Genomic DNA, 57671 nt, shown 5'->3' with positions numbered 1-57671 from the left:
TTGTGGAAGAACTCTGCGCATCAGATCTGCAATTTCCAGACTTGGCGAAAAGAAATCCGATCCGTCCGGTTCCAGATAAGCAGGGGTTTTCTGGTCTTTTAAGAAAAAATATTTGGACTTTTCTATCAACTGGTTTTCAAACTCTTTATCTTTATTAGCTCTTGCCCAATCTATAGCAAAAGCCATTGCAAATGCAGTATTGGGATGAACTCCGGTTCTGTTTGGATAGGTTTGCTTTGGAAGATAGGTTTTCCAGGATTTCAGAATCTGATCGGTTAGCGGTTTCAGGTTCTCATGCCATATTTTAGCTTTCGGATGATCCCAATTGGTAAGCTCTTCATCCAGTTTTAAAATCCATGCCCATCCATAAGTTCTCTCGAAAGTTCCTGTCAGCTGATATTTTGTAAAATAGTCTGCTTCTGTCTTTAGTTTATCCTTCTGAAATGATTCATCCAGGATTTTTTCAATTTCTTTAGCACTAGGCAGATTGGGTTTTGTTTTCAAAAGTCTGGTCAGCATCCAGTGTCCATGAACAGAGCTATGCCAATCGAAACAGCCATAAAAACTAGGGTGAAGATCTTTGGGAGTCAAAGGAACCTCACCTGCATTATTGATAATATGGGCTGTTTTATTTGGGTATTCCTGATTGATACAATGAAGTGGCTTATCAGATAATTTCATAGCCATCTCGTCTGTAAGTTTCGGAGCTTCCTGGGCATACATCAGAAATGGAGAAAACACAAATGCTAAAAGACTTTTTTTCATGAATTAAAAATAGAAATAATTTACTGTTTCAACAATTTTCCGGACCTATTTTGAGTTCATTCTGCTTATTTTTTCGCTTTCCTATATGTATTTTGATCTTTTATTTAAAAATTTAAAACAAATCTGGAGCACAATCATTTTTAAGCACACTTTTTGATCATACCCCTAAAAATTAATTTACCCATGAAAAACATTATTCTCCTATTATCAGGTCTTGTTCTGATCAACTGCAGCAAATCAGGCGGTGAAAAATATGAAGTGAAGGCTGATCTGATGGAAGTTATTCCGGAAGATAAAGCATCTGCTGCTTCTGTACCTGTGCCTCCGCCACTTTCTATTTCTGAAAAACTGCTTCCCGATGAAAACAGAGTAAACAAAGATGTTTATACTCCCAAGAAAACAGATACAATTTCCAAAAAAATTATCAAAAACGGAGATATGAAGATTCAGGTGGGTGATATTAAAAAAACTCAGAATCAGGTCAATGAGATTATCAAGAAAAATAAGGCCTATATACAAAAGGAGGAGTTCCAAAACACCGATATGGATGATAATCTTACGCTGATCATCCGTGTACCTCATAAAAATTTTGATGCTCTCATCAACTCATTTTCGGACGGAGTAGGATCTGTCTTATCTAAAAATATTTCATCCAATGATGTGACAGAGGAATATACTGATGTAGCTATAAAACTGGCCAACAAAAAAATATATCTTGAAAAATACCGTGACATGCTTAAAACTGCTGCTACCACAAAGGATATGCTGGAAATTCAGGAAAATATCCGGGAGCTGGAAGATGAGATTGATGTGGCAGAAGGCAGACTTCGTTTTATAGATGACCGTGTGAATTACAGTACACTGAATTTAAATCTGTACAAAGAAAAAGTGAGAAGCTCAGCTACCTCAAAAATCGGTTTTGGAAGCCGTTTTATAGATTCTTTGACTGAAGGCTGGAACAGTTTTGTAAGTTTTCTGCTGGGAATGGTCTCGTTGTGGCCGCTCTTCTTGCTTATTCCTATTATTATCATTCTTTGGAAAAAATGGAAGTCAAGGAAAAAAGATAAAAACTAATATATAAAAAACCCGGGCATCGAAGATGCCCGGGTTTCTACTGCATTATCAACAATTTATACTGTTTCCAGTATAGTCTTTAAAACAAGAATAATGCAATAGCCTTGTTAAGAGCTGTTAAATATTTTTATAATTTCTGACAAGAAAAAGCCGCCTTATCACAAAGACAGCTTTCTTGGTTTTATTTACTTCCTGATGGTTTTAGTAATACTGTTTCCATCTTTATAAAGGATTTTCACAAAATATATTCCAGACTGAAGGTGGCTGATATTCATATTGTCCTTTCCTGGATTCATAAAGGTCATTATCTGATGTCCTTGAGGAGTAATGATATCTACTCTCTTTATTTTGCTGTAATAACTTTCAGGTGCAAAATTGATCAAATGCTCAGATGCTATTATTGAAAGATCATTTTCTTTATTGGTAAGACCTGATGTTTTGCAGCTTTGTCCTTCATTACAATCATTTAAAACTTTCCATACAGCGTTATTTCCCGGTGCTTCTCCCGGATTCGCATACCATTTGTTTTCCCATATCTTGCAGGCATGGAATACCTTCGTTCCTGCTGTTGGATAATTTTTCACCGGATTATATTCCTGTGCTCCACAATAAGTAACCGGACCACTTGATTCACAACCTGAACCTTCGGTGCATACACTTACTTCCTCCCATACCATATTTGTCCCCGGAAGTTCTCCCGGATTTGCATACCACTTATTTTTCCAGATTTTACAGGAGTAGAAAACTTTCGTTCCGGCTGTAGGATATGCATTGGCAGTATTATACTGCTCTACCCCACAGTAGGTTTGGCCATTACCCGGCATAACTTTCTTAGTTCTTACTTTTAATTCATTACTCATATCAGAGAGCTGATCATTCATCGCAACAGATCTTACTGTATAACGATATTCTGTATCTTGTGCTAAGCCGGTTCGTAAAAAGCTTGTTTGCACAGTCTCTCCTACTTTGATTCCATTTTCAAACACTTGGTAATTTTTGATGCCTTGTGTATGCGTAGAGGTCATCCACATAAGTGACACGGAGTTCTCGGTAACGCTCATTGAATGAAGGTTATATGGCGCTGTAGGTTTTTCAGGAATATCTTCACCGTTCGTTTTTACATTGAGTGGTGTACTTTTCCCTGAAGTGAGTCCTGAAGAACCTTTTGCCTGTATTTCATACGTATAAACCGTATTAGCAGTCAAGCCGGTATCTTCAAATGTTGCAGCACTTACCTGCTGAATATTCTGTCCATTACGGAAAACGTTATATGAAACGGCATCTGACTGTGGATTCCAGCCTATTTTAGCAGAAGAACTGGTAACTCCAAGCTGGGTTAATCCTGTAGGAGTAGCCGGTATAGAAACTCCTGTCCCGGATGTTACGTTAACATCAATTACATTATAAAATGCATTGGCAGTATCTGCTACATCCCAAACCGCTAAAATAATATGGTAACCTGTACGGTTTGCAGGAACTGTAATCTGATGGGAAACATTATCCTGTGGTGGTGTACCATTATGCACAACTGTACCAATGAGTTCAAGATCTTGGCGAGAAAGAGGTTTACCAGAATCCCAGCCTTGTTTTGTCATATAATAATGCCATTTTGCGGTTGCATGATACGCCAGATATTTCCAGATAAAGGCATTCACACCGGTGGTGATATTTGTTTTCTTCCATCGGTCAGCTGTTTGAATATCCAGTGTAGTATCTCCGCCAATACTTCCATTAGCAGAAGCGATCTTTCCGTCTATAGGACCGGATGCAGGGAAACCTTTTGGGGCTTCCAGAGATCCTGGCTCATTAATTACTGAGCCATATTTTCCAAATGCTACAGAATAGCCGAGCGCAGCCTTATCAAGACTTCCCTGATATCCTCTTGAAGCAGGACTCAGTACATATCCGTGTGCGGACAGATGAATTAAAGAAGGTACCAGTATGGCCAGCATCAGCAATACCGGAAAAAAAATTTTACGTGTAATCATATTTAAGTATTTGGTGTTGAGTTTATTTGATCAATTTTATACAAAATTGAATTCTAAAATTATCGCCTTCTTTATAATTAAAGAAACACGAAAAATATTAGCTTAAATCTACGAAAACAGTTTAAATTATAAAATTTATAATAAAAATTAAATTAAATAACAAAATATAGTTAATATTATAAATTAATTTACAAATTTACGCCCCATAATGCATTATATATAATTATATAATTAGAATATTTTACACCATGAAAATACAATAATTTACATAAAAATTATCACACATTGTTGAAATAATGTCAATTTAAGTCCATATTGAATAGCTGGAAGAATAAAAGAGAAGTTCAGAAGAAATCATAATTATAACATTGAAATCTCTCTTCAAATAAAAAGAAAAAGGATCTGAGAAATAATTCAAAATACCTTTCTGGTTTTCAAACAAAAAAAATACTCCTATGCTTAGATTGTAAAGCTATAGGAGTAAAGTTTATTTCCCAAGTACGAATACCGCAGGAATTTTATGAAGTTCCGGCTTCTGTTTCTGCCAGTCTTTTATAGATTTTGTTTTGATGAATTCATGTTCCGGATCGTTGATATTGGCCGCAATACACAGCTTGGTATTAGGTGATAAAAACTTGCACAAATCTTCAAAAAGCTGATTGTTTCTGTAAGGTGTTTCCATGAAAATCTGTGAATATCCGGTTTTCTGAACAAGGCTTTCAAGATTTGTGATATGCTTCTTTTTCTCTCCTTTATCAATAGGAAGATATCCATGGAAGGTGAATTCCTGTCCGTTGAATCCGCTGGAAATCAAAGCAAGTATAATGGATGAAGGACCTGAAACAGGGATTACTCTGATGTTTTTCTCATGGCACCATTTCACAATCAGATTTCCGGGATCTGCAATACAAGGCAATCCTGCTTCTGACAGCAATCCGAAGTCATGGCCTTTCAGCATCAGTTCCTGAGCTTCTTTAATATCTGCATTTTCTGTATATTTATCTAATAAAAACAACTTCAGATCAGCCTGCTTCTTTTCCGGAGCAAAAAATTTAACAACCTTTCGAGCTGTTTTCTCATTTTCCACAAAGAAGTAATCTGTCTGCATGATATAATCCTTCAAAACAGGTGAAAAGTGGTTGATAGAAGTGTTTTCTGATAAGTAAGCAGGGAGTAAAAAAAGCATCGTATTATTTTTTAGTTCTTTCGTTTAATGAAGGTTGCGGGAAGTATTTTGTAAGATCCATAGAAAAGGTAACGGAAGTGATCTTCCAGGTTCCGTTGATCTTCATCAGTGTCCAGATCTCCTTTCCCCAGTTTTCCATTTTACCGTCGTACCAAAAGCTGTAATCGAAATTGGCAGAAGCTATTGCTCCATCTTCCACGATCTTAATATTGTCAAATTTCTCTTCAGATTTGTCATCTTTAAAACTTTGGATAAAAGCCTTATAGTCATCTGCAAAGTAATAGTCTGCCTTAGGATTTTTCTCAAGGCGTTTGGCCTGTGTTCTGTCTTTGTAAATTCCGGTCCAGAGTACAGGTTCCTGAAATAAAGAGAGATATTTGGCTTCATCTCTGGATTTAATGCATCCCATAAAGTCATCCATTACTTTACGGATCTCAATTTCATCTTTGGTTTGGGCAAAAGAGAAATTAAAGCTTACCAAGAGGAGTAACAGCAGTTTTTTCATGATTATGATTGAGATATTTGGTTCTTGATAGCATCACATCCTCTATCCAGCAGCTGAAAGACCTTTTCAAAATCGCTCATATCTCCCCAATAAGGATCCGGAACCTCAGCATTTTCATGATCTCCCAATACTTCCAGAAATAAAGATACTTTCTGTCGTTCTTCTTCATACCTGGTTTTAGAAACCACATCTTGTAATACATCAATATCCATACAGTAGATCTTATCAAAGGTTTCAAAATCCTTTCTGGTAATGGGTCTTGATCTCTGTTTTGAGATATCAATATTATGGTTGGCGGCAGTTTTAATGGCTCTTTTGTCTGGATACTCCCCTTCATGCATCGAAATGGTTCCGGCTGAATCTACCACAAAGTTTCCCGGCATCTTTGTTTTCATAATTCCCTCTGCCAAAGGGCTTCTGCATATATTCCCCAGACAAACCATTAATATTTTCATATTCTATCTATTTAAAAAGAGTCTTTGTTCTAACAAAACTAAATAAAAAATGAAGAATAAAACTATCCTTCATTTCAATTTATTTTGTTCAACAATGTTATTGTTTGATTCTTTCTGTAAGGTCTTTTACGTACTTCTTGATTTCTTTATCAATTTTCGATACATCTTTGATCGTATCACAAGCATACATTACTGTAGAGTGGTCTTTCCCTCCCATTTCTTCACCGATTTTAGTAAATGTAGAGTTGGTGAATTCTTTAGAGAAGTACATGGCAAGCTGTCTTGGTAATGCAATCTCTCTTTTTCTTGTTTTTGACAGTAATTGTTCTTTTTTGATTCCAAAATAATCACATACAACTTCCTGGATGTAAGGAATGTTGATGATCTTTTTCTGGTTGGCAGCAATCCTGTTGATGGTCTCCTTAAGCAATTCAAGACTCAGGTCTCTCTTGTATACGGTAGAGTAAGCGATCACAGAGTTAATTACTCCGATAAGTTCTCTTACATTGGTTTTCGTTTCCACAGCAAGGAAGTCAAGCATATCTCCCGGAAGAACAATTCCGTCTCTGCTTAGTTTATCTTCAATGATTTGTCTTCTTGTAGATAAATCCGGAGATTTGATTTCTGCAGAAAGTCCCCATTTGAAACGGGAAACAATTCTCTCCTGAATATCCATAATATCAGCAGGAGCTTTATCTGAAGTAAGGATAATCTGTTTTCCGTTCTGATGCAGATGATCAAAAATATGGAAGAAACTATCCTGTGTTGCTGATTTTCCTGATAAGAACTGAATATCATCAATAATCAGTACGTCAACCATTTGATAGAAATTCGCAAATTCTGTCTGCTTATGTGCTTTGGCAGCAGAGATAAACTGCTGGATAAACTTTTCAGAAGACAGATAAAGAACTACTTTATCAGGGAACTGATTTTTTACTTCAAGCCCCACAGCTTGTCCTAAGTGGGTTTTTCCAACTCCATAACCTCCATATAAGAATAACGGGTTGAAGGCAGTTGCTCCAGGTCTTTTTGCAATGGATCTGGCTACAGTGGCTGCAAATTTATTGCTTTCCCCTTCTACATAACTATCAAAAGAATAGTCAGGCTTAAGGTTAGAATCTATATTTACTTTTCTTATTCCAGGAACTACAAAAGGATTTACAATATTAGCAGAGAATCCTTGTGGCATTGTTTCCTGTGTTTTCGGAGTAGGAACACTTTGTCCCTTGATGTTCATGGTAACTGGTTTTTCTTCACCTTTTGGTCTGTTTTCCATCACAGAATACCATAATTTCACTCCTTTTCCAATATTTTTCTTCAGGGCAGCAGAAAGTAAGGACAGGTAATTGTCCTCTATATATTCCTTGTAAAAATCGCTCGGTACGATAAGCGTAAGGTTGTTTGCTACTAATGAAAGTGGCTGCACCTTATCGAATAACATATCGAAAGATTTTTCAAGTTTTTTCAGGTCAGAATTGTCTTCAGCTGCGTTCAGGTTATCACGCATAAACTGAAGGCATTTCTGCCATATCATCATTAAATTGTCATCCATTTTTTATGCCCCGATTATTCTTTGTTTGTACTGTGTTTAGAAGGAAGACAAAGGTCCAATTTTTTCTTTTCAAAAAAAAATATTGCAGGTATTGATTATTTAAAAATATATTTGTATGTATAATTTAGCACCTAAAATGATACATACAACACACTCAATACGAGTACGTTACGCAGAAACAGATCCTATGAAATACGTATACTACGGCAACTATGCAACATACTTCGAAGTGGGGAGAGTTGAGCTCTTCAGAAGCATAGGAATTTCATACGATGAAATTGAAAACCAAGGAATTTGGCTTCCTGTTTCGGACTATAAAATTAAGTATATCAGACCAGCTTTGTATGATCAAAAATTAGAAATCCATACTTATGTTAAAAAAATTCCAGGAGTAAGAATCGAATTTGAATATGAAATTTACAATGAAGAGCATATTAAAATAACAGAAGCTTCCACTACTCTATTCTTTCTGGATGCAAAAACCAACAAGATTATTAAGTGCCCCGATTTTCTGATGGAAATGATAGAGAAGAACTGGAAAGGAGCTTAGATGATAGGAATTAGACCGCGGGAACCAGGGAAATTTTCTGTGAAATAGTAATAAAGATTTTTTAAGGTATAAGAAACAAGAGCCAAGATTTAAGATATTCGGATAATAACAAAACCGTTCAACCGGGAACAAAAAAGAGCAATCAGTAACATTAAACCCAAAACCTTGAATTTTGAACTCTATTTATGAATTAATTCGCACCTTTGTACCTTTATTTTAATCATCCCTTATATATTATATTATGAAGATTGCATTTTTGGGACCTCATGCCAGTTTCACCCAGCTTGCCGCAGCCCAGTTGTTTCCTGATGAAGAGTTATTACCACAAGCCAGTATTCTGGATTGTTTTAAGGCTGTTGAAAACGGAGAAGCAGTAAAGGCTGTTGTACCTTTGGAAAACTCTATTGAGGGAACGGTTTCTATGACGCTGGATTATTTATATAAAACCCCGTCTATTAAAATTGAAGCAGAAGCGGTAATGCCTATTGCGCATCACCTGATGATTCATCCGGAAAATTCTATTGAGAATATTGAAAGAATATATTCACATCCACAGGCCCTGGCACAGAGCTTCCATTTTCTGGATACACATTATAAGGAAATTCCGAAGCAGGATTTTTCTTCTACAGCTGCTGCTGCGAAATTTGTTTCAGAGAATAGGGAGACTGCTATTGCAGCAGTTGCCAACCAGTTTGCCGCCAATTTATATGGACTGAAAATCATCAACCGTAATATTCAGGATTTCGAACAGAACCACACCAGATTTATCATTATCTCTAAACAACAGAGTACATACCAAAATAACAAGCTGGAAACTTTAGGAGAAAAAGCAGGAATGCTGATCACGCTTCCGGAAGATCATCCAGGTGGGCTACATCAGGTTTTATCGGTTTTTGCATGGCGAAAGATGAACCTCAGCAAAATTGAATCCAGAACATTAAAGACAGGACTGGGCAATTATTTCTTCTTTATTAATGTAGAAGGACCCTGGAAAGAAGTCTTACATGGAAACGCCCTCAAAGAACTGGAATCTATCCATGCTAATGTTGATTTTCTTGGAAACTATAAAGAATTCCTCCTGGAGAGCTAGAAAAAAGTAGATAAATACACTAAAAACACTGCCATTAAAGCAGTGTTTTTGCTTTTAAACCTATTAAAAACGAGAAAAAAAAACAATTTATATAGAGAAAAATCAGGTGTCCAACATCTTTCTTTTATCACAAAAATAACCCACACAATGGAGAGAAAATTCCATCTTTAAACACCTTATAAACAGACGATTAATTAATAGTCAAATATAATAACTCGTAATTAAATTATGTAATAATATTACCCAAAATACAAACATATGTTTAAATATATTACATCATATTAATGTTAAAATTATAAATTTCACAATGATGGGTATAATTTTTATTGTATATTTGCTAAGCAACTAATTAAAAATCTTGATCATGAAAACCAAACTTTACAGCTTAATGTTAGCATGCGCAACCCTACCTTTATTTTCGCAAGTTGGTATTAATACAGCTACTCCATCCGCAACCCTAGACGTTAATGGAACACTGAAAGTTAGAGATACACCCGCAGCTACAGCATTACCTGGCTATCAGGTTTTAGCAATTAACCAGGGAAGTACTCAGGTTTACTCTGTAGATCCTGCGCTGTTAATAGCCGCATCAGGAACCAACACTACGGTATATGCAGCAAAAAAAACAACCGGTATCAACCTTTTGAGTGTGGGAGTTTTCCCTGCATCCTTCCAGCCTGTCAACTTTGTAGCAGCTGACCGAAATATAGGTAGCGCAGCTTTATTTACAGATACTGACGGTTCTTACACCATCCCATCTACAGGAGTATATGCTATTGGATTTGCATTCAGATATGGTACAGGGCTACAGGCATCATTATTATCAGGAGGGCCGGGAATTGGAATCGCAAGAACCAGAGCAGCAGTGTCAACAATAATAGACACTCGCCCTTTCAGTGGTATTAATCTTGCGCTAGCAATCAACCTAACACTTTCTGACTCCAGCATCAACTCTTTATATTCATTCCAGGCAGGAGATAAAGTCTCTTTTGGACTTGTAGATTCTGGTGTTATTAATGCAGGCCTTCTAGGATCCAGTATTGCATCATTCTACATTTACAAAGTATCCAACTAGTAAAACATATTGTTAGTTATCTATACCATTTAACCCATCACAGTATAAGTGATGGGTTAATTTTTTAAATAGCTTTTCAAACATTTCTTTATATTTGATAAAACTAATGAAATGAATGAACTTGTTGCTGTCATCATACTTATAGTAATCTTCATCATTTTCAACAATCTGAATACTAAAATCAGAAGACTTGAAAAGGAAATCTCGGACCTTAATCATAAAATAAATAAGGCTCCGGCTCAATCTGAAGTGATTCATCAAAAAAACTCACCGGAAGAAACTATTGTTCCTCAGCAAGTACAATCTCATCATATTGTTCCTGAAGAAACAAAACATGGGGAAGAAAATGAAGAAGTCCCAACACCAGCTCAAAAAGACTGGCTGGCTCCTGTTTTTGATTTTTTAAAACAAAATGCACTTACCATCATTGGTATTTTTACTCTTGTTCTCGGAATCGGTTATTTTGTGAAGTATGCTATTGATAAAAACTGGATTGAAGAAACAGCAAGAGCAGGTATTGGTTTTTGTACCGGAGCAGGAATTATTATTACAGGACATTTCCTCAGAAAGAATTATACAGCATTTGCCTCTATTATAACAGGAGGCGGAATTGCTGTGTTATATTTCACGGCAACCATTGCTTTCCGGGAATATCATCTTTTTACACAAAATACAGCTTTTGTTATCACCGCACTGATTACAGCAGCATCCATTATCTTATCCTATTACTATAAAAGTGAAGTCTTAATTATTTTCTCTTTAATAGGAGGCTTTAGTGCTCCTTTGATGATCAGTACCGGGCAAAGTAACTACCCTTTCCTTTTTATTTACCTGACTCTTTTAAATATTGGAATGCTGGTTGCCTCTTTTCTTCAACACTGGAAAAGCGTGGGATGGACTGCCTATATTTTTACTACCGCTTATCTATTTTATTGGACGAATGTGAGCCCTGAACTTTTAAGTATCACTTTCTACATGATCAGTTATGTGATTTTCTACCTTTTTGCCCTGCATGATTACATCAGGAAAGGTATACTTTCAACATCTGATATCTTAATACTTGCTTTTGCTAATTTTTCGAGTGTTTTGGGACTGTTCTATATTTTCGATACTTTAGCCTATGAACCTCCAATTATTTTTCCGCTTGTCTTTGCTGCAGTCAATTCTATTCTGCTCTTCAGAGAATATGGGCGCAAAAACTTCGGAATTGCTTATTCTGTATTTGCAGGACTCGTTACCAGCCTTATCACCATTGCCATCGCTATTCAGTTTAAAACCCATCTTATCACCAGTATCTGGGCCATAGAAACTACCCTGCTTCTTTTTATCTGGAAAAAAACAGGTCATAAAATTTTCAAGATTTTCTTTTACATTCTTTTTCCATTGGTTATGATCGCTCAGATTGTTACCTGGACAGAATATCTGGGAACAACAAATTTTAATATCATATTCAATCCTCCATTTATCACCAGTTCGTTTACCATCATTTCTATAATGATCAATTTATACTTGTTAAGAAATACAGGAAAAGAGTCACAGGAAAAAGTTAATACCTTTTTTGAAGACCTGGTTACCGTGGTGAGCTATGGAGTTATTTATTTAAGTCTTCTTTTTGAGCTTACCTACCACGTTTCAGAGATGCCCTGGTCAGCAATTGTCAGCATAGGACTGCTATTCAGTATTTATTATCTATTTACATTACTCCTTTTCAGAAAACCGCTGAATATCAGAAGTGATGTTCAAACCGTTCTGATTTATCTGTTTTTCTTTCTGATAACTCTTAATACTTCAATTTCTACACTACCCGTTGTCACGGCTGTTTTAACGAAAAAACTTCATTTAAGCTTTTACCTACTACATCTGCTTCAGTGGATTCCTTTTATATATGTAATTTCACGAATCATTCCGTCATCTGAATTTCATAAAGTCAGAATTTCTTACTGGATCCTGTCTTTGGCACTTATCATTTCCGTAAGCTGTGAGCTTCATCATTCTTATGTTTTAATGGTTTCCAACGACATTCCTCATTCTTATGAAGCAAGCGCACACTTCAATATTCTCTACCTTCCTATTATATGGACTATTCTTGCCAGTATTTTTATTTATATGGGCCTGAAAAAGGATATCCAGGAATATAACAAGGTTGGTTTCGCATTGATAGGGCTCATGGTTTTAAAACTCTACGGTTATGATGTATGGCAAATGGATAATATTTCAAGAATCAGCGCCTTTATTGCGCTCGGAATTATCTTATTATTAAGTTCTTTCGCTTTCCAAAGACTGAAAAATATCATCAGAAACATGGTTGATAAAAAAGACAAAAGCGAGGAAACTACAGACTGATACTCAAGATAAAAGTTTTTATTATAAATAAAATGTAAAACAATCTAAGATTTCATTCACATTTTATAAAAAATAACTATATTTATCACGTTTTTAACAGTTACATATTCTGATTATGAAAAAATTACTCTACTCTTTTTTAATACTCTCTTCTGCTACTTTATTTGCACAGCAAAAAAATCCTGCTGTGAAGTTTGCAGTCGCTGACAACGCCGTCGGAACAGTAGAATTGTTCAATGCGAAAAAGAACGTATTGCAGGTTTCTAAAGTATACAATACTCCGGCAAGTCTTCCCCAAAGTTTAAAAAAATACAGTTCTGTTTTTACAAAAGGGGTGACTGAATACAAATTCAAAAACGGAGAAAATATACTCGACAGAATGGCATTATCCAATATGAATGCTCAATATAATCTTCCGGCAGACAATCCTGTATTTATTGAAGGTTATGAATTTACAGATACCAGCACAATGATCTATCCTGAGATCAAGAAAAGAGCAGAAACAAAAGATTACAACGGTAAGAAAACATTGTTTATCTATACTACCGAATAACTTGAATAATATAAAAAGGATGCCGTTTTTCAGCATCCTTTTTTATTTTTAATATTTATTGTTCCATTTTTTCTTAAGCTCCTCATAAATCTTCTTTTCCGTAGAGTTATTACCGGGCTCATATAATTTCACATCCCTGATTTCCTCAGGAAGAAAGTCCTGCTCTACAAAGTTTCCTTCATAAGAATGGGCATATTTATATTCTTTTCCGTAATCCAGATCTTTCATCAGTTTTGTAGGAGCATTTCTCAAATGAAGCGGTACCGGCAGATTTCCGGTTTGCTTCACCAAAGCCAACGCTTCATTAATGGCCATATAAGCAGAATTACTTTTAGGAGAAACTGCAAGATATACAGCTGTTTCACTTAATATAATTCTCGCTTCAGGATTCCCGATGACATTGATCGCCTGAAAACAATTGTTGGCAACCACCAGCGCATTCGGATTAGCCAATCCCACATCCTCAGCAGCCAGAATAAGCATTCTACGGGCAATAAACTTAATATCTTCTCCGCCGGCAATCATCCTTGCCAGCCAATAAACAGCTCCATTAGGATCACCCCCACGCATTGACTTGATAAAGGCTGAAATAATATCATAATGCTGCTCTCCGTTTTTATCGTACAGCGCCATTGTTTCCTGAAGAACTTCAAGAACATCAGTATTGATGATTTCTTTGGTGTTTGAATTTTTATATTGATTCAAAACCAATTCTATAGAATTGATTAACTTTCTGGCATCACCGCCCGAATATTGAATGAAAGCTTCTTTTTCAAGGATTTTAAAATCAGTCTCTTCATCTTTATTATATCTTTCAGAAGCAATATCAATCAACTCCTCCAGTTTTTCATAGCTCAAGGCTTTTAAAATATAAACCTGACTTCTTGAAAGCAATGCTGAAACCACTTCAAAGCTTGGGTTTTCCGTAGTCGCTCCTATCAGAACAATCCAGCCTTTTTCTACTGCATGCAGCAGCGAATCCTGCTGGGATTTATTGAAACGGTGAATCTCATCAATAAACAGGATGGGAGATTTCCCTGAAAACAGATTTTGTTTTCTGGCATCATCAATTACATCCCGAACATCTTTTACTCCGGAAGAAACGGCAGAAAGTTTATAGAATTTTCTTCCCGACTGCTCTGAAATAATTTCAGCCAATGTAGTTTTCCCGGTTCCGGGAGGTCCCCAGAGAATCAGCGAATTCAGGGTGTCATTTTCAATCATTTTTCTGATTGTTCCTTTATCGCCGGTAAGATGTTCCTGCCCCAATACATCGTTCAGGATTTTGGGTCTTAATTTTTCAGCTAATGGAATATTTTGATTCAAAGTAATTCTTTTTTTAAGATCAATGTTCCGGACTTTTGATCCCCGAAACTTATAACAAAATTAAACTAATTTTCATTTTTTTACCCTATTTTTGCATTGTTTTGAAACTTACATTCAATAAAATCATTACATTTCCGCTGGTAATTTTGATAAAATTTTACCAATGGTTCATCTCGCCCTTACTTCCCAAAAACTGCCGGTACGAGCCCACCTGTTCTCATTACATGATTGAGTCTCTTCGGGTTCATGGGATCTTTAAAGGATTCTGGCTGGGATTTAAAAGAATTTTAAGATGCCATCCGTGGGGAGGCAGCGGTTATGATCCCGTTCCACCCAAACATAAATGTCAATAATCAAACTATTAAATCAATAGAAAATGAATACTATTTTTTTCAGAATTTATCTTGTGCTGTTTGCGTTCACAACGCAGCTTCTTTTTGCACAAGAATACCCTGGGGGTTTATCTGACGGAACTTTAGATATCAACGGAAACAATGTTCCGGTAAAAATCTATTCTACCACAGAAATGGGAGACCTGACCGCTTTTCCGGACAGAGCCATTAACAATAATGTTGTAGTTATCCTTAACGGATCCAGCCTTGAACCTACTTATTATAATTATGCGGCTTCAGCATTGGCAAGATTCAAGGATTCCAAATATCAGTTTTTTGATAAAAACTTTAAGCTGATAGATGCTCCTGCTACCCAGGAAAATGTTACAACATTCAAATATGCGGTAAAATCTGCAAAACCTATCACAGATTCTGATAAAGTAGAGCTTGAAACTTCATTTAAAATATGGGATCCTTCAAAAGGTCTTCATATTGGGTCATTTACCCTTCACTTTTATAGTTTGATGTTTGTATTTGCATTTGGTTTCGGATATGTTTTAATGACCAGAATCTTTAAGATTGACAATATTAACCAGAGATACCTGGAACCTCTTTTCACATGGACTTTAATTGGAACAATCCTTGGAGCAAGACTAGGACATGTTATTTTTTATCAGCCGGAATTATTTAAAGAGGATTTCTGGAGTGTATTTTTACCCATAAGCACAAAAAATGGTTTTAAATTCACTGGATTTTCAGGACTGGCAAGCCATGGAGCGACTATTGCTTTGATTTTCACCACTCTTTATTATTCATTTAAAATCATCAAAAAAAATCCATTCTGGGTATACGACAGATTAGGTATTGTAGTAGCTTTAGGAGGTGCTTTTGTAAGAATGGGAAACTTTTTCAATTCTGAAATCGTTGGTAAACCTGCAGATCCAAACTCTCCTTTTGCCTTGCTTTTCCCACAGCAAAGCGGTGAATATGGTCTTACCGTACCCCGCTATCCAAGCCAGCTATTCGAAGCTGTAGGGTACGTTCTTCTTTTCATTTTATTATGGATACTTTACAGAAAAACAGATAAAAAATATCAGCAGGGATGGTTATTCGGTTTGTTCTTTATTATTCTTTGGGCCATCAGATTCTTTGTTGAGTTTCTTAAAGAGCCGCAAGGTGACGAATTCATCCAGATTGGAGGTCTGAATACAGGCCAGGTACTTTCTATTCCGTTTATGATTGCAGGAGTTGTTATTATGATCATTTCCAAGAAATTTAAGATCACTCCTGAAGAAAATGAGAAACCGGAATATATTGAAAAAGCATAAGCACACACTGGAAACTGAAAAACTCCGGTTTTAAGATAAAAAAGGCAAATTTGTAGCGCTACAAATTTGCCTTTTTCTTTTTAAGTCTATTTTAAAAAGCCATTCAGCTCATTTATTCTGTTACAAGCTCTTCGCAACTTTCGTGTTCAGCTCCTCAAAAACATTTCCGAATTCACCAATAACATCTGTAGGAAGCATAGATTCTTTTGAATATTTTTCTGAAGCAAGATCAGCCGATCTCCCGTGAAACCACACCCCTAAAATACAGGTTTCTTCTTCAGAATAACCCTGCGCTAAAAGTGAGGTCAGAATTCCGGTAAGGATATCTCCACTGCCTCCTTTCGCAAGACCTGCATTCCCGGTTATATTGTAAAATACATTTCCCTCCGGAGTAATAACTTGTGTATGATGATCTTTCAATACAATATAAATACGATGTTCTTTTGCTTTTTCTCTGGCCAGGTCTAGTCTCTTAAAAGAATTTTCCGTACTTCCGAAAAGCCTTTCAAACTCTTTCGGATGAGGAGTAATGATTGATTTTTTTGGGATTAATTTTAAATTTTCTGATTTTTTAGAAATAATATTCAATGCATCAGCATCCAGAACCAACGGGCTTGTATAGTTTTTCAGAAAGCTCAGAAAACTTTTTTCAGTTTCTGAATGAGTTCCCAATCCAGGTCCTATGCCGCAGATAAAATCTTTATCTACCTCTAAGCTGGTTACAAACTGCTTTCCTCCTGCTATAAACATAGCTTCCGGACATGAGGTCTGCAGTATCTCATATCCACATTCCGGTGCCAGCGTAAAGGTTAGGCCAGCTCCGGTTTTTAAGGCCGATTGTGTAGCCAGAACAGCAGCACCTATTTTCCCGTAACTTCCTCCTATGATTGCAGCCTTGCCATAGCTTCCTTTATGAGAAAACTCCTGTCTTGGCTTGAATATAGATTCTATCAGCTGATCATCAATGATAAAGTATTCCGCATCAGTTGTATCAGCATAGGTTTTGCTTAAGTCAATATCCAGTACTTCCACTTTTCCGGTATATTTTCCGGTTTCGGGATGCAGGAATGTTCTTTTCCAGCATTGAAAAGTCAGGGTATAATCAGACTTCAGAATAACTGGATCATTGTCAAATATTTCATCTGCAGACAACCCGGAAGGAACATCAATGGATATTTTAATATTCTTTCGGGCGTTCAGCTGCTCAACAAGTTCTTTGTACTCACCTACCAATGGTCTGGATAAACCTGTTCCGAAAAGAGCATCAATAATGATTGTTTTATCATCAAAATTATAGTGTTCACTATGATCATATTTTCTGACCGAAATTCCTGACAAATCACGGAGTCTTTTCAAATTAACCAAAGCATCTTCCGAAAATTTCCGTTTGGAATCACCTATAAATACATCTACATCAAAGCCTTTCAGGTACAGTATTCTCGCTACCGCCAATCCATCTCCTCCATTGTTTCCGTTACCACAAAATACGGCCAGTTTTTTATGATTTTTACAGTGTTCCGAAATCCAGTGGGCCGCAGCCATCGAAGCTCTTTCCATCAATTGGATGGATGAAACCGGCTCATGGGAAATTGTAAAATGATCCCAGCTGCGTATCTGTTCTGCGGTAAAAATCTTCATAAGTAAAACAAACTTTTAAGCAAATTACAAAAGATTTTTCATTATGATGCCACCTCAATAATAAAAATAGGGAGACCTCATGAATGAAATAAAGGATCTGTATAATGCTAAAATATTTACTAAACCTAATTCTATGAATTCATCATAAAACTCAATGTTTTGGGAATAAAAAACTATAAAAATTAGTGTTTTTTACATTTTTAAATTATATTTTTGTGTATATACTAATTAAAAAAATATAAATTATGGGATTTGTTAAAGAATTTAAAGAATTTGCCTTTAAGGGGAATGTTCTCGATCTGGCTGTCGGTGTGATCATTGGTGCTGCATTTGGTAAAATTGTTTCGTCTTTAGTGGAAGATGTAATCACTCCTCTGATACTAAACCCGGCATTGAAAGCAGCAGGTGCAGAAAACATTGCAAAACTTTCATGGAATGGTGTTGCATACGGAAACTTCGTTTCTGCTGTAATCAGTTTCCTTTGTATTGCTATGGTTCTTTTCTGGATTATTAAATTTGCGAATAAAGTGAACAAAAAAGAAGCTCCAGCTCCTGCAGGACCTACTGAAGATCAAAAATTACTGACAGAGATCAGAGATTTATTGAAAAGCAAGAATATATAATCTGTAATCTCACAACAGTTTAAAAATAAAAAAGCACCTCCATAGAGGTGCTTTTATTATATCATTTCAAATTAATTATTGAATCTGTAAAATACTTGAAATCTGCTCAGCCAGGGAAAGTCCTATCCTGTCCTGTGCTTCAAGAGTAGAAGCTCCTGTGTGAGGGGTAAGAGAGATTTTAGAGTGACTAAGGATTTCTTTAGAAGGTGTTGGTTCATTAATGAAAACATCTAATCCTGCAAATCTTACTTTACCGGAATCCAATGCCTGAATCAACGCTGCTTCATCAATAACTCCTCCTCTGGAACAGTTGACAACAGCTACTCCGTCTTTCATTATTTCAAATTCATTCTTGCCAATCATATAGCCTTCTTTCTGAGCCGGAACATGCAGCGTAATAAAATCTGAATGTTTCAAAACCTCCTGTAATGGTTCTGTTTCTATATCAACATTGATAAACTGGTTGTTATAAAACTTTACTTTAATGCTGGCTTTTCCTACATTATTATCAGCTGCAACCACTCTCATCCCGAGTCCTAAAGCAATCCTGGCTACTTCCTGGCCAATTCTTCCCATCCCAACAATACCAATTGTCTTTCCTCTCAGTTCGATACCGGCAGCATATGCTTTTTTAAGACTTCCAAATTCAGTATCTCCTACCAAAGGCATTTTTCTGTTGGAATCCTGAAGAAATCTTGCGCCGGAAAATAAATGGGCAAAAACAAGTTCAGCCACTGATTCCGAAGAAGCTGAAGGAGTATTGATCACGTGGATTCCTTTTTCTCTTGCATAGTCTACATCAATATTATCCATACCTACTCCACCTCTGCCAATAATGTCTATAGATGGGCATCCGTCAATAATATCTTTTCTTACCTGCGTAGCACTTCTCACCAATAGAGTTCGGATTTTGTGCTCGTTAATATAATCTACTAAAAATTCCTGTGAAACTTTTGTAGTGATCACCTCAAAGCCTTTTTCTGTCAATGCATCTATTCCAGATTGATCCAGGCCGTCGTTTGCTAAAACTTTCATAAAATATCGAGTATATTAAAAAATGAAAGATTTAAAAATTAAAGGAACTGATTCACATTTAATCTTTAAATCTTTGAATTATATTTTTATTCGCCGTCTTCTTTGAATACTTCAATGGTCACTTGCTTTTCTACCAAATCTGTAAATCTTCCTTTGTATCTTGTAGCTCTTACCAGGTGATTATCTATCCAGTGATAATTTCCTCCTCTTGGTTTCCCGCAAAGTACGCTGTGGTATTTGAAGCCATGCTTATCCAGCCAGTCTATGGTGATTTGTTTCAGATTTTCGGTTCTTGAAGTAAAAAAGCAGATCTGATGCCCTTCATCATACCATCTGTTGATAGTTTCCAACGCATCAGGATAAGGTTCGCAGGTCACCATTCTTTCCGGTTCTTCGTTGGGAACGTCATCTGTAATGGTTCCGTCGATATCTATTAAGTAATTTTTTATGTCATCCTTTAGAATAGGACTAATGTGTTCAATGTATTCTAATTCCATTACTAAATATTAAGTAACAAAGTTAGCGTTTTTACAACTATCAGGCACGTTAAACTTAGTTTATGTTAAAAATATACTAAAAAAACTATTATTTAAAGAATTATATCAATATTTTATTAGTCATTTCATTACAAATAGTTAAAATTTTTCGTTTTGATATTTCTTTTTATGAGTAATATATAAAGACAGATAAAAGGGGCAAAAGTGAATTTGCAGATTTGCCTGTAAACATTCTCTGCCTTCTCAACATTATTACAAAAAGCATGATGTTTATCTAAAAATTTCCAAAATACATTTATTACTCTTACATTTGTAGGAATGGAAGAATTTGTCGTTTTAGTAAATCCTGAAGATGAAGTTTTAGGGCTGATGGAAAAACAGCAGGCTCACATGAATGGCCTGTTACACCGTGCTTTTTCTGTATTTCTGTTCAACAGTAAAGGAGAAATGCTTCTTCAGAAAAGGGCTTCAGGCAAATACCATTCTCCCAATCAATGGACCAATGCTGTGTGTTCACATCCAAGACATGGGGAAACCTATAAGGAAGGAGCAATACGCAGATTAAAGGAAGAACTCGGAATTGAGGCAGAACTTTCGGAAAAATTCAATTTTATTTATAAAGCAGATGTAGGTAGCGGCCTTTGGGAGCACGAGCTGGATCATGTATTTGTGGGAAACCATGAAGCTGATTTCAATCTGAATAAAGAAGAAGTGGAAGATGTAAGGTTTATTTCCCCGGAAAATCTGGACAGAGAAATCTCTGAACATCCTGAAAACTTTACAGAATGGTTCAAAATCATCCTCGAAGAATATAAACACCATTTTTAATGATGAAAAAAATATTGCTTTTTTCTGCAATTGTAACGGGAAGTCTGTTTTTTGCCCAAAAAGCAAAAGTATACGAAAATTCCAACTACTCTATTAACGTTCCTGACGGGTGGAAATCTACGAATGACAGTGAGATCATCAATATTTTTCCTACCAGCCAGATTGGGGCTATTACGATTTCGGAATATCATGATTTAGCACTTTCAAAAGAAGAAGTTAAAAAATTCATCCTGGCACTTTATCAGTCACAAGATCAAGTAAACAAAGTAAAAGATAAAAGGAGCCAAAAAGGATATACAGAATATCTATATGAACACTTTGATGAAAAAGAGAAGCTGTTCTGGATAACCAAAGTTTTTCAAAAAGACAAAAACTTATATTTAGTTTCCATCAACTGTGGCCAGAAATTCTGGAACGGAAACTACATGACCCAATTCAATGAGACTTTTAACAGTTTTAAAATAAAGAAATAAAATTAAATATGAAGAAAACAGCCTTGTACGACAAACATGTTTCTTTGGGAGCTAAGATCGTACCTTTCGCGGGTTTTGAAATGCCTGTTCAATATTCAGGGGTTACAGAAGAGCACTTTGCAGTAAGAGAAAAAGCAGGATTATTTGATGTTTCCCACATGGGACAGTTTTTCATCGAAGGGCCGGGTTCAAAAGATCTTTTACAGTTTGTAACGACCAATAATGTAGATGCTCTGGAAAATGGAAAAGCTCAGTATTCTTGTCTTCCAAACGAAAACGGAGGAATTGTAGATGACCTTATCGTTTACAAAATGGAAGATGACAAATATTTCGTGGTTGTAAATGCATCTAACATTGACAAAGACTGGAATCATATTTCAAAATACAATACTTTCGGGGCTAAAATGAATAATGCTTCTGATGAGATGTCATTATTGGCAGTTCAGGGGCCTAAAGCAACGGAAATCCTTCAAAAGCTTACAGAGGTAAATCTTTCAGAAATTCCTTACTACCATTTCACAGTGGGAAGTGTTGCAGGAGAAAATAATGTGATTATTTCAAACACCGGATATACAGGAAGCGGTGGTTTTGAGATTTATTTCAATAACGAAAGTGCTGAAAAACTTTGGGATGCGGTAATGGAAGCAGGTAAAGAAGAAGGAATTATTCCTTGTGGATTGGCTGCCAGAGATACTTTAAGATTAGAAAAAGGGTTCTGTCTTTACGGAAATGACATTGATGATACTACTTCTCCTATTGAAGCTGGTTTAGGATGGATCACTAAGTTTGATAAAGACTTCGTTTCTAAAGATACTTTCGCAAAACAGAAAGAGGAAGGTGTTACAAGAAAATTAGTAGCTTTCGAACTTACAGACAAAGGAGTTCCAAGACATGATTATCCTGTAGTAGATGCTGAAGGAAATGTAATTGGAAAAGTAACTTCAGGAACACAGTCTCCAATGAAGAAAATCGGTTTGGGTCTTGCGTATGTAGACAAGCCTCTTTTCAAATTAGGATCTGAAATCTTTATTCAGGTAAGAAACAAGAACATTCCTGCAAAAGTGGTAAAAGCTCCTTTTGTATAATTGTTCAAGAAGATATTGACAAAAAAAGGATGTTCTCTACTTTGAGACATCCTTTTTTTATTCATTATTATACATCAAATTCAGGTTTCAGCTTTACTGGAATTCCGATACAGGAAAAATAAACCCAGCCTATAAAAACCAGCTGAAGTGGAATTCTGTACCATAAATAAGACACTCCACTTCCTGAAAAGTCCCCCGCCTTCATATTCACATGTTCCCATGCAGCATATATATTGGCAGGAAGGATGAGAACAAAAAACACAATGAGCAACCAGCCAATGGTTTTCTGAAATCCCGGAATCAACAATGCTGCCGCTCCGATAATTTCCAAAAAACCGGTTGCATACACCATTTCTGTTTTATAAGGTATGATTTGAGGAATCATCAATGCCATTCCCTGTGTATATACAAAGTGGGCAATTCCGGCAGTTAAAAGCATCACCGCCATAGCGATTCTGGCTGAAAGAGCAAATTCATACTCTTTACGGGTCAGTTTAAAAATGATCAGGGAGATGATCAGAACGATAGGTAAAATAGCTTCAGGCATTTCTTTTTTTTGCAAAGTTCTGCCATCCATTCAGGCAAAACAATGAACCCAGGTTAAGAAATTCTACGCCTGATTCTACTGAGGGCTTGTGGAGTGATCCCAATATAAGATGCAATATATTTCAAGGGAATATACTTTAAAATATCCGGCTGTTCTGAAAATAAGGCGAGATACCGTTCTTCGGCGGTTTGGGTCAGCAATGATATTTCTCTTTTAAAATTATCCAGATAAAGCCCTTCACTGGCAAATCTCCCAATCTTATTTCCTATTTCTGTTTTCTCATAGACTGTATTGAGATCCTGATGTGAAATACGCCAAAGCACAGTTTCTTCAAGGGCCTGAATATGATAACTGCAGGGTTTCCGCGTAAGAAAAGAGTCGTAAGCACTCACAAACTCTCCGGCAAACGAAAATGAAAATGTAAAATCATCTTCTTCCCTAGGAATATAAAACCTTACACTTCCCTTTTCTATAAAAGCAAGATAATTTTCCGTTTTTCCGGCAGTGATCAGATGTTGTTTCCGGGAAAACTTCTGTCTTTCAAGTTTTGATGAAAATAACTCCCAATCCTGATCAGACATTGTAACTGATTTTTCAAAATAAGTCCGGATCTGTTCCATTTAAATATTAAAATTAAGAAGAGTAAAGTTAGGATTTAACCTTTAAAAACAAAAAAAAGAGACCATAACAGCCTCTTTTTACATTTAATTACAGATACAGCAGACTTTTCTGTCCGGACTACAGGCATCGCCTACTCCCGGTGTATTGGAAATTACTCCGCCTGCGGGCCCGCATAAAGTAAAGCAGTTAACAATAAGAGGCCTCAATCCTCCATTAATGTTCTTTAATGCAGCTCTGTTAAGATTCTTTGTTTTTGAAAAGTTTGTTTTCATATTGTAAATTTTGGTGATTACAAATATAAACATTCAAACACAAAACCGATAATAATCAAACACTTATAAAATTAGAGCATTTTAATTAGGATATAAAAATGTCCTGCTCAATAATGAAAGTTATCATTACTGAGCAGGACAGATTAGCTATTTAAAGTCTTATAAGTTAATTTACCCCAAAGAATTTCTGTAATTCTTCAACATTTTTCTTATCATTTCCTACGAAAATCTCCTTATCTGTAATAAAAACTGGTCTTTTCAGAAAAGTATAATGGTCTAATAAAAGTTCTTTAAAATCTTTTTCTGTTAAGGATTTTACATCTAATCCTCTTAATTTGATCTGAGTAGATTTTTTACTGAACAACGCTTCATATGATTTTGTTTTTTTATGCATTTCCGCCAATTCTTCTTTCGAGATTGGTTCTTTTTTGATTTCTCGAAGTTCCCAGCCTGTAAGATCAAATTGGGCTAAAATTTTTCTGCAGGTATCACATGTGTTGAGATAAAATACTTTCTTCATTACGGTTTCTAAATCTGTTATGGGTTAAAATTCTCTTTCATCGAAAGTTTCGTCTTTCAAAAGTAGGATTTAATCTAAAACTTTGGAAATTATTAAATAACTTTATTAAAATTTTATAAAGATGCAGAACAAGCCTATTACTTTTCAGTTTATTTCGGAGCCTTCAGATGTTAATTACGGAGGAAATGTACATGGAGGAAGTGTTATGAAATGGATTGACCAGGCCGGTTATGCATGTGCGACAACCTGGAGTGGTAATTATTCCGTCACAGTATATGTAGGCGGAATCCGTTTTTATGACCCTATTAAAATTGGTGAAGTGGTAAAAGTAGATGCCCAGGTAATCTATACGGGAACTTCAAGTATGCATATCGCCATCAATGTTTTTTCAAGAAACCTGAAACAGCCAAATTTTGAGAAAAAAACCCACTGTATCATTGTTTTTGTTGCTGTAGATGAAAATGGGAAAAAACTGCCTGTACCCAAATGGATACCGGAAACAGAGGGAGAAAAACAGCAGGAAATATATGCAAAACGTCTGATGGAATTAAGAACACAGATTGAGGATGAGATGAAACCTTTTTTATAATGGAAAGAAAAGATTTCATCAGACTTTCTTCATTGGGATTTTTGGGTTTGTATTCTTGTGGAGTTTCAAATTTAAATATGAATAAAAAACCATTAGCCATTCAACTGTACACTGTTCGTGATTCCATTGCTAATAATCTCGAGAAGACTTTTGAAAAACTGGCAGAACTTGGTTTTACAGCATTTGAAATCTATGGTTATGACGGAAAGTTTTTCGGAAAAACAGCAAAAGAATTTAAACATATTTTGTCTGCTCATGGTTTAAAGGTGATCAGTTCACATCATCAAACCGGAATTACAGACCTTAAAGATGGAACTCTTTTGAAAAACTGGAATACAACGTTGGATGATCTCAGCATTATTGGTTCTACATATGCAGTTTGCTCCTACCTTCCCGAAGCGGAAAGAACACTTGAAAATTATAAAAAACTTCCTGAGATTCTTGAAAATGCAGGAAATTTCTCCAAACAAAACGGAATTCAACTGGCTTATCATAATCACGATTTTGAATTTCTAAAGATGGATGAAAGGAATAATTTTTATGATTATATTTTAGAAAATACTTCATCAGATGCAGTTAAGATGGAGCTGGATTTATATTGGATTTCAAAAGCAGGTTTAGATCCGTTACTTTATTTTGAAAAATATCCGAAAAGATTTCCATTGTGGCATGTGAAAGATATGAAAGCAGGAACAAAAGATTTTGCAGAAATCGGAAACGGAACCCTTGATTTTAAAAAAATTTTCGAAGCCAGAGAAAAAGCAGGATTGAAACATTGGTTTTTGGAACAGGATTCCAGTGATAAAGATATTTTTGACAGCATAAATATGAGTAAAAAGTATATTCTTGAACATTCTTATTTTAATGAAACTTGAATCTAAAGATATTTAATCATGAAAAATATTTTACAACTCTTTTGCTTACTGATTATTATTTCTTTGAACTCACAAACCCATCGATTTATTTATGAGCTTCAATTAAAAATGGATTCTACGGAATCTGAATATCAGAAATTCAACATGATTTTAGATATTAATCCGAAAGAGGTAAAATTTTACGGAAGAAATCTTCTTATCGCAGATTCTTTGAATAAAAAATTCGGAAACATGGACAATAAACACGTTGATATGACCGGACAAGTGGTAAAAAGAAAGATAAACACTAATGAAAATGAAAATTTTATCAATATAAAATTTGGATATTACTCCTTTAAAACCAATGATAAAATAAAGTGGAATATTTCCAGCGAAACCAGACATGTTCAGCAATATACATTACAAAAAGCAACGGCTGAGTTTGGTGGAAGAAGCTGGATTGCCTGGTTCAATAAAGAGATCCCATTTAATGAAGGTCCTTTTAAATTTTCAGGACTTCCAGGTTTGGTATTTGAAATCTCTGATACAAAGAAAAATTTCATTTATCATCTTATCAAAAGTCAGGAGCTGACAGAGACATATGCTACCGATAACTTTCTTGAATCCAATTTCGGAAATAAAGCTATTCCCATCAATGAAAAACAGAAATATAAACTGATCATGGAGTTTTACAATGATCCTTTTGCTTTTGAAAGAAACAATTTCAGCAAATCCAACAACGACCTGAAAATAAATATCAACGGAAAAGAGATCCGCAATGTGGATGAGCTGAACACTCAGACCAAAAGCATGCAGGAAGTGATAAGAAAGTACAACAATCCGCTTGAGATTGATAAGGCCATACATTATTAAAAACATAGAAGTTGTTTAGCGACTTTATCTTTTATCTTTTATCTTTTATCTTTTATCTTTTATCTTTTATCTTTTATCTTTTATCTTTATTCATATATTTGCATGAACAAAAGGAAATGGTGTTCTTCCTTACCCAACCGCTTTACAAAAGCTGATGACGCCTGATTAAAAGATTATTAACAAATAACTAATCAGGATTATTATGTCAAAAAGTCAAAGAACACTTGGTAAAAAAGCAGTATTCCACACTCATTTTTTCTTCAGAAAATTTCCGTCGCTGCCTTATATTTTAAAATGGCTGTGTATTAGTACCATTATTGGCGCATTGGTAGGAACAGCTTCTGCAGGATTTCTTCAATCATTGGAATGGGCAACGAATTTCAGGGAAAATCATCTCTGGCTGATTGCTTTGCTTCCTGTGGCAGGATTTCTGATAGGACTTCTCTATTATTACTTCGGAAAAGATGTGGAAGCGGGAAACAACCTGCTGATTGATACTATTCATGAGCCCAAAGAAATTATTCCGTTCAAGATGGCACCTTTTGTGTATCTCGGAACAATGGCAACCCATTTTTTCGGAGGTTCTGCAGGCCGTGAAGGAACAGCTCTTCAAATGGCAGGTGCTATTGCTGATCAGCTTGCGAAACCTTTTAAACTTGACAGAAATGAAAGAAAAATATTAATTATTGCGGCTATTGCGGCCGGGTTTGGTTCTGTTTTCGGAACTCCACTGGCGGGAGCAGTGTTTGGTCTTGAGGTTTTTCTGATCGGAAGAATCCGTTATAATGCCATCTTTCCGGCATTCGCTTCTGCAATTCTGGCAGACTGGGCTACTAATCTCTGGAATGTAAAACATACCCATTATCATATTGATTTTATCCCAAAACTTGAGTTTTTACCGATTCTATACAGTATTCTGGCAGGAATAATCTTTGGAATATGTGCCGCTGCTTTCAGTAAAATCATTCACTGGATGGGTTCTGTTTTCAAATCAAAAATTACATATCCACCCTTTCGTCCTGTAGCAGGCGGAGTTATCATTGCCCTGGCAGTTTTTGCAATGGGTACCACCCGATATATCGGATTAGGAATTCCTGTGATTGTAGAATCTTTTGAAAAGCAGCTTCCTTTGTATGATTTTTCTTTAAAAATGATTTTTACTATTGTTACACTTTCAGCTGGATTCAAAGGTGGAGAAGTTACCCCGTTGTTCTTTATCGGGGCAACTTTAGGCAGTGCTTTATCTGTCTTTATTCCATTGCCGTTCGGATTACTGGCAGGGATGGGATTTGTGGCAGTATTTGCCGGAGCAACCAATACTCCTTTGGCCTGTATGCTGATGGGAATCGAATTATTTGGAGCAGAATGTGGTGTATACATAGCCATTGCCTGTGTTGTATCTTATCTTCTTTCAGGGCACAATAGTATTTATACCCAACAGAAAATCGGAGACGCGAAAAACAGAAGATTTGAAAGTCAGCAGGATAAGTCTGTTTCGGATTTTTTATGAGCCGTTTTCTTGTTGCTTGTTGCTAGTTGTTTTTGTTGCTGGTTACCTACAACCTTAAACTCTAAACCTTAAACCCTCCCACTCTCCAAAACCTCTTTCTCCATTTCCAACTATAATTCGTAATTTTACCCCATGTTCGATTACAGATTAAAAGTTTTCCATACGGTGGCTTCCCGATTAAGTTTCACTAAAGCTTCAGAAGAGCTTCATATTTCACAACCTGCTGTTACCAAACACGTTAAAGAAATTGAAACTCAGATAGGTGCCAAGCTATTTGACCGTAAAGGAACTTCTATTCAGCTTACTCAGAGCGGAAAGATTCTGTATGAACATGCAGAAAAGATCAGAAGTATCTACCGTGACATGGAATTTGAAATCAGCCAGATCAGTCAGCAGCATAAAGGAAAACTGATTATCGGGGCCAGTACAACCGTTGCACAGTATATTTTACCTGAAATTTTAGCCAAATTCAATTCTTATTATAAAGATATTAAGATTGAGCTTCTTACGGGAAATACAGAAACGATCTCAACACTTTTAAAAGAAGAAAAAATAGATCTGGGTATTATTGAAGGAGAATCACAGTCTTCTTATTTTGAATACAGGACTTTTAAGCCTGATGAAATTGTTCTGGCAGCAAAATCAGACCATCCTCTTGCCCATAAAACTTTAAACTTAAAAGATCTCTATCATCTGGATCTGATCTTCAGAGAACAGGGTTCCGGAACACTTGAGTTTATACAAAACAGGCTTAAAGAGAAAGACATCAATATCCATGAACTGAATACCGTTATGCAGCTGGGAAGCAGTGAGAGTATCAAAAACTATCTTCTTCACTCGGAATGTATGGCATTTCTATCGATCAGCACGATCCTCAACGAACTTAAGAATAATGTACTGGCTGTCATTGACATCAAAAACTTCAGTATTGAAAGAGATTTTCATTTTATTCTGCCTAAAGGACAACAATCTGAGCTGATTAAGCTTTTCCTGAGATTTGCAGAGTAATCCTCTTATGATGTAAAAATCTATTAATAATAGAAAATCCTATTATTTTTTAGCATGGTTATTAAAAATATACAAAGCTTTTAAGTTTTGGCTAAAGCCAATGCAATTTTTAAAATTTATTTGGCTGGGCTAAAGCTCAACCCTATTGATGTAGTCAAGCAAATAGTAAATTTAACGACAAGATCTTTCATCTTTCATCTTTCATCTTTCATCTTTTATCTTTTATCTTTATTAATTATAACTTTTAGTTATCCAATATAACAAAATACGATTTACTTTGTAATACTATTTTCCAGAATTTTGGTGCAGATTTTAAAAGTTCGCATTATGAAAGATTTCATCCAAAATGAAATGATCCGAAAAGTATTTTTTATTGTATTGGCAGTTCTATGTCTTACTCCGCTTATATCTTCGCCAATTGCTCTGGTTTTGGGATTTGCTCTGGCTGTTTTTATAGGAAATCCGTTTGAGAAACACCTTCATCACTACATCCATTTGCTCCTGCAGATTTCGATTGTCGGTCTGGGATTCGGATTGAAACTGGATGAAGCTCTTCATGCTGGAAAAACAGGATTGATGTTAACGGTTGTAAGTATTGTTACAGTAATGGTATTGGGATATTTCCTGGGAAAAGTATTTAAACTGGAAAGACCTTTATCTTATCTTATTTCTGCAGGAACCGCTATTTGTGGAGGGAGTGCAATTGCTGCAATATCTCCTATTATCAAACCGAGCACGAAACAAATTTCACTTGCTTTAGCTATTGTTTTTACATTAAATTCTATTGCATTGTTTGTTTATCCTGCCATAGGACATTTGCTGAATCTTTCACAGGAACAGTTTGGGCTTTGGTGTGCAGTTGGAATTCATGACACAAGTTCTGTTGTGGGTGCCGCCAGCAAATATGGGGATGAAGCATTGAAAATAGCAACGACTGTAAAATTGGCACGTGCCCTTTGGATCATTCCGGTTTCATTGATCACGATGTTCATTTTTAAAAGTAAAGATTCAAAGATAAAAATTCCGTGGTTCATCGGTTATTTTATTGCGGCCATTCTTCTGAATACGTATTTCCCGTTTCTTGACCGTTTCAGTACTTCTATAACTGTTTTAGCAAAATCCGGACTGAATCTGACCCTATTTTTCATAGGTTCTACTCTTTCTCTTCAAATCCTGAAATCAATAGGATTAAAACCTTTATTAGCCGCTGTACTCCTTTGGATTACTATAAGTGTTGGCAGTCTTCTTTATATTATCCATTAAAATGAGCAGAACCCTTTTGATATCAAAAGGGTTCTGCATAATAAATGTGGAAATGTTTATTTCGTATTGAAATAATTTCTTTAGATTGCGGCGTCACCACAAGTATAGACCTGTGGACAACCGATATACTGTACGCAATACCATGGTCCTGTTACTGATCCTGAGCAGCTGCATCCACAAAGAGATAAATCAGGGTTACCGCTTATTCCTCCTGTGATATTTTTTAGATCTTGCTTTCTTAATTTTTTAGCGTTTTTCATAATGTTCATGTGATTTAGTTTGATTAAACAATATAGTTTTAGTTACCTTCCAAAGTTAAACAAATATTAATTACACGCAACAAAAATCACTATAAAAATTAATAATTTATTGATTATAACGTTATTATTATATTAAAAATAAGAAATAACCTTTTTATTTTTTTAAACAGTTTAAATTATTCTGTAAATTCAAGATCGCGGTCGTGGGTTTCAGAAATAGTAAGTGAAGAATAAAATGCAAGTCCAAATACCACGACTCCCACTATCGCCGCGCTCTCCACAACCGGAAAATGACCTTTAAGAGAATCAAAAGCAAAAATCATAACCGGCACCAATCCTCTTACCATATTAGGTACCGTTGTTGTTGCGGTATTTCTGATATTAGTCCCGAACTGTTCTGCAGCCAGTGTCACAAACATGGCCCAATATCCTGTTCCGAAACCAAGCCATACACAAAACAGATAGTATTTTGTTTCTGTATTGGTATTACCGAATAACATCACTGCTACCCCAATTAGAGTAAAGATCAGCATATAGAAGATGGCCATTTTCCGGGATTTTAAAGCATGGGAAATAAATCCGCTCAATAGGTCACCCACAGAAATCCCTACATATGCCCACATAATTGCTTTTCCTGGGTTGATCTCTTTAATTCCTAATTCAGGGGCAAACTGATTGGCTAAAACAGCCAGAATCCCTATACAATACCATGTAGGCAATCCTACAGCAATACATTTTAAGTATCTTGTCAATCTTTCTTTATTGGTAAAAAAGGACAGAAAATTTCCTTTTGAGACATTTTTATGTTCAATATTCTTATAAATTCCGGATTCGGACACACTTATTCTCAGTATCAATAACATAATTCCCATGATACCACCGATAATATAAGAGATATTCCAGCCACCGGCCAGTTCTACCGTAAGCTGAGCCACTACAGCTCCCATTAATCCAAAACCGGCAACAACCGAGGTCCCGATTGCTCTCAAACTCTTCGGCAGGCTTTCAGAAACCAGCGTAATTCCCGCTCCAAGCTCTCCGGCAAGCCCAATACCTGCAATAAACCTCAAACCGGCATATTGGTACAACAAATGTTCTTTTGGAAAATAAGGAAGAAAACCGCAGGCAATATTAGCTAAGGAATACACTAAAATAGATCCGAAGAGTACGGAAAGCCTTCCTTTTTTATCTCCGAAAATACCCCAGAAAACGCCTCCGATGAGAAGACCTACCATCTGACAGTTCAGAATAAAAGTTCCGTCAGCATCCGGATTAAGCCCCAGAGCTTTTAAACTTGGTATTCTAACGATTCCGAATAAAAGGAGATCATAAATATCTACAAAATAGCCTAAGGCAGAAATAATAACGGGAATTGAGAAAATGTACTTCAGTTTTGAAGACATGGACAGTTCTTGCATTTTTAAGTTTTGATAAAAATAAAAAACCTTTCAATTTCTTGAAAGGTTTTTATCAAATATCTTTTTCTGATTATTATCTGGCAATATTCACAGCTCTCGTTTCTCTGATTACTGTTACTTTTACCTGTCCAGGATAAGTCAGTTCATTCTGAATTTTCTCAGAGATATCGTAAGAAAGTTGAGAAGCTACTTCATCATTCACTTTTCCGCTCTCTACCATTACTCTTAGTTCTCTACCCGCCTGGATTGCATAAGCACTGGAAACTCCGTCAAAGCTTAATGCTGCAGATTCAAGGTCTTTCAATCTCTGGATATAAGATTCCAGCACCTGTCTTCTTGCTCCCGGTCTTGCTCCTGAGATTGCATCTGCAACCTGAATGATTGGAGATAATAAAGACTTCATTTCAATTTCGTCGTGGTGAGCTCCAATAGCGTTTACTACTTCAGGGTTTTCACCATATTTCTCAGCCCACTGCATTCCTAACAAAGCGTGTGGTAATTCTGATTCCTGCTCAGGAACTTTACCGATATCGTGTAAAAGACCTGCTCTTTTTGCTAATTTTACGTTTAATCCTAACTCAGCAGCCATAGTTGCAGCAATGTTTGCTACTTCTCTTGAGTGCTGCAGTAAGTTTTGTCCGTAAGAAGAACGGTATTTCATTCTACCTACGATTTTGATCAATTCAGGGTGTAATCCGTGGATTCCTAAATCAATGATGGTTCTCTTACCTACTTCAATGATTTCCTCTTCGATCTGTTTTCTAGTTTTTTCAACTACTTCTTCGATTCTTGCCGGGTGAATTCTACCATCGGTTACCAATCTGTGAAGTGATAGTCTTGCAATTTCCCTTCTTACAGGGTCAAAGCATGAAAGAAGAATAGCTTCCGGGGTATCATCAACGATGATTTCAACTCCTGTTACGGCTTCTAAAGCACGGATATTTCTACCTTCTCTACCGATAATTCTACCCTTTACTTCATCGGATTCAATATTGAAAACGGATACTGAGTTTTCGATAGCCTGCTCTGTTCCGATTCTCTGAATCGTTTGGATAACGATTTTTCTCGCTTCGTTTTTGGCATTCATCTGAGCTTCTTCCATAATGCTCTGAACGTGTGCCTGTGCTCTTGTTTTTGCTTCCGCTCTCATGGTTTCTACCAATTCTGCTTTAGCTTCATCAGCGGTATAATTAGAGATTTTTTCAAGTATTTCTACTTTCTTAGCGTTAGCTGTATCTAATTCCTGCTGTTTTCTTTCAAGGATTTCGGTCTTCTTTGCATAATCTGCAATTTGCTTATCCAGATCTTTTTCAAGCTTTCCTGTCTTGCTAAGTTCATCATTCAGCTTGTGCTCCTTGTCTTTCGTTCTCTTTTCAACTTCCTGCATTTTCTTTTCACGGGACTGAATGTCTGCATCATGCTGAGATTTCAGTTCCAGGAATTTTTCTTTTGCCTGAAGGTTCTTTTCTTTCTTTATGGATTCAGCTTGTACATTAGCTTTTTCTATAAGGTTTTCGGCGTTTTTCTTAGCATCATCTATGATGAATTTTGCCTTAGTATTCAGAGAGCTTTTTGAGAAAAACATTCCCACTACAGCCCCGATTACTAAACAAACAACACCGACTATAACTTCTATCATAATTTATATTGAGTTTTAATTGTATTCATATCCTTGTTAAATAAAAAAAGCCTACAATAATCCAGAGATTGAGAGTAAACTCCTAATCAACACGATTTGAACTGATTTCCACTGTCTGTAATCCGGAAATCCGGCACGCCATTCGATGGACATTTGTTCGGTAATTGTTTAGCGTTGAGTTTACCTTTAATGTGTTAGAATTATTGTAGGCAGTAATTTTTCAGGAAAAAAAATCTATTTCCCGATTTCATTCAACGATTGATTAATCTGCGTTAACCTTTCGTTGGTAGAATTAATATTTTTTTCGTAGTTCAGAGAAACTACTTCTGCATTGGTTCCCAGTTTCAGGGCACACATTGCCAAAGCATCCTGTTTATCTCTTACATCGAAGTTCTGTTCAAAATCTTTAATCATATTCTCGATCTGCTTCCCTACTTTACGCAAAGTTTCCTCCTCTGCTGCCGGTACGTTCAGCGGATACACTCTTCCTGCAATGTTGACGGTTATTCTCCTTATCTCCATTATAATCCACTGTTTTGAAGCTGAGCAATACAGAAATCAATTTCTTTCACCAATCTGTTGATATGGTTTTTCATTAATCTATTGTGTTCAGGATTTCCTGATATTGCTGAATAAAGCTTTATATTTTTTTGTTCTTCTGCTAATACCTGATTCTTTCTTCTTTCCTCATCATACTTCTTCTTCAACTCTTCATGCTCAATATTTAATTCTTTTAAATTTTCCGTAAGATTTTTATAGTTCTTTTGCAGAGTCGAAATCTTTCTCTCTAATTCTGAAAAATTGTTTTCTAAATCTTGAAGCATTTCAGGTTTGTATATTCTAACTAAAAGCAAAAATAAAAAAATAATAACACTAACAAAAATAAAACGCTCTATATTTTGAAATACAAACAAAAAAGGAGGTGCTAATGCACCTCCTATGTATTTTCAATGGAATATTTTTATTCAAATTTCAGAACAAACATTACGGCTCTTGTCTGTAATGTTGAAATTGCAGAAGCCCAGTAAGGAGGTGTAGTAGCATTATCAGCCACTTTCTCGTTGTTCATGAAGAATGTTCCTCTTACAGCTGGAGTCAGTTTAAATTTGTTGAAATAAAACTGAATTCCCATTTCTGCAGACCATGCAAAGTTGTGGGTAGTTGATCTGTAGATCCCCTGCATGTTATCATCTGTGGAAGTTGAGTTAGACTGAAGGTTTACAACATAGTTCACCCCTGCGGCAATATAAGGTCTTGAATTGTACCATCTTTGTCCATGAAGCTCCAACATTACAGGAACGTCAATTAATGTAGATTTAATTTCTCTTACTTTATCCTTTTCCTGTAAAGGGAATGGCATAAAAGGAGGATTGGTTAAAGAACCACCTGCATAAATGTCATTGGATTGAGTATTAAAAGTCAACTGTCTTTGAGCAAACTGTAAACCTGGTTCTATCCTTACATCAAGATAATCATTCAGTCTCCATTTTGCAATAAGCCCGGCACCGAAACTATAGCTTTCCTTGGATGTAACAAGGTTTTCATTATCATTCATCCCGTATTTCGGATGCAAAACAATGCGGTAATCCAGTCTGTTCCCGTTCAAATAAAAACCCCAACTGAATTTCTGCTCGTCGAAATCTTCCAACTTATCCATTCTGTTTCGGGTTCTGAATTGCGCGTTTGCAAAAACGGCAACATTTACTGAGGTTAAAACCAGTGCTTTTAATAGAAATTTATTCATAGGTTACTTTGTTGCTTTATAAATTGTGGCTATACCTAAACTTAATTTTTTATATTCTACTTTCTTAAATCCCGTATCTAAAAGAATTTGCTTCATCTTCTCCCCGAAAGGAAAAGCATTTACAGAATCCGGAAGGTATGTATACGCCCTATTATCCTTAGAAACCAATCTGCCAATGGCAGGCAATATATTTTTGAAATAAAACATATAAAATGGTCCCATGAAACCCTCAACCTTTGAAAACTCCAGTATATAAACACTTTTGTTATCTTTAACTACTCTTCTTAACTCTGCTAAACCTTTGGTAAGATTCTCAAAATTCCTTACTCCAAATGCAACGGAAACAGCATCAAATCTATTGTCCTCGAAAGGTAAATTTTCTGCATCCCCTTTTTGCATGGAAATTTTGCCGTCTAATTTAAGTTTTTTTATTTTAATAACGCCAACATTCAGCATTTGTTGTGATAAATCTAATCCAACTACTTTAGAACCGGTTCCTTTTTCAATGGTAATTGCCAGATCTCCCGTTCCTGTAGCCACATCCAGCACTTCCTGCGGATTATCATTTTTCATCCATTTTACCAGTTTATTTCTCCACAAAATATCAATTTTCATGGATAAAACACGGTTCAGAAGGTCATACTTCGGTGCAATATTGTCGAACATATCCTCTACCTGGCTTTTTTTTGTAGCCTCTGAATTGTAGGGAGTAACTTTGGTAATATCTTTTGTCAAAACTTAAAACTTGTAATATTCTTTATAATAATTTAGGTAATCCTGCTTTCTGAAGATTTTAGATCGGGATTCCACTTTCTGGATATTCTTGATCACTTTATCATAATCTTCATCTACATTGTAATAAAAATCTTCTGTGTAAAGCTTATTGAAGCGTCTGGCTCCTCCGTAATAATCCTTTCCATCAATGACCGTTTTATCAAGGTTTGCCAGCAACGAATCTTTTTTAAGATTGTATCCGTAATACTGGTCATTTACGTAGTAATCCTGGTGTGTAATATTAATCAGACCACGAAGCTTATTCACTTCAAATGCTGAATCGTAAAGCATTTTTTTGTTCTGATCAAAAACCTGAATAGAGTTTTTCCCTTTATTCAAATCCACATGCACATACTGCCCGGCAGAGATAACTCCTTCAGATCCGTTATTGATCTTAAAGTAATACGTATTCGGGGTAGGATTATCTACAACATAATAATTCTTCTTGGCTAAAAAAAGGAAGTAGATCCCAAAGGCAATGATAAACACCACAGCTGCAATAAGTAAGCCTTTTAAGGACGAGTTGTTTTTCATAGATTGTAAAGTACAATTTTTGCAAATTTAATAATATTTTTAATTCTCCGTTATTAATATTAATTATTAACTTTGCATCTTTAAAAAAATCATATAAACGAATGCCGAATACGATCATTATTGGCTCTGGATCTTATATTCCGAACAGAGTTATTGGTAGAGATTACTTCATGAATTCCGAGTTCTACACAGAAGACGGAGTAAAGATTGAAAAGCCTGTGGAAGAGACCATTGCGAAATTTGTAGAGATTACAGAAATCGAAAACAGGAGATTCATTGAAGATGATCTTTCCAACTCACAAATCGGTTATGAAGCTGCAAAAATTGCCCTTGAGGATGCAAAAGTGGATGGTGAAGAATTGGATTATATCATTTATGCAAGCAATTTCGGGGAAGTTACTGAAAACGGATATGCTGATTTTATGCCAACAATGGCAGCAAGAGTAAAGAATAAACTGGGCATTAAAAACAGAAAATGCGTAACGTATGATATGATTTTCGGATGTCCTGGATGGGTAGAAGCTATGATTTTGTCTGATAATTTAATTAAAGCTAAAGTTGCCAAAACAATTCTTGTCATCGGCGCTGAAACTTTAAGCAGAGTAACAGATCCATATGACAGAAACAGAATGATCTTTGCTGATGGTGCCGGAGCCGTAGTGGTAAAAGCAACTGACGAAGAGAATGTAGGAATTATTGCCCACAACACAATCTGTGACAACGGCCCGGAATTAAACTACCTTGAAAATCAACCTTCTATCAATAAAGAAGCAGATCAGAAGCGCCTTTATGTAAGAATGCTGGGAAGAAAGATTTACGAATACGCTCTTAAAAATGTACCGGATGCTATCAAAGACACCATTACAGATGCAGGTCTTTCTATTGAAGATATAGATAAAATCTTAATTCACCAGGCAAACGCTAAAATGGATTACGCTATGATTGAAAGACTTCACAGGTTGTATGACATCAAAGAATACGATCATGCGATCTCTCCTATGACGATTCAGGATCTTGGAAACACTTCTGTAGCAACAATTCCTACCATGTATGATTTAATAATTAAAGGAAAAATGGAAGGTCAATCGTTTAAAGAGAATGGGAGCATTGTGATGACTTCGGTAGGTGCCGGAATGAACATCAATGCGCTCGTTTACAGATTTCCTTAAAATATTTAATAAACAAAAAAAATATAAAAGCACAGGGAAGTTATTCTTTGTGCTTTTTTTAATCAGAACATGCAAAAGAATTTTTTAATTATCGCTGGAATCTTCCTGTTTTTGGAAGTTTATATTTATCAAGCTATCAGAACACTCACTGATAATTCATGGATAAGAATCGGATATTGGGTACTCTCTTTAGCCGTATATGGAATTTTCGCTTACGAAGTTACCCACTTCCAAAGATCAGACAGAAGTACGGTAAGAGCTCAGATTATGATCTCTTTGTTCTTAATTTTCATCCTTCCTAAAATTTTTGTAGTTCTGTTTTTATTAATTGATGATATTTTCAGAACCGGAGGATACCTGATCGGTTTTACAAAACCTTCAGAAAATTTCTTTCCGGAAAGAAGGAAATTCCTGAGCATCGTAGGCCTGGGAATGGGAGGCGTTCTTTCTGCTCTTTTCATAGACGGAATTACTTTTGGTAAATACCGCCATACCGTAAGAAGAGTAAGGGTAAAATTCAATAATCTTCCGAAAAGTTTCAAAGGATATAAAATTATCCAGATTTCTGACGTTCACAGTGGAAGCTTCTCCGATCCCGGCAAATTACAGCACGCCATTGATCTTATTAATGAACAAAAACCTGATCTGGTATTATTCACCGGAGACATGGTGAATAACGTTGCGGATGAGTTCAAGCCTTTCATTCCTTTATTTTCAAAAATCCAGGCTAAAGACGGCAAGTTTGCCGTATTAGGAAATCACGACTATGGAGATTATGTATCCTGGGAGTCACCCACAGCTAAAAAAGAAAACCTTGACACTTTGATTAGTTATGAAAAGCAGGCAGGTTTTGATATGCTGAGAAATGAACACAGAGTCATCGAAAAAAATGGAGAAAAAATATACATTCTGGGCGTTGAAAACTGGGGATTAAAACCATTTCCTCAATTCGGAAAAATAGATGACGCTTTAAAAAACGTACCGGAATCAGCTACAAAGATATTAATGAGCCATGACCCTACCCACTTTGATTATGTGGTGAAAAAGCACCCTACAAACATCCACCTGACCCTTTCAGGACATACGCATGGGATGCAGTTTGGGCTGGATCTTAAAAATATAAAATGGTCACCTGTTCAGTACCGATACCCAAAATGGGCCGATTTATATGAAAGCGAAGGAAAGCTACTGTATGTAAACAGAGGATTCGGAGTACTGGGATATCCGGGAAGAGTGGGTGTATTGCCGGAGATTACACTTTTTGAGCTAAGCTAGTTAAAGTTCAAGGTTTAAGGTTTAAGGTTTAAGGTTTAAAGTTTAAGGTTTAGAAATTTAATATCTCTGTTATCATGAGAAACAGTCTCCTTACTCCCCGCCACCTAATACCTATTACCTGCAGCCTATCATCTACTCCCTAAAAAATATAATCTTTCATACGGGAGGTAGCCATTTCCCTGTCATTGAGAAAAGTAAGGAGGGCATCTAGTTTGTCCTCCATTTTTTTACCCGAAAATAAGCTCCGGTAAAAAGGGATATCAAAACGGTATTTCTTGAAATCTGTAAACTGCCATGTGTTCAGGTAAATCAGTACAAATTCTTCATTCTGCAATGTTTCCAGGACCATATTCTGGTAATACTTCATCGGCAGAATCTGAAACACGAAATCATTATAGGGAAGCTGACTGTAAGGAGAGATACTTTCAGGAACAATACTTAGTCCGTCCTCTTCTGTAATTTCCGTATCTCTTTTGAGTCTTTTAAAAGGAAAAAGAATATTGGCATTGTCGATATTGGAAACATAATTAAATTCCATCAGCTTCAAAATTTCCTTTGAAACCTTTACATCTTTTTGACGAATTCCTCTGATCTGTTTTTCCAGCAGATCCTGAATATTCTTTTTAGCATTTTCAATTTCTTCAGGATTTGAGTCTTTATTATAAAAAGCAATTTCATGCCCTTTGGATGAAATTGCTTTTATTAAATTCTGAAGTTTTCCGATAAGAGAAACCTCTACGAAAAAACTTGATTTGATATCATGAATATCTAAAATTCTAAGAATTGCTCTGGTATTATTTTCTATAATTTTCAATCGCTCATCATCAGTTATTTGGGAGCCGTTTTTTACTTCAGCTTCAATACAGGTGATGTTAAAAGTCAATAATACCATTTAAATTAAAATTTATATAAATTATATAAAATATTATAAATCAGATGTTAAAACAATTGTTAATTAAAGTATTACTTTATATTATTAATTCTTGCTTAATTTTATCTTCAGATTCTTGATCATATCCTTAGTCATTTCAGAAATTCCGAAATCATAAGTAAGACCCCAGTCTTTTTTGGCGACTGAATCATCAATAGAAGCCGGCCATGAATCTGCAATTGCCTGTCTGAAATCCGGATTATAATCAATAGCAAAATCAGGAATTTCTTTCTTGATTTCTGCTGCCAATTCTTTTGGAGTAAATGACATTCCACCTAAATTATAAGAAGAGCGAACAGATAAACTTTCTTTCGGAGCATCCATTAATTTCAAGGTTGCATTGATGGCATCGTCCATATACAACATCGGCATTCCTGTATCTTCGGAAATGAAACTTGTATACTTTCCATCTTCAATTGCTTTATAGAAAATCTCAACAGCATAGTCAGTAGTTCCACCCCCTGCCGGAGTTTTCCATGAGATCAATCCAGGATATCTGATACTTCTTACATCTACATCATATTTATCGAAATAGTATTCACACCACTTCTCCCCTGCCATTTTGGAGATCCCATAAACCGTTGTAGGATTCAACACTACATCTTGTCCCACATCATGTTTTGGAATTCCTTTTCCAAATACAGCGATAGAACTTGGCCAGAAGATCTTTTTCAGAAGCCCTTCTTTCGCCATTTCACAAAAATGAAGCAATGGCTCAAGATTCAGTTTCCAGGCAAAAACAGGCTGCTTTTCCGAAGTTCCGGATAAAAGCGAAGCCAGGTGATACACTGTAGTGATATCGTAATCTTTAATCACCTGTCTTACCAATTGTGTATTGGTAACATCCATTCTTTCATAGTGTCCGGCAGAAGTAATTCCTTCCTGCCATCTGTCCAATCCTGAAGCAACAACGTTCTCAGCTCCGTGGATTTCAACAAGTCTGTTCGTAAGTTCGGTACCAATTTGTCCCAAGGCACCTGTAATCAGTATTCTTTCCGTATAGGATTCCATTTTTCAGATTTTTTTAGAATTGTACAAAAGTAAAAAAAACATGCCAACCATAATAAAAAAGGTGTATTTAAAAAACACTCCCCCAATAATGAATACGGATATATTCAATTTAAACAGGTAAAATTCTCTTTTAAACAATAGAAAAAATCAAATGCAGTGATCACAGTCTATGATTAACTTAAAATTCAATAATTTTGTTTCAAAGAAAACAATCATATGAAGAAGATTTTAATTGCTTTGATTTTACTGGCCAGCCCATTTAGCTGGGCTCAGTTTACCAATTTCAATATCATCAAGGAAGCACAGGTAAAAAATAAAGGTGTTGTAGTATCTGCACATCCGTTAGCCAGTGAAGCTGGAGCCAAAATCTTAAAGATGGGCGGAAATGCCTATGATGCCGTTACAGCAACACAATATGCCCTTGCTGTAGTGTATCCTCAGGCCGGAAACATTGGTGGTGGCGGTTTTTTAGTAGGCGTAAAAAATAATGGGGAAAAATTCACATTGGACTACAGGGAAACTGCTCCGAAAAAGGCCTTCAGAGACATGTACATTGATAAAAAAGGGAAAGCAGATACAGATCTTTCCCAAAACGGAAGACTGGCAGTGGGTATTCCCGGAAGTGTAGCGGGTTTTTTTGCTACCCTGAAATACTGCAAACTGCCTATGGAAAAGATTATCCAGCCTGCCATTGATCTTGCGGAAAAAGGATTTGCTATTACCGACAAGGAAGCAGAAATGCTGAATAACCAAAGGGAAAAATTCCAGAAACATAATAAATCTTCTATCATTTTCGTAAAAGATGCTCCATGGAAAGCGGGAGATTTATTGATCCAGAAAGACCTGGCCGAAACCTTGAAATTGATTCAAAAATCGGGGGCAAAAGGCTTTTATGAGGGGAAAACAGCTGATCTTCTGGTTGCTGAAATGAAAAGAGGTAACGGAATCATCACATTGGAAGATCTTAAGAATTATAAGGTTGCAGAGAGAAAAGCTCTTGAATTTGAATACAAAGGAAGTAATGTGGTAACCATGCCTTTACCTTCAAGCGGCGGAGTTCTTCTGGCTCAAATGCTGAGAATGGCAAGTTTTGAAAACCTTGAAAAATACCAGCAAAACTCTACAAAAGCAGTTCAGATCATGACTGAGGCAGAGCGAAGAGCTTTTGCAGACAGAGCAGAATATATGGGAGATCCTGATTTTATTCAGGATAAAACTTCTTACCTGATCTCTGATGACTACCTGAAAGGAAGATGGAAAAGCTTCAGTTTTGATAAAGCAACTCCAAGTGCAGAGGTTGGCAAAATCATAGAACAGCCTAAAGAATCTATGCAGACTACTCATATTTCCGTATTGGATAAGGATGGAAATGCTGCTTCTGTAACCACAACTCTTAACGGTTATTATGGAAGTAAAGTATTGGTTTCAGGAGCAGGATTCTTTTTAAATAATGAAATGGATGATTTCTCTATCAAACCGGGTGTACCAAACATGTTCGGAGCAGTAGGCGGAGAAGCCAATTCGATCCAGCCTAACAAGAGAATGCTTTCTTCCATGACCCCAACTATACTCCTTAAGAATGGAAAACCTTATATGGTAGTGGGAACTCCCGGAGGAACAACGATCCCAACCTCGGTATATCAGTCTATTGTGAATGTTGTAGATTTTAAACTGAACGCAAATATGTCAGTGAATACACCAAAATTCCATCACCAGTGGCTTCCGGAAACTATTACGGTAGAAAATAATTTTCCTGAAAGCACAATTTCGGAGCTGAAAAGCAAAAATTATGTCATTGAAAAGATTAAATACATCGGAAAAACAGAAATGATTGTTATTGATGAAAACGGAAGCATCCATGCAGTGGCAGACGGCCGCGGAGATGACTCTGTTGCAGTGGAATAAATATCATCTGTCAATATTATAATACAGCTCCGGCTTCATTCTAAAAGGCTTTGCCTTTTTACGAATGAAGCCGGAGCTTTTTACTGATCAATCTACTGCTGCAGATCTTTTCAATGACTTTTGTCATGTTTTCAGATAAATTTTCTTAATTTTCGCCCTTAAAAAAACAAAACGACTGTTCTTTGAAAGCAAAAAAAATATACAATCAGCTTTATTTCCAGGTGATTATAGCGATAGTTGCCGGTATTCTTCTTGGAAAATTTTATCCCGAATTGGGAGAAAAAATGAAACCTCTTGGAGATGGATTCATCAAATTGGTGAAAATGATTATTGCCCCGGTAATTTTCATTACGCTTACTTTGGGAATCGCCCATATGACCGATTTGAAAAAAGTAGGCCGGATTGCCATAAAAGCAATGATCTATTTCTTTACATTTTCAACTCTTGCGCTTATTATCGGATTATTGGTAGGAAATATCTTACAGCCGGGCCATGGTTTAAACATTGATCCTGCTACTCTCTCAGGTGATGTTTCACAATACCAGGCAAAAGCTCATGAATCAACGCTTACAGGATTCATTATGAATATTATTCCGGAGACTTTATTCAGTCCTTTGGTGGGTGATAATATTCTTCAGGTTCTTTTGGTTGCTATTTTAATGGGAGTGGCTTTGGTTTTAACAAAAGAAAAAAGCCAGAAAGTAACCGATTTTTTACAGGATCTATCAACTCCGGTATTTAAAATCGTTCATATGCTTATGAAACTGGCACCCATCGGAGCATTCGGGGCTATGGCGTTTACTATTGGAAAGTACGGACTTCACTCGGTTATAAATCTTATTTTTTTGGTCGGCACATTTTACATCACTTCTGCTCTTTTTGTGGTGTTGGTGTTAGGAGCGGTAGCATGGTATAACGGATTTAACATTTTCAAGTTTCTTTTTTACCTTAAAGAAGAACTTCTTCTTGTTTTGGGAACCAGCTCTTCAGAGTCTGCTCTTCCGGGAATCATGGAAAAACTTGAAAAAGCGGGCTGTTCGAGAGCTATTGTAGGTCTTGTAGTGCCTACAGGATATTCTTTCAATCTTGATGGAACCAATATTTATATGACACTTGCCTCTCTGTTTATCGCACAGGCATTAAACATCCATCTTCCTATTGAAAAACAGCTGATGCTTCTTCTGGTAGCCATGTTAAGCTCAAAAGGAGCAGCTGGCGTTACCGGAGCCGGATTTGTAACCCTGGCAGCAACCCTGGCTGTAGTTCCGGAAATTCCAATTGCCGGAATGACATTAATTCTTGGGATCGATAAATTTATGAGTGAATGCAGAGCGCTGACGAATGTAATCGGAAATTCTGTAGCTACCGTAGTGGTTGCCAACTGGGAAAAACAGCTTGATAAAAAACAGCTTCAATATTGTCTGGATCATCCGGCTGAAGTTGAGAAAAAGCTGGAAGTGTAAACAGGTGGCAGATCGTAGGTCGCAGGTATCAGGAGGTATTCTATGAAGCTTCAGTAGAAGTTTATTAAGGTCAATAGTGAATTTTGCTTTGCAAATGAATGGTGAATTTTTTATATGAAATCATAAATCAAGATTCATCAATAATCAACTAGTAACAAAAGAAAGCAGCAACAAACAACGGTCAACCTGAAACCTTAAATCAAAATACTTAAGCTTGCCGGCTGTACTTTAACATGAACTGGTGATTTGATTTTATTGAATTCACCGTCCAGATGCCAGTTTTTGGTATTGACTTTAAATGATATTTCAGAAACCGGGAGATAAGTGACATATTCATCATCTTTCAGTCTTTTGGTGAACATTCTGAAAGCAAACAGCGCAGAATAGGTCAGAGGAAACTTCTTTACCAAAACCATATCCACCAAACCATCACTTTTGCTTGCTTTCGGAGCAATGTAAGCGTTGTTTCCAAACTGGCGGGTATTGGCAATATTCATCATCAGATATCTTCCGTTGTACTGCTGATATTCTTCGTCAAAAAACTTCACCTTGATGGGTTTGTAGTTGAAGAAAGTTTTTAAAGAAACTTTGATATAATTTTTGAATCCACGGGTTGTTTTTTCAAATTCCTTGACAACTTTACCGTCAAATCCTGTTCCTGAAACATTGATAGAAAGCCTGTCATTCACTGTAAAAGTATCAATCTTTCTGGAATTTTTGATTCTTATTTTTTCTAAAAGTTCATCCAGATTTTTACTGAACTGGGTTTCATTGGAAAATCCGTTTCCTGAACCAGCCGGAAAAATAGCCAGAATTTTTTCTGTATTAATCAGATTTTTGGCTACGGTAGAAATTGTACCATCCCCTCCTATTGCCACAAAAATATCTACTTCTTCAAAATGAGACTGAATAAACTCATCTGTTCCAGGAATAGATTCTGATACATAATACAACGGGTTGTTAACCTTTGTTTTAAGTTCGTTCAAAAACGGCTGATAGTTTTTTTTGGCCGAAAAAGGGTTGATAATAAAAGCTACTTTTTCCATTACCGCAAAATTAAAAAATGCTTCCTGATCTGGAAGCATTAATTTACTTAATTTTCATTCTTTCTTTAAATTCTGCATTTAAGGTTCCTTTAAGGTCTTCCCATGAAACAGGAATGGTGATATCTCCTGCTGCAAAAGCGGCAATTTCGTAAGGGCTGTAATGGAAATACAGATTTTTATCATCAAAATAGAAGTTATCGGATGCTGGAATTTTCTCAACTAGCAGCATTTCCGAGTTTTTCACTTCTCCGTCACCATCCATTGTTCCACTGTTGATTTTGTCGATATTTTTCATCAGAATTGCTTCAATTTTATTCTTAGGCATTGAAGTAATATCTTTCAGTTCTAATTTTTTACTGTTTTTAAGATCAAAAACTCTTTCTGAAAAACCATAATTATCATGTGCCCCCCCTTCATATCCGCTTCCTACATACTGAATATGCATATAATTGTTTGCATTGGAAATCAGATTCATATGTGAGCTTGAATACCAATTCTGAGCATAGGTAACATCTGAAACCCAATCTTTATTATCATTTTTCATAGAACTGAAATAATCATTCTTTTCTTTATCAAGATAAGCCTGAAGGCCTGCTTTGGAAAAGTCTTTGATTTTTTCATTCTGGAAATAGATACTGTCTAATAGCTTTTTATCTTTCAATGATGGAAAAACCAACAGTTTTGAAGTGTAGCTCACTTTTAAAGAGTCTGTAATCTTTGTAGAATCATTCACTTTCACAGAGTCTACCACAAATCCTTCAGTGGTTTTATTTTCAGTTTTTTCTACTGGCCCTGCCTTTTCATTTTTTTTACAGGCAGTCACTGCTAAGAAAGAAGATAATGCTATAACAGCAATCGTATTTTTCATAATTCTAATTTTTGATATCAAATACAAAAACCATTCAAAAGATGAATGGTTTTTGAAAAAACTTTATTTTTTTTATAAATCTTGCTTAAGTTTTCTTAAATATTACTTTTTAACAAGGCTTATTACCTGATTTTCAAACTTAGATGCTACTCCCCAGATTTGTTTAAATGCAGGATAATATTCTTTCGGATAATCTGAACTGCTAACTTTCGTTGTGGTAGTCACTTCCAGCTTATTTCCTTTTTGTTCTACAGAATAGGTATAGGCTATTTCTTTATCTTCGGTAACGATCCTTTTTTCTTTAGGCATTTCCTCAATTACATAACCTTCAGGAATTTCAAGAGTGATTTTTTTCACTTTGGTGATAGGCGATCCAAAATCGATGGGATACTGTCTGACTTCCGTTTGGTCAAACTCATTGGAACTTTTGTTTAAAAATAGCATCGGATTGATGATCATTTTCTTTCCTACTCTGTCAATAAGGTTCATTGAAGAGAATTTCATGCTGCTTTCAAAATCTCCATTTTCCAACACTTTTGAATTAATATCCGTAAAGTCCATAGAAAAGTTTTCTTTATACTGCTTTTTATATTTTTCTGCATTATCATCATAGCTGTCTTTCACATACATGGCATAGGCACCTGTATCTCTGTCTGAATAGGTTCCGGAAATACTTCCGTCATCATTAATCTTACCATTGACTGTAAGGAAAGTATTGCTTGATTTCACATTGGACATTTGAATCTGCAGAGCCTTTTCTTTAGTTACCAAAATCCCATATTGATTCCAGTTTTTAAGAGGAATTTCATCCAGAGAGGATTGCTTTGAGGTAGCATCATAAATATGCAGTTGCTTATCAATATTGATCGCAGCCAATACAAAATTCATATTGGAAATATTGGGAGACACCAGATTAATCAATCCGTTTTCCACGGTAGAAATTACCAGCGGATCAGCCTTAAGCCCGGCTTCGCGAAGCATCATTACCAGAAAAAGGTTGATTTCTGCTGCATTTCCAACTTTAGTTTCCAACAATTTTTTGATACCATCTTCTGTATAAATTCCTTTATCTTTATTCCAGGTAAAAGTTTTCTGAACATATGAAAAAATAGCATTTGCCTTTTCAAGATCGGTTTTCATTTCTGAAACTCCTGCCGGCATGTTTTCTTTTGCCAGTTTTGTTCTTTTCAGTTCTCCTCCAAAATCGTCACTTTCATAAAGTCTTTTCCCAATCTGATCCCATGATGATGAATAGAGTTTAAGCTCACCGAAATTAGTAGAGTTGAGCTCTGCACTGATTTTCGTTCTGAAGTTCCTGTCATTTCTTACAAATTTTTCAGTTTTAAAGCCTTTCAGGTTTTCATAAGCAAATCTAAAGGTTTTGTATTGGGCACCGTACAGATTCCTTTCCTCCATTTCCCTGTATTTAGGTGAAAGCCCTCCAGTATAGTTTACATTGTAAGACATATTGATAGGAGTATCAAAAACATATTCTGTATTCAGTGAAGGAGTATCAGATTCTATCAATACCTCTGGAATCATAAATCGGAACGGAGATACAATTTCATACTGATATTCTAAGACTGATCCATTTTTTACACTCGGAAAAGCAAATTTTGTCAGGGTAACATATTTATTCTCCTTACTTCTATATTGTGAACTTTTTTCCACTTTCACCGGAACTGTGTTTCCGTTTTCAAGATTGTATGTAAAAGCCTTGAACTTACCCAATGATTCTCTGTTGGTTCCAACATTATAAATAGGGATTTCAAGATTCAGCCAGTCTTCAGCCTTATCTTTATCATAAATCTTAACTCTATAATAATATCTTTTATGCAGATTTCCTGTGTTTGCATCCACCATAAAATAAGCAGATTTATACAAAATTTCAGCAGGAGCATTTTCATCTAATAAAGATTTAGCTTTAGACAAATCTGCATCGTTAAATTTCGGAGGATTCAGAAATTCGTATTTCTTCTGAGCATTAATCATTATTGCATTGGCAGAGCAAAGGACCAATACTATTAGTTTTTTCATGGTTATATTTTTGTTATTAAAATTTTTGAATTATCCATGTTCAGAATTTTTTTTCTGAAATTGATGTAGTCATTGTATTTTTCTTTTGGGTACAGACCTTTATTGATCTGCATTTTTCTTGTTACTTTTATCTGATTATCATTTTTTACAAAGCTTAGCTTATAGGAACCAAATTCAGAAGTGATGTTTGAATTATCCGGAGTTTCATCAATTTTATAGCCCATAGGAAGAATAAAAGCAATTTCATATTCATCTTCAAAGGACATATTGACTTCAAAAGGAAGTTCACGGTTCTCATCTGTCTTATAAACAACATCAGAAAAAATGGGTACAGATCTGAATAAAAGGCTGTTTCCTGCTTTTTTAGAAAAATTATTGGTCTTAAAATCAAGGTCATATGTAATAACAGCCTTGTCTCTGTCATTGGTAAAGTTTTTCATTTCCACTTTTTCAAAGTTTAAAATGTCAAAGTTTGCTTTTACCGCGTCATTTTTCTCTTTTGGATTGAGATTTACGAACCTTAAATTATAATCATATTGATTTCCCGTGTAGAAAAAATTGCCTGCCCCAGTAATACTGTTATCCTCGTTAAGGTTAATTTTCAACACCTGTTTTTCCTTATTTTGTTCGGCTTTATACACAGGCGTATTGATTAATTCGATTCCTTTTGGAGTTATTGCCAGTACATTTCTATCCGTTGTACTGTAGCTCAAATGGTTAAAAGCCATCTGTTGTGAAGTGTTTTCAAGCCAGATATTTCCTTTTTCAGTCGGAACCATCAGGATAACGTGGTTACCACCCATAGAAGGAAATTCAGGATCAAAGGAAACCTGAGAACGGCCGGAAGTAATGATACAATAATTGGAAGGAATCCCTGCTTCATTCAGAAGAACTTTCATATAATTCGTAAGTCCCTTACAGTCTCCATAGCCTTTTTTCTGAACCTCATCCGGCATCATAGGCTGCCAGCCGCCTATTCCTAAAGCCACAGCAATATATCTGCTTTTGTTCTGCATGTACTGATAAATTTTCTTCACCTTATCTTCCACAGATCCCTGGAGTTGTAAAGATGCCACTTCAGCCTTGATTGAAGGAGTAGAAGCTGAAACGGGTATCAGAAGATCATTATAAATCCAGGTTCCGAAATCTGTCCAGTTATTTAAAGTCCCCTGTTTTCCTGCCAAACTGAATTTTGCCAATGCAAAGTTTACTGCAGGCAAGATTTTAACAGGCTGCGGTATCATAAAAGCATCGTCTATAGCAGGTACGTTTTTATATGAATAGGTTTTATCATTTGCACTGCCGCTTTCTATAACAGAAGCATAATTGTATTTTGATGGGTAGACCTTAGAGCGAAGTTCAATTCCTGAAGTATTAATGATTTTAAACTGTGCTTCTTCCAGTGATGTTTTGATAGAAGTAAATGGCACAAAATCAGGGATGAAAACTGTGTTTTCGTCATCAGTTTCATAAGAAAAGTCAACGGTATAAGGATACTGAGCCGGTGTATACGAATATACCAAGACTCTGTTATCAGAATAAAAGATCCCCTGAGGATTGTTTGCTATATCCTGAAAATCAGACTTTGAAACACTTTTAATCTTTTTTCCGGCTTCATCATAAATGGTTACTTTTATATTTGAAATACGTCTTTGCTTATCATAAGGAATATAGGCTGTAGCCTGATCATTACCGTCTTTGTTTAAAACTGTAGTAACTGTATTATGCTGATATTTTATCTGATCAACTTTATTGATTTGAGCCGTTGTAAAATCTTTTCGTATAACAGCATTAGCATTTTTCTTTAAATTCTCAGGAATAGCAGAAGCAGGATAGCTTTGTGCAAAATATAATGAGGCAACAGAGAACGCCCCAAGAACTAATATTTTCATCATAGTTATTAAAATTAAGCAAAAATAAGAAAATCTTAATAACTGTTAAAAAAAATATAAAAGGCTTCAACATTGTGAAGCCTTAACCTAATACTTAAAAAGTACTTTTTTAAATGTACTTATAAGGATATGAACACATTATCAACTTTTCATTATTATATTCTGAAAAGTTAAAACAGAATATTTATACTTATTCTAGATATTTATTCTGTGCCATGAAGTGGTAAACTCCATATTGTCTGCGTTTCAAATTTAAAATAAATTATGATTCATATAATTCAAAATCTGTAGAATTAATAATAAACAGAAGTACAATTAATTCTACAATAAAAAAAAGACCTCATTTCTGAAGTCTTTATGTTTTTACATTTTCTTTTTAATCATTTGGAACCAGTTTACTATCATACTGATCACTTCCAAGTCCCAGTACAGGAATAAAGATAAATCCGAAAAGGAGAATCAGAATAGTGTACAGAGGAGTTTCTTTGGCAAAACCTTTAGCAAGTCTGTCATATACAACCCAAAATGCATAGATGTTTACCAACGGAATAAAGAAAAGAATGATCCACCATATTGGTTTTTTCACTATTTCCAGCAATACTATTGAATTATAAATCGGGATAAAAGCGGCCCAGGCATCTTGTCTTCCTGCCTTCTGAAAGATTTTGTACATGCAATATCCATAGAATATATAGCATAATAGACCGAAGAACATTGTTCCGAGTCCTAATCCTGCAGCGGTTGCACCAGACACTGCATCTGCCCCATTATAAGGGTCTGTTTGTAAAAGAGTTAACATATTATTGTTTTTTTGGTTTGTCCAAATATAAAAAAAGCTTCTAAATAATTAGAAGCTTTTTTTATTATATTTTTAAAAACGTTTATGCATCAATTTTTGCATATTTCGCATTTTTCTCGATAAACTCTCTTCTCGGCGGAACCTCATCTCCCATTAACATTGAGAAAACACTGTCTGCTTCCACTGCATTATCAATAGTTACCTGTTTCAGAATTCTGTGTTCAGGATTCAGGGTTGTTTCCCAAAGCTGTTCAGGGTTCATTTCCCCAAGACCTTTGTAACGTTGTACTTCTACCCCTTTTCCGTCTGGAGACATTTCTAAAGTAAACTCTTCACGTTCTTTTTCATTGTATGCATACACTTTTTTATTACCTCTCTTTAACAGGTATAAAGGCGGTTGAGCAATATAAATATATCCGTTCTCAATAAGTTCCTTCATATATCTGAAGAAGAAAGTAAGAATCAGAGTAGAGATGTGAGAACCATCGATATCAGCATCGGTCATAATCACAACTTTATGATATCTAAGCTTCGCCATATTCAAAGCTTTGCTATCTTCTTCAGTACCTACAGATACTCCAAGAGCGGTATAGATATTTCTGATTTCCTCGTTGTCATATACTTTATGAAGCATAGATTTCTCTACGTTCAAAATTTTACCTCTTAAAGGAAGAATAGCCTGGAAGTGTCTGTCTCTTCCCTGTTTAGCTGTTCCACCTGCGGAATCTCCCTCTACAAGGAAAAGTTCAGATTCAGCCGGGTCTTTGGATGAACAGTCAGAAAGTTTTCCGGGAAGACCAGAACCTCCCATCGGAGATTTTCTCTGAACCATTTCACGGGCTTTTTTCGCAGCTTGTCTTGCTTTGGCAGCTAAAACAACTTTTTGAACGATTATCTTCGCTTCATTAGGATTTTCTTCCAGGAAGTTTGTAAGCATTTCCCCTACAATCTTATCAACAGCACCAGAAACTTCAGAGTTTCCTAATTTTGTTTTGGTCTGCCCTTCAAACTGAGGCTCCATTACTTTTACAGAAATTACAGCTGTTAATCCTTCACGGAAGTCATCACCCGTAATTTCTACTTTTTCTTTTGCAGGAAGTCCCAATTCATCTGCGTATTTCTTTAAAGTTCTTGTTAAAGCTCTTCTGAAACCTGCAAGGTGAGTACCTCCTTCGTGGGTATTAATATTATTAACATAAGAGTGAAGATTTTCGTTGAATGACGTATTATAACGCATCGCCACCTCAACAGGAATATCATCTCTTTCGCCTTCCATGAAAATCACATGTTCCATAATAGATTCACGGCTACCATCGATATAAGCAACAAATTCTTTCAATCCTCCCTGAGAATGAAAAATTTCTGAACGGAAAGAACCATCTTCCAGTTTTTCTCTTTCATCAGTAAGTGTAATTGTAATTCCTTTATTAAGGTAAGAAAGTTCTCTTAAACGGCTTGCTAATGTATCATAGTTGTAAATCAGTTCCGTAAAAATGGTATCATCCGGCTGGAAAAACTGCTTTGTTCCTCTTTTATCACTATGTCCGATCTCCTCAACCTGAGTCTGTGCTTTTCCTTTAGAATAGATTTGTTGATAAACATTCCCGTCTCTGTAAACAGTAGTAACCATTTCATTGGAAAGTGCATTCACACATGATACCCCAACTCCGTGAAGACCTCCTGAAACTTTGTAAGAGTCTTTATCAAACTTACCTCCGGCTCCAATTTTTGTCATTACAACTTCAAGGGCTGATTTCTGCTCTTTTTCGTGGAAATCAACCGGGATACCTCTACCGTTATCACTTACTTCAATTCCGTTTCCTTCCTTAATGCTAACGAAGATTGTGTCGCAGTATCCTGCCAATGCCTCGTCAATAGAGTTATCTACTACTTCATAAACCAAATGGTGAAGACCTCTTGTTCCTACATCACCAATGTACATTGAAGGACGCATACGAACGTGCTCCATTCCTTCCAATGCCTGAATACTACTAGCTGTATATTGTTTTTGACTCATATTAAATATTAAAAATCTTGCTCTATGCAAAGACTTACAAATATCGTGATTTTTTTCGAGGTATGAAAGTTAAAAAGTGTCAAAAAAATGTAGAGTTTTCTTATTGAAAACATAAGGAACAGCAATTCATAAAAGAATCAAAATTAATTGGTATTCCTGAAATATCAACTGTTGTAAATCATACTCAACATCAATAATTTATGCGTAAATTTATTTACTGAAAAGTTGATATTATGGATGATTTTATTGCTGCCCGTGCCCAGATGGCACTTTCTCTGGGCTTTCATATCATATTCTCCTGTGTGGGTATGGTGATGCCTTTTCTTATGGCTTTTGCCCATTGGAAATACCTAAAAACCAATAATGAAGTTTATAAAGGTCTTACAAAGGCATGGAGCAAAGGAGTAGCCATCCTTTTTGCTACCGGAGCTGTTTCAGGAACAATGCTTTCTTTTGAGCTGGGGCTTTTATGGCCTGGTTTTATGAAACATGCCGGCCCTATTTTCGGAATGCCTTTTTCACTTGAGGGAACCGCCTTTTTCATAGAAGCTATCGCCATCGGGTTCTTTTTATATGGCTGGGAAAAATTCAACAAATGGTTTCACTGGTTCTGCGGATTTCTTGTAGGAGTAAGCGGACTTGCTTCCGGAATTCTGGTAGTGGCAGCCAACTCATGGATGAATTCTCCAACAGGTTTTGATTATATTAATGGACAGTATCTTAATATAGATCCTATCAAAGCGATGTTCAACGATGCATGGTTTCCGCAGGCTCTTCATATGACTGTTGCTGCATTTTGTGCCACAGGGTTTGCCGTAGCCGGAGTTCATGCCTTTATGATCATGCGAAAAAGAAATATTGAATTTCATACCAAAGCATTTAGAATTGCAGTAGGTTTCGCCCTTATCGGAGCATTCGGAGCACCTTTAAGCGGTGATGTTGCGGCAAAATCAGTAGCGGAAAGGCAACCGATAAAACTGGCTGCTATGGAAGCTCATTTTGAAACTGAAAAAGGAGCTTCATTTATCATCGGGGGAATTCCTGATGAAGAAAAAGAAGAAGTAAAATACGCTGTGAAAATCCCGAAGGTTTTAAGTTTCCTGGTGAGTAATGATTTCAATGCTGAAGTAAAGGGTCTTAAAGATTTTCCGAGAGATGAATGGCCTCCGATTGCAGTTGTTCATTATGCTTTTCAGATCATGATCTTTTTCGGAGTGGTCATGATTGGTATTGGGGTTATTTATTTATATTCTTTTTTCTTCAGAAAAGAATGGCTGAGTAAAAACTGGCTGTTAAAGACCTTCTTAATAGCAACGCCTTTTGGATATATTGCGCTGGAAGCGGGATGGACAGTAACAGAAGTGGGAAGACAGCCATGGATCATTTATGGAGTGATGAGAACAATAGATGCGGTAACCCCAATGCCTGGAATACAGTATTCATTCTATTTCTTTACGGCAATTTTCATATCATTATCAATGATTCTTATCTTTCTTTTAAGAAGACAGATTCAAATGGTACCGAAACTTTACGATCCTACCGACCCTCAGTTTAACGATAAAAACAAAAAATCATGATCTACGTTGTTATAGGTTTTCTCTGGCTTTCCATCTGTCTTTATATTATTCTGGGAGGGGCAGATTTCGGAGCTGGTATTGTAGAACTTTTCACCAATAAAAAAGCCAGACATAAGACTCATGAAATCATGTATGAGTCTATTGCTCCTGTATGGGAAGCCAATCATATGTGGCTGATCATCGCGATTGTAATTCTTTTTGTAGGATTCCCCGAAATCTATACCACGATGTCTACCTATCTTCATATTCCTTTGGTATTGATGCTTGTAGGTATTATTGCAAGAGGAACAGCATTTACCTTCAGACATTATGATGCCGTGAAAGATAACTGGCAGGTTTTATATACCCAGATTTTCTACTATGCGAGTCTTTTAACGCCTTTCTTTTTAGGCTTAATTGCCGCTGCAACGGTTTCCCACTCTATCAATCCTGATGCAGTAACTTTTGTGGATTTATATATTTTCAGCTGGCTGAACTGGTTTGGAGTTTCTGTAGGCCTGTTCACTGTTGCATTGTGTGCCTATCTTGCTTCTATCTTTTCATTAAGAGAAACCCGTGATAAAGTGGACCTCTTACTGATGATAAGAAAGTCCAAGCAGACCACGATCTTTGTGGTGATTACGGGAATATTGGTATTTGTGACCGCGTATATTTCAGATATTCCCCTTTTAATGTGGGTATTTTCCAAGCCTTTGGGAATTATGGCGATCGCTTTTGCTACCATTGCCTTATTGCTTATTTTAAGAGCGCTGAACCGACAAAAACTGCTTCCGGTACGTGCTTTGGCAGGATTTCAAATGGTCATGATTTTAGTAGCTGCAACGTATCAGCATAATCCGAATATTATTTTATTAGGAAACGGACAGCATCTTTCATTATTGGAACATATGGCTCCCGAAAAAACCATTGCCGCACTGGGATGGGCTTTGATGCTCGGCTCTTTATTTATTCTTCCGTTTTTATTTTATCTGATGGCTTCTTTCAGTAAGCTGAGAAAATAGTTGAAATATGCAGACTTATAAGGATAAAGCAGAACTCATTGAGGAACTCAAAAAAAGATATTTGCTCTATGATCAAGAATTTAACGATATAAAAGAATACGAAAAAGACCTTCTGCAACCCGGAGTTGACAAAACTCCATCACAAAATATTTCCTATCAATTGGGCTGGACTCACCTGCTTTTGCAATGGGAAGCTGATGAACAAAAAGGATTAGACGTAAAAACCCCTACTCCTGAATATAAATGGAATAATCTAGGAGGACTATATCAATCTTTTTATAATGAATATAGTTCTCATAGTTTACAAAAACAAAGAGAACTTCTGCTAGATCAGGTTAATAAAATTATTAATTGGATAGAAAATCTTGACAATGACACCTTATTCACCCCCGGACAGAGAAAATGGGCAACTACACCCGCTCAGTGGCCCGTCTGGAAGTGGATTCATATCAATACTGTAGCTCCGTTTAAAAATTTCAGGACACAGCTTCGGAAATGGAAAAAAGAAAAAGGTACAGAATAACTCTGTACCTTTTATATTTATATTTCCTGAAAAATCTTAAGCCAATTTCATCAAAATATTTTCGTCAATCTTCTCTACTTTCACAATATTGTTCTTTGTCAAAGTTTTGGAAGCTTTATCCCATTTTTTACCTGATAACTGACTTCTTTGTTTTACTTCAGTTAAAGACATTGCTTCTTCCTGAGAATTAAGGATTTCAAGGATTACCTTTTCATCTTCTCCCAACTCAATCTGTGGAACCGCTTTTTCAGGTCTCATCTGAGGGAAGAATAATACTTCCTGAATGGATGCGTTATTTGTTAAGAACATGATTAATCTGTCCATACCGATTCCTAACCCTGAAGTTGGTGGCATACCATATTCCAATGCTCTTAAGAAGTCCTGATCGATGAACATTGCTTCATCATCTCCTCTTTCGGATAAAGTCATCTGTGCTTCAAAACGCTCTCTCTGATCAATAGGATCATTAAGCTCTGAATACGCATTGGCAATTTCTTTACCACATACCATCAATTCAAAACGTTCTGTTAAACCTTCTTTGCTTCTGTGTTTCTTTGTCAGTGGAGACATTTCGATCGGATAATCTGTAATGAAAGTCGGCTGAATGAAGTTTCCTTCACATTTCTCACCGAAAATCTCATCAATTAATTTTCCTTTCCCCATCGTCTCATTCACCTCAATACCGATAGACTTGGCAAAATCGTATAGTTCCTTCTCTGTTTTTCCTGTAATATCAAATCCTGTGTATTTCAGAATCGCTTCTGTCATGGAAACTCTTGGATAAGGAGCTTTCCAATTGATGGTGTGTTCACCAAAAGTAGATTCTGAATTTCCATTAACCTGAGTGGCGCAGAATTCCAATAACTTCTCAGTGAAATCCATCATCCAGTTATAATCTTTGTATGCTACATAGATCTCCATAGCAGTAAACTCAGGGTTATGTGTTCTGTCCATCCCTTCATTTCTGAAGTTTTTAGAGAACTCATATACTCCGTCAAAACCACCTACGATCAATCTTTTCAGATACAATTCGTTGGCAATTCTTAAATATAATGGAATATCTAATGCATTATGATGCGTGATAAACGGTTTTGCTGCAGCTCCACCAGGAATTGACTGTAAAATAGGGGTTTCTACTTCAAAGTATCCTGCATCGTTGAAGAATGTTCTCATTGAATTGAACAATTTTGTTCTCTTCACAAAAATTTCTTTAACCTGTGGATTTACCGTTAAATCTACATAACGTTGTCTGTATCTTAATTCAGGATCTGTAAAACCGTCGTGTACAACACCATTTTCGTCTGTTTTAGCCTGAGGAAGAGGACGCAAAGCCTTTGTAAGAAGTGTAAAGTTCTTTACTAAAACCGTCATCTCTCCTACCTGCGTAGTAAACAACTCTCCTTCGATACCGATAATATCACCGATATCCA

General features: G+C 36.0%; 56 protein-coding genes and 1 riboswitch (2 of these 57 cut by a window edge). Of the genes, 25 read left to right on the top strand and 31 right to left on the bottom strand.

All coding sequences use genetic code 11. From position 1 onward, the window contains the following. On the bottom strand, positions 1-765 hold the 5' portion of the coding sequence (locus CHRYMOREF3P_RS22225) for a DUF2891 domain-containing protein (RefSeq protein ID WP_180565544.1). The gene continues 303 nt to the left of window position 1, outside the view; the window shows 765 of its 1068 coding nt (coding positions 1-765); the start codon lies at positions 763-765; its stop codon lies off the left edge, out of view. A gap of 183 nt (positions 766-948) precedes the next feature. Between CHRYMOREF3P_RS22225 and CHRYMOREF3P_RS22220 the strand changes: the two genes are divergently transcribed. Beyond that, on the top strand, positions 949-1839 hold the full coding sequence (locus tag CHRYMOREF3P_RS22220) for a DUF4349 domain-containing protein (protein ID WP_077415032.1): 891 nt from the start codon (positions 949-951) through the stop codon (positions 1837-1839). 185 nt (positions 1840-2024) lie between these two features. Here CHRYMOREF3P_RS22220 and CHRYMOREF3P_RS22215 read toward each other — a convergent pair whose 3' ends face one another. The 5 genes from CHRYMOREF3P_RS22215 to dnaA form a co-directional block, all read right to left on the bottom strand. Next, a complete protein-coding gene (locus tag CHRYMOREF3P_RS22215) occupies positions 2025-3827 on the bottom strand; it encodes a lytic polysaccharide monooxygenase (RefSeq protein WP_077415034.1) in 1803 nt (600 codons plus the stop codon). A 487-nt stretch (positions 3828-4314) separates the two neighbouring features. Beyond that, complete coding sequence (locus CHRYMOREF3P_RS22210; RefSeq protein ID WP_077415036.1) at positions 4315-5013, bottom strand: SAM-dependent methyltransferase; 699 nt, start codon at positions 5011-5013, stop codon at positions 4315-4317. 4 nt (positions 5014-5017) lie between these two features. Further along, positions 5018-5518, bottom strand: coding sequence for a nuclear transport factor 2 family protein (locus CHRYMOREF3P_RS22205; RefSeq protein WP_077415038.1), 501 nt, complete (start codon positions 5516-5518; stop codon positions 5018-5020). 2 nt (positions 5519-5520) lie between these two features. Next, complete coding sequence (locus CHRYMOREF3P_RS22200) at positions 5521-5973, bottom strand: low molecular weight protein-tyrosine-phosphatase (protein ID WP_077415040.1); 453 nt, start codon at positions 5971-5973, stop codon at positions 5521-5523. Between the two features lie 97 nt (positions 5974-6070). Continuing rightward, complete coding sequence (dnaA, locus tag CHRYMOREF3P_RS22195) at positions 6071-7525, bottom strand: chromosomal replication initiator protein DnaA (RefSeq protein WP_077415042.1); 1455 nt, start codon at positions 7523-7525, stop codon at positions 6071-6073. Between the two features lie 136 nt (positions 7526-7661). Here dnaA and CHRYMOREF3P_RS22190 point away from each other — a divergent pair, with 136 nt between their 5' ends. The 5 genes from CHRYMOREF3P_RS22190 (at position 7662) to CHRYMOREF3P_RS22170 (ending at position 13136) form a co-directional block, all read left to right on the top strand. Further along, a complete protein-coding gene (locus CHRYMOREF3P_RS22190; RefSeq protein ID WP_077415044.1) occupies positions 7662-8075 on the top strand; it encodes an acyl-CoA thioesterase in 414 nt (137 codons plus the stop codon). 241 nt (positions 8076-8316) lie between these two features. After that, positions 8317-9165 (top strand): prephenate dehydratase, encoded by an 849-nt coding sequence (gene pheA, locus CHRYMOREF3P_RS22185; RefSeq protein ID WP_180565543.1) that lies wholly within the window; start codon positions 8317-8319, stop codon positions 9163-9165. Positions 9166-9529: 364 nt separating this feature from the next. Further along, positions 9530-10240, top strand: a complete 711-nt coding sequence (locus CHRYMOREF3P_RS22180) for a hypothetical protein (protein ID WP_077415048.1) — start codon at positions 9530-9532, stop codon at positions 10238-10240. A gap of 111 nt (positions 10241-10351) precedes the next feature. After that, positions 10352-12583: a DUF2339 domain-containing protein gene (locus CHRYMOREF3P_RS22175; RefSeq protein ID WP_180565542.1), complete on the top strand. Its 2232-nt coding sequence runs from the start codon at positions 10352-10354 to the stop codon at positions 12581-12583. A gap of 115 nt (positions 12584-12698) precedes the next feature. Further along, on the top strand, positions 12699-13136 hold the full coding sequence (locus CHRYMOREF3P_RS22170; protein ID WP_077415052.1) for a hypothetical protein: 438 nt from the start codon (positions 12699-12701) through the stop codon (positions 13134-13136). A 48-nt stretch (positions 13137-13184) separates the two neighbouring features. On the opposite strand, the gene CHRYMOREF3P_RS22165 is transcribed toward CHRYMOREF3P_RS22170, so the two are convergent. Further along, complete coding sequence (locus CHRYMOREF3P_RS22165; protein ID WP_077415054.1) at positions 13185-14462, bottom strand: replication-associated recombination protein A; 1278 nt, start codon at positions 14460-14462, stop codon at positions 13185-13187. Positions 14463-14563: 101 nt separating this feature from the next. Here CHRYMOREF3P_RS22165 and yidD point away from each other — a divergent pair, with 101 nt between their 5' ends. Both yidD and lgt read left to right on the top strand, forming a co-directional pair. Then, positions 14564-14815, top strand: coding sequence for a membrane protein insertion efficiency factor YidD (yidD, locus tag CHRYMOREF3P_RS22160; protein WP_047423501.1), 252 nt, complete (start codon positions 14564-14566; stop codon positions 14813-14815). A 443-nt stretch (positions 14816-15258) separates the two neighbouring features. Beyond that, on the top strand, positions 15259-16122 hold the full coding sequence (gene lgt, locus CHRYMOREF3P_RS22155) for a prolipoprotein diacylglyceryl transferase (protein ID WP_180565815.1): 864 nt from the start codon (positions 15259-15261) through the stop codon (positions 16120-16122). Positions 16123-16242: 120 nt separating this feature from the next. Here lgt and CHRYMOREF3P_RS22150 read toward each other — a convergent pair whose 3' ends face one another. Continuing rightward, on the bottom strand, positions 16243-17760 hold the full coding sequence (locus tag CHRYMOREF3P_RS22150) for an NAD(P)H-hydrate dehydratase (RefSeq protein ID WP_180565541.1): 1518 nt from the start codon (positions 17758-17760) through the stop codon (positions 16243-16245). Positions 17761-18005: 245 nt separating this feature from the next. Between CHRYMOREF3P_RS22150 and mscL the strand changes: the two genes are divergently transcribed. Further along, positions 18006-18383 (top strand): large conductance mechanosensitive channel protein MscL, encoded by a 378-nt coding sequence (gene mscL / locus CHRYMOREF3P_RS22145; RefSeq protein ID WP_077415058.1) that lies wholly within the window; start codon positions 18006-18008, stop codon positions 18381-18383. 75 nt (positions 18384-18458) lie between these two features. Here the strand turns inward: mscL and CHRYMOREF3P_RS22140 are convergent, their stop codons facing one another. Together CHRYMOREF3P_RS22140 and CHRYMOREF3P_RS22135 are read right to left on the bottom strand one after the other, a co-directional pair. Next, positions 18459-19418 (bottom strand): D-2-hydroxyacid dehydrogenase, encoded by a 960-nt coding sequence (locus CHRYMOREF3P_RS22140; protein ID WP_077415060.1) that lies wholly within the window; start codon positions 19416-19418, stop codon positions 18459-18461. A gap of 86 nt (positions 19419-19504) precedes the next feature. Beyond that, on the bottom strand, positions 19505-19915 hold the full coding sequence (locus CHRYMOREF3P_RS22135) for a phosphoheptose isomerase (RefSeq protein ID WP_077415062.1): 411 nt from the start codon (positions 19913-19915) through the stop codon (positions 19505-19507). Between the two features lie 318 nt (positions 19916-20233). Between CHRYMOREF3P_RS22135 and idi the strand changes: the two genes are divergently transcribed. Genes idi through gcvT form a run of 3 tightly spaced genes read left to right on the top strand, consistent with a single transcriptional unit; the run spans position 20234 to position 22301 of the window. Beyond that, the gene (gene idi, locus CHRYMOREF3P_RS22130) at positions 20234-20743 is read left to right on the top strand and encodes an isopentenyl-diphosphate Delta-isomerase (RefSeq protein WP_180565540.1); all 510 of its coding nucleotides are present in this window, start codon (positions 20234-20236) and stop codon (positions 20741-20743) included. Next, entirely contained in the window at positions 20743-21216 is a 474-nt protein-coding gene (locus CHRYMOREF3P_RS22125; RefSeq protein ID WP_077415066.1) for a hypothetical protein, read from the top strand. Before idi ends, CHRYMOREF3P_RS22125 begins: the two co-directional genes overlap by 1 nt. A gap of 8 nt (positions 21217-21224) precedes the next feature. Further along, positions 21225-22301: a glycine cleavage system aminomethyltransferase GcvT gene (gene gcvT, locus CHRYMOREF3P_RS22120; RefSeq protein ID WP_180565539.1), complete on the top strand. Its 1077-nt coding sequence runs from the start codon at positions 21225-21227 to the stop codon at positions 22299-22301. A gap of 67 nt (positions 22302-22368) precedes the next feature. On the opposite strand, the gene CHRYMOREF3P_RS22115 is transcribed toward gcvT, so the two are convergent. The 4 genes from CHRYMOREF3P_RS22115 to CHRYMOREF3P_RS22100 form a co-directional block, all read right to left on the bottom strand. Next, positions 22369-22848, bottom strand: a complete 480-nt coding sequence (locus CHRYMOREF3P_RS22115) for a hypothetical protein (protein ID WP_180565538.1) — start codon at positions 22846-22848, stop codon at positions 22369-22371. 53 nt (positions 22849-22901) lie between these two features. Beyond that, positions 22902-23468: a Crp/Fnr family transcriptional regulator gene (locus CHRYMOREF3P_RS22110; RefSeq protein ID WP_077415070.1), complete on the bottom strand. Its 567-nt coding sequence runs from the start codon at positions 23466-23468 to the stop codon at positions 22902-22904. Between the two features lie 84 nt (positions 23469-23552). Then, positions 23553-23741, bottom strand: coding sequence for a hypothetical protein (locus CHRYMOREF3P_RS22105; protein WP_180565537.1), 189 nt, complete (start codon positions 23739-23741; stop codon positions 23553-23555). A gap of 166 nt (positions 23742-23907) precedes the next feature. Beyond that, the gene (locus CHRYMOREF3P_RS22100; RefSeq protein ID WP_180565536.1) at positions 23908-24261 is read right to left on the bottom strand and encodes an arsenate reductase family protein; all 354 of its coding nucleotides are present in this window, start codon (positions 24259-24261) and stop codon (positions 23908-23910) included. A gap of 121 nt (positions 24262-24382) precedes the next feature. Here CHRYMOREF3P_RS22100 and CHRYMOREF3P_RS22095 point away from each other — a divergent pair, with 121 nt between their 5' ends. The 6 genes from CHRYMOREF3P_RS22095 to CHRYMOREF3P_RS22070 all read left to right on the top strand — a co-directional run bounded on the left by CHRYMOREF3P_RS22095 (position 24383) and on the right by CHRYMOREF3P_RS22070 (position 30358). Further along, positions 24383-24850, top strand: coding sequence for an acyl-CoA thioesterase (locus CHRYMOREF3P_RS22095; protein WP_077415078.1), 468 nt, complete (start codon positions 24383-24385; stop codon positions 24848-24850). Next, on the top strand, positions 24850-25725 hold the full coding sequence (locus CHRYMOREF3P_RS22090) for a sugar phosphate isomerase/epimerase family protein (RefSeq protein WP_180565535.1): 876 nt from the start codon (positions 24850-24852) through the stop codon (positions 25723-25725). The genes CHRYMOREF3P_RS22095 and CHRYMOREF3P_RS22090 overlap by 1 nt, the downstream gene beginning before the upstream one ends. 18 nt (positions 25726-25743) lie before the next feature. Next, positions 25744-26577, top strand: coding sequence for a GLPGLI family protein (locus CHRYMOREF3P_RS22085; RefSeq protein WP_077415082.1), 834 nt, complete (start codon positions 25744-25746; stop codon positions 26575-26577). A 103-nt stretch (positions 26578-26680) separates the two neighbouring features. Then, positions 26681-26748, top strand: a riboswitch (Fluoride riboswitch). Between the two features lie 31 nt (positions 26749-26779). Then, on the top strand, positions 26780-28087 hold the full coding sequence (locus CHRYMOREF3P_RS22080) for a voltage-gated chloride channel family protein (protein WP_180565534.1): 1308 nt from the start codon (positions 26780-26782) through the stop codon (positions 28085-28087). 132 nt (positions 28088-28219) lie between these two features. Then, complete coding sequence (locus CHRYMOREF3P_RS22075; RefSeq protein WP_180565533.1) at positions 28220-29095, top strand: LysR family transcriptional regulator; 876 nt, start codon at positions 28220-28222, stop codon at positions 29093-29095. A 327-nt stretch (positions 29096-29422) separates the two neighbouring features. Beyond that, on the top strand, positions 29423-30358 hold the full coding sequence (locus CHRYMOREF3P_RS22070) for a YeiH family protein (RefSeq protein WP_180565532.1): 936 nt from the start codon (positions 29423-29425) through the stop codon (positions 30356-30358). An 80-nt stretch (positions 30359-30438) separates the two neighbouring features. On the opposite strand, the gene CHRYMOREF3P_RS22065 is transcribed toward CHRYMOREF3P_RS22070, so the two are convergent. The 8 genes from CHRYMOREF3P_RS22065 to CHRYMOREF3P_RS22030 all read right to left on the bottom strand — a co-directional run bounded on the left by CHRYMOREF3P_RS22065 (position 30439) and on the right by CHRYMOREF3P_RS22030 (position 36727). Continuing rightward, entirely contained in the window at positions 30439-30618 is a 180-nt protein-coding gene (locus CHRYMOREF3P_RS22065; RefSeq protein WP_228408709.1) for a hypothetical protein, read from the bottom strand. A 176-nt stretch (positions 30619-30794) separates the two neighbouring features. Beyond that, on the bottom strand, positions 30795-32036 hold the full coding sequence (locus tag CHRYMOREF3P_RS22060; RefSeq protein WP_180565531.1) for an MFS transporter: 1242 nt from the start codon (positions 32034-32036) through the stop codon (positions 30795-30797). A gap of 73 nt (positions 32037-32109) precedes the next feature. Further along, positions 32110-33675: a ribonuclease Y gene (gene rny / locus CHRYMOREF3P_RS22055; RefSeq protein ID WP_047376862.1), complete on the bottom strand. Its 1566-nt coding sequence runs from the start codon at positions 33673-33675 to the stop codon at positions 32110-32112. 234 nt (positions 33676-33909) lie between these two features. Further along, positions 33910-34197: a cell division protein ZapA gene (locus CHRYMOREF3P_RS22050; RefSeq protein WP_077415090.1), complete on the bottom strand. Its 288-nt coding sequence runs from the start codon at positions 34195-34197 to the stop codon at positions 33910-33912. Beyond that, on the bottom strand, positions 34197-34589 hold the full coding sequence (locus CHRYMOREF3P_RS22045; protein ID WP_228408711.1) for a hypothetical protein: 393 nt from the start codon (positions 34587-34589) through the stop codon (positions 34197-34199). The genes CHRYMOREF3P_RS22050 and CHRYMOREF3P_RS22045 overlap by 1 nt, the downstream gene beginning before the upstream one ends. A gap of 47 nt (positions 34590-34636) precedes the next feature. Further along, positions 34637-35419: a porin family protein gene (locus tag CHRYMOREF3P_RS22040; RefSeq protein ID WP_047423525.1), complete on the bottom strand. Its 783-nt coding sequence runs from the start codon at positions 35417-35419 to the stop codon at positions 34637-34639. A gap of 3 nt (positions 35420-35422) precedes the next feature. After that, positions 35423-36154, bottom strand: a complete 732-nt coding sequence (gene ubiE / locus CHRYMOREF3P_RS22035; protein ID WP_034695974.1) for a bifunctional demethylmenaquinone methyltransferase/2-methoxy-6-polyprenyl-1,4-benzoquinol methylase UbiE — start codon at positions 36152-36154, stop codon at positions 35423-35425. Positions 36155-36157: 3 nt separating this feature from the next. Continuing rightward, positions 36158-36727, bottom strand: a complete 570-nt coding sequence (locus CHRYMOREF3P_RS22030; protein WP_077415092.1) for a hypothetical protein — start codon at positions 36725-36727, stop codon at positions 36158-36160. 101 nt (positions 36728-36828) lie between these two features. Here CHRYMOREF3P_RS22030 and CHRYMOREF3P_RS22025 point away from each other — a divergent pair, with 101 nt between their 5' ends. Together CHRYMOREF3P_RS22025 and CHRYMOREF3P_RS22020 are read left to right on the top strand one after the other, a co-directional pair. Further along, positions 36829-37896 (top strand): 3-oxoacyl-ACP synthase III family protein, encoded by a 1068-nt coding sequence (locus CHRYMOREF3P_RS22025; protein WP_180565530.1) that lies wholly within the window; start codon positions 36829-36831, stop codon positions 37894-37896. 69 nt (positions 37897-37965) lie between these two features. Next, positions 37966-39171, top strand: coding sequence for a metallophosphoesterase (locus CHRYMOREF3P_RS22020; RefSeq protein ID WP_077415096.1), 1206 nt, complete (start codon positions 37966-37968; stop codon positions 39169-39171). 139 nt (positions 39172-39310) lie between these two features. Here the strand turns inward: CHRYMOREF3P_RS22020 and CHRYMOREF3P_RS22015 are convergent, their stop codons facing one another. Both CHRYMOREF3P_RS22015 and CHRYMOREF3P_RS22010 read right to left on the bottom strand, forming a co-directional pair. Further along, positions 39311-40063 (bottom strand): polysaccharide deacetylase, encoded by a 753-nt coding sequence (locus tag CHRYMOREF3P_RS22015; protein ID WP_180565529.1) that lies wholly within the window; start codon positions 40061-40063, stop codon positions 39311-39313. An 84-nt stretch (positions 40064-40147) separates the two neighbouring features. After that, positions 40148-41113: an NAD-dependent epimerase/dehydratase family protein gene (locus CHRYMOREF3P_RS22010; protein WP_077415100.1), complete on the bottom strand. Its 966-nt coding sequence runs from the start codon at positions 41111-41113 to the stop codon at positions 40148-40150. Positions 41114-41329: 216 nt separating this feature from the next. On the opposite strand from CHRYMOREF3P_RS22010, the gene ggt reads away from it, so the two are divergent. Beyond that, complete coding sequence (ggt, locus tag CHRYMOREF3P_RS22005; RefSeq protein ID WP_180565528.1) at positions 41330-43018, top strand: gamma-glutamyltransferase; 1689 nt, start codon at positions 41330-41332, stop codon at positions 43016-43018. Positions 43019-43200: 182 nt separating this feature from the next. Beyond that, positions 43201-44481, top strand: coding sequence for a dicarboxylate/amino acid:cation symporter (locus CHRYMOREF3P_RS22000; RefSeq protein WP_047383377.1), 1281 nt, complete (start codon positions 43201-43203; stop codon positions 44479-44481). Positions 44482-44675: 194 nt separating this feature from the next. On the opposite strand, the gene CHRYMOREF3P_RS21995 is transcribed toward CHRYMOREF3P_RS22000, so the two are convergent. The 6 genes from CHRYMOREF3P_RS21995 to gyrB form a co-directional block, all read right to left on the bottom strand. Then, positions 44676-45566: a diacylglycerol/lipid kinase family protein gene (locus CHRYMOREF3P_RS21995; RefSeq protein ID WP_410500283.1), complete on the bottom strand. Its 891-nt coding sequence runs from the start codon at positions 45564-45566 to the stop codon at positions 44676-44678. 4 nt (positions 45567-45570) lie between these two features. Next, positions 45571-46395, bottom strand: coding sequence for an RsiV family protein (locus CHRYMOREF3P_RS21990; RefSeq protein WP_077415106.1), 825 nt, complete (start codon positions 46393-46395; stop codon positions 45571-45573). A gap of 102 nt (positions 46396-46497) precedes the next feature. After that, positions 46498-48432, bottom strand: coding sequence for a DUF3857 domain-containing protein (locus tag CHRYMOREF3P_RS21985; RefSeq protein WP_077415108.1), 1935 nt, complete (start codon positions 48430-48432; stop codon positions 46498-46500). A 2-nt stretch (positions 48433-48434) separates the two neighbouring features. Next, positions 48435-50327, bottom strand: coding sequence for a DUF3857 domain-containing protein (locus CHRYMOREF3P_RS21980; protein ID WP_180565527.1), 1893 nt, complete (start codon positions 50325-50327; stop codon positions 48435-48437). A gap of 373 nt (positions 50328-50700) precedes the next feature. Then, complete coding sequence (locus tag CHRYMOREF3P_RS21975) at positions 50701-51123, bottom strand: DUF5684 domain-containing protein (RefSeq protein ID WP_180565526.1); 423 nt, start codon at positions 51121-51123, stop codon at positions 50701-50703. 82 nt (positions 51124-51205) lie between these two features. Further along, a complete protein-coding gene (gene gyrB / locus CHRYMOREF3P_RS21970; protein WP_077415114.1) occupies positions 51206-53140 on the bottom strand; it encodes a DNA topoisomerase (ATP-hydrolyzing) subunit B in 1935 nt (644 codons plus the stop codon). A gap of 233 nt (positions 53141-53373) precedes the next feature. Here gyrB and CHRYMOREF3P_RS21965 point away from each other — a divergent pair, with 233 nt between their 5' ends. Genes CHRYMOREF3P_RS21965 through CHRYMOREF3P_RS21955 form a run of 3 tightly spaced genes read left to right on the top strand, consistent with a single transcriptional unit; the run spans position 53374 to position 56241 of the window. After that, positions 53374-54717 carry a cytochrome ubiquinol oxidase subunit I gene (locus tag CHRYMOREF3P_RS21965; protein WP_180565525.1) on the top strand — a complete coding sequence of 448 codons (1344 nt, stop codon included), beginning with the start codon at positions 53374-53376 and terminating at the stop codon, positions 54715-54717. Continuing rightward, a complete protein-coding gene (locus CHRYMOREF3P_RS21960; RefSeq protein ID WP_077415119.1) occupies positions 54714-55718 on the top strand; it encodes a cytochrome d ubiquinol oxidase subunit II in 1005 nt (334 codons plus the stop codon). Before CHRYMOREF3P_RS21965 ends, CHRYMOREF3P_RS21960 begins: the two co-directional genes overlap by 4 nt. A gap of 7 nt (positions 55719-55725) precedes the next feature. Continuing rightward, positions 55726-56241: a ClbS/DfsB family four-helix bundle protein gene (locus tag CHRYMOREF3P_RS21955; RefSeq protein ID WP_077415121.1), complete on the top strand. Its 516-nt coding sequence runs from the start codon at positions 55726-55728 to the stop codon at positions 56239-56241. Positions 56242-56277: 36 nt separating this feature from the next. Here CHRYMOREF3P_RS21955 and lysS read toward each other — a convergent pair whose 3' ends face one another. Further along, positions 56278-57671 carry the 3' portion of a lysine--tRNA ligase gene (gene lysS, locus CHRYMOREF3P_RS21950; RefSeq protein WP_077415123.1) on the bottom strand. The gene runs 304 nt beyond the window's last position, so the window shows 1394 of its 1698 coding nt (coding positions 305-1698); the start codon falls outside the window, past its right edge; its stop codon occupies positions 56278-56280.

This window comes from Chryseobacterium sp. JV274 (assembly GCF_903969135.1).
Classification (GTDB): Bacteria; Bacteroidota; Bacteroidia; order Flavobacteriales; family Weeksellaceae; genus Chryseobacterium.
Note: the sequence above shows the minus strand (reverse complement) of the source record. Positions and strands in the feature narration are given on the sequence as shown.

Excerpts from the sequence above, each read along its gene's own strand:
- CHRYMOREF3P_RS21990 (WP_077415106.1), bottom strand. The coding sequence starts at position 46,395 with ATGAAAAATACGATTGCTGTTATAGCATTATCTTCTTTCTTAGCAGTG.
- CHRYMOREF3P_RS22010 (WP_077415100.1), bottom strand. The coding sequence starts at position 41,113 with ATGGAATCCTATACGGAAAGAATACTGATTACAGGTGCCTTGGGACAA.
- CHRYMOREF3P_RS22135 (WP_077415062.1), bottom strand. The coding sequence starts at position 19,915 with ATGGAATTAGAATACATTGAACACATTAGTCCTATTCTAAAGGATGAC.
- CHRYMOREF3P_RS22030 (WP_077415092.1), bottom strand. The coding sequence starts at position 36,727 with ATGAAAAACAACTCGTCCTTAAAAGGCTTACTTATTGCAGCTGTGGTG.
- CHRYMOREF3P_RS22200 (WP_077415040.1), bottom strand. The coding sequence starts at position 5,973 with ATGAAAATATTAATGGTTTGTCTGGGGAATATATGCAGAAGCCCTTTG.
- CHRYMOREF3P_RS22115 (WP_180565538.1), bottom strand. The coding sequence starts at position 22,848 with ATGCCTGAAGCTATTTTACCTATCGTTCTGATCATCTCCCTGATCATT.
- CHRYMOREF3P_RS22175 (WP_180565542.1), top strand. The coding sequence starts at position 10,352 with ATGAATGAACTTGTTGCTGTCATCATACTTATAGTAATCTTCATCATT.
- mscL (WP_077415058.1), top strand. The coding sequence starts at position 18,006 with ATGGGATTTGTTAAAGAATTTAAAGAATTTGCCTTTAAGGGGAATGTT.
- CHRYMOREF3P_RS22050 (WP_077415090.1), bottom strand. The coding sequence starts at position 34,197 with ATGGAGATAAGGAGAATAACCGTCAACATTGCAGGAAGAGTGTATCCG.
- CHRYMOREF3P_RS22205 (WP_077415038.1), bottom strand. The coding sequence starts at position 5,518 with ATGAAAAAACTGCTGTTACTCCTCTTGGTAAGCTTTAATTTCTCTTTT.
- gcvT (WP_180565539.1), top strand. The coding sequence starts at position 21,225 with ATGAAGAAAACAGCCTTGTACGACAAACATGTTTCTTTGGGAGCTAAG.
- CHRYMOREF3P_RS22065 (WP_228408709.1), bottom strand. The coding sequence starts at position 30,618 with ATGAAAAACGCTAAAAAATTAAGAAAGCAAGATCTAAAAAATATCACA.
- CHRYMOREF3P_RS22085 (WP_077415082.1), top strand. The coding sequence starts at position 25,744 with ATGAAAAATATTTTACAACTCTTTTGCTTACTGATTATTATTTCTTTG.
- CHRYMOREF3P_RS22105 (WP_180565537.1), bottom strand. The coding sequence starts at position 23,741 with ATGAAAACAAACTTTTCAAAAACAAAGAATCTTAACAGAGCTGCATTA.
- CHRYMOREF3P_RS21955 (WP_077415121.1), top strand. The coding sequence starts at position 55,726 with ATGCAGACTTATAAGGATAAAGCAGAACTCATTGAGGAACTCAAAAAA.
- CHRYMOREF3P_RS21965 (WP_180565525.1), top strand. The coding sequence starts at position 53,374 with ATGGATGATTTTATTGCTGCCCGTGCCCAGATGGCACTTTCTCTGGGC.
- CHRYMOREF3P_RS22100 (WP_180565536.1), bottom strand. The coding sequence starts at position 24,261 with ATGAAGAAAGTATTTTATCTCAACACATGTGATACCTGCAGAAAAATT.
- CHRYMOREF3P_RS22190 (WP_077415044.1), top strand. The coding sequence starts at position 7,662 with ATGATACATACAACACACTCAATACGAGTACGTTACGCAGAAACAGAT.
- CHRYMOREF3P_RS22090 (WP_180565535.1), top strand. The coding sequence starts at position 24,850 with ATGGAAAGAAAAGATTTCATCAGACTTTCTTCATTGGGATTTTTGGGT.
- idi (WP_180565540.1), top strand. The coding sequence starts at position 20,234 with ATGGAAGAATTTGTCGTTTTAGTAAATCCTGAAGATGAAGTTTTAGGG.
- CHRYMOREF3P_RS22140 (WP_077415060.1), bottom strand. The coding sequence starts at position 19,418 with ATGAAAGTTTTAGCAAACGACGGCCTGGATCAATCTGGAATAGATGCA.
- rny (WP_047376862.1), bottom strand. The coding sequence starts at position 33,675 with ATGATAGAAGTTATAGTCGGTGTTGTTTGTTTAGTAATCGGGGCTGTA.
- CHRYMOREF3P_RS22075 (WP_180565533.1), top strand. The coding sequence starts at position 28,220 with ATGTTCGATTACAGATTAAAAGTTTTCCATACGGTGGCTTCCCGATTA.
- CHRYMOREF3P_RS22215 (WP_077415034.1), bottom strand. The coding sequence starts at position 3,827 with ATGATTACACGTAAAATTTTTTTTCCGGTATTGCTGATGCTGGCCATA.
- CHRYMOREF3P_RS21995 (WP_410500283.1), bottom strand. The coding sequence starts at position 45,566 with ATGCTTCCAGATCAGGAAGCATTTTTTAATTTTGCGGTAATGGAAAAA.
- CHRYMOREF3P_RS22025 (WP_180565530.1), top strand. The coding sequence starts at position 36,829 with ATGCCGAATACGATCATTATTGGCTCTGGATCTTATATTCCGAACAGA.
- CHRYMOREF3P_RS21985 (WP_077415108.1), bottom strand. The coding sequence starts at position 48,432 with ATGAAAAAACTAATAGTATTGGTCCTTTGCTCTGCCAATGCAATAATG.
- CHRYMOREF3P_RS21975 (WP_180565526.1), bottom strand. The coding sequence starts at position 51,123 with ATGTTAACTCTTTTACAAACAGACCCTTATAATGGGGCAGATGCAGTG.
- CHRYMOREF3P_RS22015 (WP_180565529.1), bottom strand. The coding sequence starts at position 40,063 with ATGGTATTATTGACTTTTAACATCACCTGTATTGAAGCTGAAGTAAAA.
- CHRYMOREF3P_RS22210 (WP_077415036.1), bottom strand. The coding sequence starts at position 5,013 with ATGCTTTTTTTACTCCCTGCTTACTTATCAGAAAACACTTCTATCAAC.
- CHRYMOREF3P_RS22080 (WP_180565534.1), top strand. The coding sequence starts at position 26,780 with ATGTCAAAAAGTCAAAGAACACTTGGTAAAAAAGCAGTATTCCACACT.
- dnaA (WP_077415042.1), bottom strand. The coding sequence starts at position 7,525 with ATGGATGACAATTTAATGATGATATGGCAGAAATGCCTTCAGTTTATG.
- CHRYMOREF3P_RS22220 (WP_077415032.1), top strand. The coding sequence starts at position 949 with ATGAAAAACATTATTCTCCTATTATCAGGTCTTGTTCTGATCAACTGC.
- CHRYMOREF3P_RS22150 (WP_180565541.1), bottom strand. The coding sequence starts at position 17,760 with ATGAAGATTTTTACCGCAGAACAGATACGCAGCTGGGATCATTTTACA.
- CHRYMOREF3P_RS22170 (WP_077415052.1), top strand. The coding sequence starts at position 12,699 with ATGAAAAAATTACTCTACTCTTTTTTAATACTCTCTTCTGCTACTTTA.
- CHRYMOREF3P_RS21980 (WP_180565527.1), bottom strand. The coding sequence starts at position 50,327 with ATGATGAAAATATTAGTTCTTGGGGCGTTCTCTGTTGCCTCATTATAT.
- gyrB (WP_077415114.1), bottom strand. The coding sequence starts at position 53,140 with ATGAGTCAAAAACAATATACAGCTAGTAGTATTCAGGCATTGGAAGGA.
- CHRYMOREF3P_RS22020 (WP_077415096.1), top strand. The coding sequence starts at position 37,966 with ATGCAAAAGAATTTTTTAATTATCGCTGGAATCTTCCTGTTTTTGGAA.
- CHRYMOREF3P_RS22125 (WP_077415066.1), top strand. The coding sequence starts at position 20,743 with ATGATGAAAAAAATATTGCTTTTTTCTGCAATTGTAACGGGAAGTCTG.
- CHRYMOREF3P_RS22040 (WP_047423525.1), bottom strand. The coding sequence starts at position 35,419 with ATGAATAAATTTCTATTAAAAGCACTGGTTTTAACCTCAGTAAATGTT.
- ggt (WP_180565528.1), top strand. The coding sequence starts at position 41,330 with ATGAAGAAGATTTTAATTGCTTTGATTTTACTGGCCAGCCCATTTAGC.
- CHRYMOREF3P_RS21960 (WP_077415119.1), top strand. The coding sequence starts at position 54,714 with ATGATCTACGTTGTTATAGGTTTTCTCTGGCTTTCCATCTGTCTTTAT.
- CHRYMOREF3P_RS22060 (WP_180565531.1), bottom strand. The coding sequence starts at position 32,036 with ATGCAAGAACTGTCCATGTCTTCAAAACTGAAGTACATTTTCTCAATT.
- CHRYMOREF3P_RS22095 (WP_077415078.1), top strand. The coding sequence starts at position 24,383 with ATGCAGAACAAGCCTATTACTTTTCAGTTTATTTCGGAGCCTTCAGAT.
- CHRYMOREF3P_RS22110 (WP_077415070.1), bottom strand. The coding sequence starts at position 23,468 with ATGGAACAGATCCGGACTTATTTTGAAAAATCAGTTACAATGTCTGAT.
- CHRYMOREF3P_RS22070 (WP_180565532.1), top strand. The coding sequence starts at position 29,423 with ATGAAAGATTTCATCCAAAATGAAATGATCCGAAAAGTATTTTTTATT.
- pheA (WP_180565543.1), top strand. The coding sequence starts at position 8,317 with ATGAAGATTGCATTTTTGGGACCTCATGCCAGTTTCACCCAGCTTGCC.
- CHRYMOREF3P_RS22180 (WP_077415048.1), top strand. The coding sequence starts at position 9,530 with ATGAAAACCAAACTTTACAGCTTAATGTTAGCATGCGCAACCCTACCT.